The sequence below is a fragment of the Bdellovibrio sp. HAGR004 genome, assembly GCF_055397015.1.
This window is the reverse complement of record NZ_AP029176.1, coordinates 2669209-2724261: the sequence shown is the minus strand read 5'-3', so window position 1 is coordinate 2724261 and position 55053 is coordinate 2669209. Positions and strand designations below refer to the sequence as shown.

53 protein-coding genes, 1 tRNA gene and 1 pseudogene (2 of these 55 cut by a window edge) are annotated in these 55053 nt (G+C 49.3%); 29 read left to right on the top strand and 26 right to left on the bottom strand.

Going from position 1 to position 55053, the window contains the following annotated elements; genetic code table 11:
• Both ettA and ACZ5ZV_RS13620 read left to right on the top strand, forming a co-directional pair.
• A protein-coding gene (gene ettA, locus ACZ5ZV_RS13625; protein WP_464117625.1) for an energy-dependent translational throttle protein EttA crosses the window boundary here: on the top strand, positions 1–1299 show its 3' portion. Its footprint begins 372 nt before the window's first position; only the last 1299 of its 1671 coding nucleotides appear in the window; its start codon lies beyond the left edge, outside the window; it ends in the stop codon at positions 1297–1299.
• Positions 1300–1305: 6 nt separating this feature from the next.
• Positions 1306–2154, top strand: coding sequence for a DUF4010 domain-containing protein (locus ACZ5ZV_RS13620; protein WP_464117624.1), 849 nt, complete (start codon positions 1306–1308; stop codon positions 2152–2154).
• Between the two features lie 10 nt (positions 2155–2164).
• Here the strand turns inward: ACZ5ZV_RS13620 and ACZ5ZV_RS13615 are convergent, their stop codons facing one another.
• The 3 genes from ACZ5ZV_RS13615 to ACZ5ZV_RS13605 all read right to left on the bottom strand — a co-directional run bounded on the left by ACZ5ZV_RS13615 (position 2165) and on the right by ACZ5ZV_RS13605 (position 7249).
• Positions 2165–5392, bottom strand: coding sequence for a beta strand repeat-containing protein (locus ACZ5ZV_RS13615; protein ID WP_464117623.1), 3228 nt, complete (start codon positions 5390–5392; stop codon positions 2165–2167).
• 81 nt (positions 5393–5473) lie between these two features.
• Positions 5474–6754 (bottom strand): sensor histidine kinase, encoded by a 1281-nt coding sequence (locus ACZ5ZV_RS13610; RefSeq protein ID WP_464117622.1) that lies wholly within the window; start codon positions 6752–6754, stop codon positions 5474–5476.
• A gap of 90 nt (positions 6755–6844) precedes the next feature.
• Positions 6845–7249, bottom strand: a complete 405-nt coding sequence (locus ACZ5ZV_RS13605) for a J domain-containing protein (protein ID WP_464117621.1) — start codon at positions 7247–7249, stop codon at positions 6845–6847.
• Positions 7250–7521: 272 nt separating this feature from the next.
• Here ACZ5ZV_RS13605 and ACZ5ZV_RS13600 point away from each other — a divergent pair, with 272 nt between their 5' ends.
• The 4 genes from ACZ5ZV_RS13600 (at position 7522) to ACZ5ZV_RS13585 (ending at position 12199) form a co-directional block, all read left to right on the top strand.
• A complete protein-coding gene (locus ACZ5ZV_RS13600) occupies positions 7522–7914 on the top strand; it encodes an SWIB/MDM2 domain-containing protein (protein ID WP_464117620.1) in 393 nt (130 codons plus the stop codon).
• A gap of 107 nt (positions 7915–8021) precedes the next feature.
• Positions 8022–8786, top strand: coding sequence for a type I methionyl aminopeptidase (map, locus tag ACZ5ZV_RS13595; protein ID WP_464117619.1), 765 nt, complete (start codon positions 8022–8024; stop codon positions 8784–8786).
• A 108-nt stretch (positions 8787–8894) separates the two neighbouring features.
• On the top strand, positions 8895–10298 hold the full coding sequence (gene ahcY, locus ACZ5ZV_RS13590; RefSeq protein ID WP_464117618.1) for an adenosylhomocysteinase: 1404 nt from the start codon (positions 8895–8897) through the stop codon (positions 10296–10298).
• 221 nt (positions 10299–10519) lie between these two features.
• Entirely contained in the window at positions 10520–12199 is a 1680-nt protein-coding gene (locus ACZ5ZV_RS13585) for a thioredoxin family protein (RefSeq protein ID WP_464117617.1), read from the top strand.
• A gap of 51 nt (positions 12200–12250) precedes the next feature.
• On the opposite strand, the gene ACZ5ZV_RS13580 is transcribed toward ACZ5ZV_RS13585, so the two are convergent.
• The 4 genes from ACZ5ZV_RS13580 to ACZ5ZV_RS13565 all read right to left on the bottom strand — a co-directional run bounded on the left by ACZ5ZV_RS13580 (position 12251) and on the right by ACZ5ZV_RS13565 (position 14798).
• Positions 12251–13381, bottom strand: a complete 1131-nt coding sequence (locus ACZ5ZV_RS13580) for a DNA alkylation repair protein (protein ID WP_464117616.1) — start codon at positions 13379–13381, stop codon at positions 12251–12253.
• Between the two features lie 15 nt (positions 13382–13396).
• Positions 13397–13918: an oligoribonuclease gene (orn, locus tag ACZ5ZV_RS13575; RefSeq protein ID WP_464117615.1), complete on the bottom strand. Its 522-nt coding sequence runs from the start codon at positions 13916–13918 to the stop codon at positions 13397–13399.
• Between the two features lie 86 nt (positions 13919–14004).
• Entirely contained in the window at positions 14005–14412 is a 408-nt protein-coding gene (locus ACZ5ZV_RS13570; RefSeq protein WP_464117614.1) for a response regulator, read from the bottom strand.
• Between the two features lie 110 nt (positions 14413–14522).
• Entirely contained in the window at positions 14523–14798 is a 276-nt protein-coding gene (locus ACZ5ZV_RS13565) for a heavy-metal-associated domain-containing protein (RefSeq protein ID WP_464117613.1), read from the bottom strand.
• 185 nt (positions 14799–14983) lie between these two features.
• Here ACZ5ZV_RS13565 and ACZ5ZV_RS13560 point away from each other — a divergent pair.
• The 3 genes from ACZ5ZV_RS13560 to ACZ5ZV_RS13550 all read left to right on the top strand — a co-directional run bounded on the left by ACZ5ZV_RS13560 (position 14984) and on the right by ACZ5ZV_RS13550 (position 16258).
• Positions 14984–15060 (top strand) — tRNA-Asp (locus tag ACZ5ZV_RS13560).
• A 323-nt stretch (positions 15061–15383) separates the two neighbouring features.
• A complete protein-coding gene (locus tag ACZ5ZV_RS13555; protein ID WP_464117611.1) occupies positions 15384–15713 on the top strand; it encodes a winged helix-turn-helix domain-containing protein in 330 nt (109 codons plus the stop codon).
• Positions 15710–16258, top strand: a complete 549-nt coding sequence (locus ACZ5ZV_RS13550) for a hypothetical protein (protein ID WP_464117610.1) — start codon at positions 15710–15712, stop codon at positions 16256–16258. Before ACZ5ZV_RS13555 ends, ACZ5ZV_RS13550 begins: the two co-directional genes overlap by 4 nt.
• Positions 16259–16326: 68 nt before the next feature.
• On the opposite strand, the gene ACZ5ZV_RS13545 is transcribed toward ACZ5ZV_RS13550, so the two are convergent.
• The 4 genes from ACZ5ZV_RS13545 to ACZ5ZV_RS13530 form a co-directional block, all read right to left on the bottom strand.
• Positions 16327–17634 carry a Na+/H+ antiporter NhaC family protein gene (locus ACZ5ZV_RS13545; RefSeq protein WP_464117609.1) on the bottom strand — a complete coding sequence of 436 codons (1308 nt, stop codon included), beginning with the start codon at positions 17632–17634 and terminating at the stop codon, positions 16327–16329.
• Between the two features lie 24 nt (positions 17635–17658).
• Positions 17659–19401, bottom strand: a complete 1743-nt coding sequence (locus ACZ5ZV_RS13540; RefSeq protein ID WP_464117608.1) for a DEAD/DEAH box helicase — start codon at positions 19399–19401, stop codon at positions 17659–17661.
• 70 nt (positions 19402–19471) lie between these two features.
• Positions 19472–20323 carry an HRDC domain-containing protein gene (locus tag ACZ5ZV_RS13535; protein WP_464117607.1) on the bottom strand — a complete coding sequence of 284 codons (852 nt, stop codon included), beginning with the start codon at positions 20321–20323 and terminating at the stop codon, positions 19472–19474.
• Positions 20324–20462: 139 nt separating this feature from the next.
• On the bottom strand, positions 20463–21722 hold the full coding sequence (locus tag ACZ5ZV_RS13530; protein WP_464117606.1) for a hypothetical protein: 1260 nt from the start codon (positions 21720–21722) through the stop codon (positions 20463–20465).
• A gap of 146 nt (positions 21723–21868) precedes the next feature.
• Here ACZ5ZV_RS13530 and ACZ5ZV_RS13525 point away from each other — a divergent pair, with 146 nt between their 5' ends.
• The 4 genes from ACZ5ZV_RS13525 (at position 21869) to ACZ5ZV_RS13510 (ending at position 26887) form a co-directional block, all read left to right on the top strand.
• Positions 21869–22675, top strand: a complete 807-nt coding sequence (locus tag ACZ5ZV_RS13525) for a TIGR02147 family protein (protein WP_464117605.1) — start codon at positions 21869–21871, stop codon at positions 22673–22675.
• Positions 22676–22787: 112 nt separating this feature from the next.
• Positions 22788–24065, top strand: coding sequence for a collagen-like triple helix repeat-containing protein (locus ACZ5ZV_RS13520; protein ID WP_464117604.1), 1278 nt, complete (start codon positions 22788–22790; stop codon positions 24063–24065).
• A gap of 14 nt (positions 24066–24079) precedes the next feature.
• Complete coding sequence (locus tag ACZ5ZV_RS13515) at positions 24080–25297, top strand: hypothetical protein (protein WP_464117603.1); 1218 nt, start codon at positions 24080–24082, stop codon at positions 25295–25297.
• A gap of 15 nt (positions 25298–25312) precedes the next feature.
• A complete protein-coding gene (locus tag ACZ5ZV_RS13510) occupies positions 25313–26887 on the top strand; it encodes a hypothetical protein (protein ID WP_464117602.1) in 1575 nt (524 codons plus the stop codon).
• A gap of 65 nt (positions 26888–26952) precedes the next feature.
• Here the strand turns inward: ACZ5ZV_RS13510 and ACZ5ZV_RS13505 are convergent, their stop codons facing one another.
• From ACZ5ZV_RS13505 to ACZ5ZV_RS13495, 3 genes are all read right to left on the bottom strand, one after another.
• The gene (locus ACZ5ZV_RS13505; RefSeq protein WP_464117601.1) at positions 26953–27423 is read right to left on the bottom strand and encodes a hypothetical protein; all 471 of its coding nucleotides are present in this window, start codon (positions 27421–27423) and stop codon (positions 26953–26955) included.
• 188 nt (positions 27424–27611) lie between these two features.
• Entirely contained in the window at positions 27612–30188 is a 2577-nt protein-coding gene (locus ACZ5ZV_RS13500; RefSeq protein ID WP_464117600.1) for an NHL repeat-containing protein, read from the bottom strand.
• Positions 30189–30326: 138 nt separating this feature from the next.
• Positions 30327–33422, bottom strand: coding sequence for a tail fiber domain-containing protein (locus ACZ5ZV_RS13495; RefSeq protein ID WP_464117598.1), 3096 nt, complete (start codon positions 33420–33422; stop codon positions 30327–30329).
• Between the two features lie 310 nt (positions 33423–33732).
• Between ACZ5ZV_RS13495 and ACZ5ZV_RS13490 the strand changes: the two genes are divergently transcribed.
• Together ACZ5ZV_RS13490 and ACZ5ZV_RS13485 are read left to right on the top strand one after the other, a co-directional pair.
• On the top strand, positions 33733–34623 hold the full coding sequence (locus ACZ5ZV_RS13490) for a DUF6635 family protein (RefSeq protein WP_464117597.1): 891 nt from the start codon (positions 33733–33735) through the stop codon (positions 34621–34623).
• Positions 34624–34742: 119 nt separating this feature from the next.
• Entirely contained in the window at positions 34743–35243 is a 501-nt protein-coding gene (locus ACZ5ZV_RS13485; RefSeq protein WP_464117596.1) for a Mut7-C RNAse domain-containing protein, read from the top strand.
• Between the two features lie 102 nt (positions 35244–35345).
• Here ACZ5ZV_RS13485 and ACZ5ZV_RS13480 read toward each other — a convergent pair whose 3' ends face one another.
• The 3 genes from ACZ5ZV_RS13480 to ACZ5ZV_RS13470 form a co-directional block, all read right to left on the bottom strand.
• Positions 35346–36380 (bottom strand): hypothetical protein, encoded by a 1035-nt coding sequence (locus ACZ5ZV_RS13480; RefSeq protein WP_464117595.1) that lies wholly within the window; start codon positions 36378–36380, stop codon positions 35346–35348.
• A 12-nt stretch (positions 36381–36392) separates the two neighbouring features.
• The gene (locus tag ACZ5ZV_RS13475) at positions 36393–36536 is read right to left on the bottom strand and encodes a hypothetical protein (RefSeq protein WP_464117594.1); all 144 of its coding nucleotides are present in this window, start codon (positions 36534–36536) and stop codon (positions 36393–36395) included.
• A gap of 270 nt (positions 36537–36806) precedes the next feature.
• The gene (locus ACZ5ZV_RS13470) at positions 36807–37166 is read right to left on the bottom strand and encodes a DUF1428 domain-containing protein (RefSeq protein WP_464117593.1); all 360 of its coding nucleotides are present in this window, start codon (positions 37164–37166) and stop codon (positions 36807–36809) included.
• A gap of 197 nt (positions 37167–37363) precedes the next feature.
• Here ACZ5ZV_RS13470 and ACZ5ZV_RS13465 point away from each other — a divergent pair, with 197 nt between their 5' ends.
• Positions 37364–38080: a hypothetical protein gene (locus ACZ5ZV_RS13465; RefSeq protein ID WP_464117592.1), complete on the top strand. Its 717-nt coding sequence runs from the start codon at positions 37364–37366 to the stop codon at positions 38078–38080.
• A gap of 16 nt (positions 38081–38096) precedes the next feature.
• On the opposite strand, the gene ACZ5ZV_RS13460 is transcribed toward ACZ5ZV_RS13465, so the two are convergent.
• Positions 38097–38417 carry a winged helix-turn-helix transcriptional regulator gene (locus ACZ5ZV_RS13460; RefSeq protein ID WP_464117591.1) on the bottom strand — a complete coding sequence of 107 codons (321 nt, stop codon included), beginning with the start codon at positions 38415–38417 and terminating at the stop codon, positions 38097–38099.
• A 128-nt stretch (positions 38418–38545) separates the two neighbouring features.
• Here ACZ5ZV_RS13460 and ACZ5ZV_RS13455 point away from each other — a divergent pair, with 128 nt between their 5' ends.
• Positions 38546–39238, top strand: coding sequence for a pirin family protein (locus ACZ5ZV_RS13455; RefSeq protein WP_464117590.1), 693 nt, complete (start codon positions 38546–38548; stop codon positions 39236–39238).
• Between the two features lie 24 nt (positions 39239–39262).
• On the opposite strand, the gene ACZ5ZV_RS13450 is transcribed toward ACZ5ZV_RS13455, so the two are convergent.
• Entirely contained in the window at positions 39263–39730 is a 468-nt protein-coding gene (locus ACZ5ZV_RS13450; protein WP_464117589.1) for a flavodoxin domain-containing protein, read from the bottom strand.
• On the bottom strand, positions 39628–40098 hold the full coding sequence (locus ACZ5ZV_RS13445; protein ID WP_464121441.1) for a hypothetical protein: 471 nt from the start codon (positions 40096–40098) through the stop codon (positions 39628–39630). The genes ACZ5ZV_RS13450 and ACZ5ZV_RS13445 overlap by 103 nt, the downstream gene beginning before the upstream one ends.
• 525 nt (positions 40099–40623) lie before the next feature.
• On the opposite strand from ACZ5ZV_RS13445, the gene ACZ5ZV_RS13440 reads away from it, so the two are divergent.
• The 4 genes from ACZ5ZV_RS13440 (at position 40624) to ACZ5ZV_RS13425 (ending at position 43681) form a co-directional block, all read left to right on the top strand.
• On the top strand, positions 40624–40980 hold the full coding sequence (locus ACZ5ZV_RS13440) for a hypothetical protein (RefSeq protein ID WP_464117588.1): 357 nt from the start codon (positions 40624–40626) through the stop codon (positions 40978–40980).
• 433 nt (positions 40981–41413) lie between these two features.
• Positions 41414–42028, top strand: a complete 615-nt coding sequence (locus ACZ5ZV_RS13435; RefSeq protein WP_464117587.1) for a hypothetical protein — start codon at positions 41414–41416, stop codon at positions 42026–42028.
• A 91-nt stretch (positions 42029–42119) separates the two neighbouring features.
• Positions 42120–43355: an ISL3 family transposase gene (locus tag ACZ5ZV_RS13430; protein WP_464117565.1), complete on the top strand. Its 1236-nt coding sequence runs from the start codon at positions 42120–42122 to the stop codon at positions 43353–43355.
• A 68-nt stretch (positions 43356–43423) separates the two neighbouring features.
• The gene (locus tag ACZ5ZV_RS13425; protein ID WP_464117586.1) at positions 43424–43681 is read left to right on the top strand and encodes a hypothetical protein; all 258 of its coding nucleotides are present in this window, start codon (positions 43424–43426) and stop codon (positions 43679–43681) included.
• A gap of 56 nt (positions 43682–43737) precedes the next feature.
• Here ACZ5ZV_RS13425 and ACZ5ZV_RS13420 read toward each other — a convergent pair whose 3' ends face one another.
• Complete coding sequence (locus tag ACZ5ZV_RS13420; RefSeq protein WP_464117585.1) at positions 43738–45477, bottom strand: tetratricopeptide repeat protein; 1740 nt, start codon at positions 45475–45477, stop codon at positions 43738–43740.
• A 246-nt stretch (positions 45478–45723) separates the two neighbouring features.
• On the opposite strand from ACZ5ZV_RS13420, the gene ACZ5ZV_RS13415 reads away from it, so the two are divergent.
• Positions 45724–46260 (top strand): SRPBCC family protein, encoded by a 537-nt coding sequence (locus ACZ5ZV_RS13415; protein ID WP_464117584.1) that lies wholly within the window; start codon positions 45724–45726, stop codon positions 46258–46260.
• A 4-nt stretch (positions 46261–46264) separates the two neighbouring features.
• Here the strand turns inward: ACZ5ZV_RS13415 and ACZ5ZV_RS13410 are convergent, their stop codons facing one another.
• Both ACZ5ZV_RS13410 and ACZ5ZV_RS13405 read right to left on the bottom strand, forming a co-directional pair.
• The gene (locus tag ACZ5ZV_RS13410; protein WP_464117583.1) at positions 46265–47221 is read right to left on the bottom strand and encodes a serine hydrolase domain-containing protein; all 957 of its coding nucleotides are present in this window, start codon (positions 47219–47221) and stop codon (positions 46265–46267) included.
• 206 nt (positions 47222–47427) lie between these two features.
• Positions 47428–47610: a hypothetical protein gene (locus ACZ5ZV_RS13405; protein ID WP_464117582.1), complete on the bottom strand. Its 183-nt coding sequence runs from the start codon at positions 47608–47610 to the stop codon at positions 47428–47430.
• A gap of 167 nt (positions 47611–47777) precedes the next feature.
• Between ACZ5ZV_RS13405 and ACZ5ZV_RS13400 the strand changes: the two are divergent.
• The 5 genes and pseudogenes from ACZ5ZV_RS13400 to ACZ5ZV_RS13380 all read left to right on the top strand — a co-directional run.
• Positions 47778–49112: pseudogene (locus ACZ5ZV_RS13400) on the top strand (sigma 54-interacting transcriptional regulator); the annotation flags it as partial.
• Between the two features lie 119 nt (positions 49113–49231).
• On the top strand, positions 49232–49315 hold the full coding sequence (locus ACZ5ZV_RS13395) for a helix-turn-helix domain-containing protein (RefSeq protein WP_464121420.1): 84 nt from the start codon (positions 49232–49234) through the stop codon (positions 49313–49315).
• 153 nt (positions 49316–49468) lie between these two features.
• Positions 49469–50692 carry a hypothetical protein gene (locus tag ACZ5ZV_RS13390; RefSeq protein ID WP_464117581.1) on the top strand — a complete coding sequence of 408 codons (1224 nt, stop codon included), beginning with the start codon at positions 49469–49471 and terminating at the stop codon, positions 50690–50692.
• Between the two features lie 117 nt (positions 50693–50809).
• On the top strand, positions 50810–51214 hold the full coding sequence (locus ACZ5ZV_RS13385; protein ID WP_464117089.1) for a transposase: 405 nt from the start codon (positions 50810–50812) through the stop codon (positions 51212–51214).
• Positions 51211–52056 carry an IS3 family transposase gene (locus ACZ5ZV_RS13380; RefSeq protein ID WP_464117088.1) on the top strand — a complete coding sequence of 282 codons (846 nt, stop codon included), beginning with the start codon at positions 51211–51213 and terminating at the stop codon, positions 52054–52056. Before ACZ5ZV_RS13385 ends, ACZ5ZV_RS13380 begins: the two co-directional genes overlap by 4 nt.
• 81 nt (positions 52057–52137) lie before the next feature.
• Here ACZ5ZV_RS13380 and ACZ5ZV_RS13375 read toward each other — a convergent pair whose 3' ends face one another.
• The 3 genes from ACZ5ZV_RS13375 to ACZ5ZV_RS13365 form a co-directional block, all read right to left on the bottom strand.
• Positions 52138–52368 (bottom strand): ferredoxin, encoded by a 231-nt coding sequence (locus tag ACZ5ZV_RS13375; RefSeq protein WP_464117580.1) that lies wholly within the window; start codon positions 52366–52368, stop codon positions 52138–52140.
• Positions 52369–52449: 81 nt separating this feature from the next.
• Entirely contained in the window at positions 52450–53748 is a 1299-nt protein-coding gene (locus tag ACZ5ZV_RS13370) for a hypothetical protein (RefSeq protein WP_464117579.1), read from the bottom strand.
• Positions 53749–53835: 87 nt separating this feature from the next.
• A complete protein-coding gene (locus ACZ5ZV_RS13365) occupies positions 53836–54330 on the bottom strand; it encodes a hypothetical protein (RefSeq protein WP_464117578.1) in 495 nt (164 codons plus the stop codon).
• A 123-nt stretch (positions 54331–54453) separates the two neighbouring features.
• Here ACZ5ZV_RS13365 and ACZ5ZV_RS13360 point away from each other — a divergent pair, with 123 nt between their 5' ends.
• The gene (locus ACZ5ZV_RS13360) at positions 54454–54753 is read left to right on the top strand and encodes a hypothetical protein (RefSeq protein WP_464117577.1); all 300 of its coding nucleotides are present in this window, start codon (positions 54454–54456) and stop codon (positions 54751–54753) included.
• A 76-nt stretch (positions 54754–54829) separates the two neighbouring features.
• Positions 54830–55053: the 5' end (the start) of a hypothetical protein gene (locus ACZ5ZV_RS13355; protein WP_464117576.1), read on the top strand. It continues 397 nt past the right edge of the window; only the first 224 of its 621 coding nucleotides appear in the window; it begins with the start codon at positions 54830–54832; its stop codon lies beyond the right edge, outside the window.

The following is a 55053-nucleotide window of genomic DNA, read 5'->3' as shown; positions in this document are numbered from 1 at the left end:
CTGATCGAAAAACAGGGTGTGCTTCAGGAAAAACTGGAGGCTTTGGGGGCTTGGGACGTCGATCAAAAGATCGAAATCGTCATGGACGCTCTTCGCTGTCCAGACGGGGATTCCCCGGTGACAAACCTTTCCGGGGGGGAAAAGCGCCGTGTGGCTTTGGCCCGCTTGATCATGTCTGAACCAGATATCCTGCTTTTGGACGAACCGACGAATCACCTGGATGCGGAATCCGTGGCTTGGCTTGAACAATATCTGTCCAAGTTCCCGGGAACTGTCATCGCGGTGACGCATGATCGTTACTTCCTGGATAACGTGGCTGGCTGGATCCTTGAATTGGATCGTGGTGAAGGCATCCCTTGGAAAGGAAACTACACAAGCTGGCTTGAGCAAAAAGACAAACGCCAGGCGAACGAAGCCAAAGATCAGGCTCGCAAGGCGCGCACTTTGGAGCGCGAGTTGGACTGGATCCGTCAGGGGGCGAAGGCTCGTCAGGCGAAATCCAAGGCACGTATTTCCAACTATGAAAACCTGTTGAAAGAAGCTTCTCCTGAGAAGATCCAGGAGATGTCTATCTACATCCCACCAGGACCTCGTTTGGGTGATATCGTTGTCGAAGCAAAAAACATCACCAAGGCGTACAACCACAAAGTTCTTCTGGATGATGTCAGCTTCACGATTCCTAAAGGGGCTATCGTGGGTGTGATCGGGCCGAATGGGGTGGGTAAATCCACGTTGTTCCGTATGATCACGGGCAAAGAACAGCCTGATGGGGGCACTTTCAAAGTCGGTGACACGGTTAAGATCGCTTACGTTGATCAAACTCGTGAAACTCTGGATCCTAATAAAACGATCTATGAAGAGCTTTCCGGTGGGGCCGACGTGATCCAGTTGGGCACGCGTGAAATCAATGCTCGTCAGTATGTGTCCTGGTTCAACTTCTCGGGTTCTGACCAGCAGAAAAAAGTTGGTCAGTTGTCCGGGGGTGAAAGAAACCGCGTGAATATGGCTAAGATTCTGAAACAAGGCGCGAACTTGTTGCTTCTGGATGAGCCGACGAATGACCTGGACGTAAACACCATGCGTGCACTGGAAGAAGCGCTGCTTGAGTTCGGTGGATCTGCCGTGGTGATTTCGCACGATCGTTGGTTCCTGGATCGCGTCTGTACGCACATCATGGCTTTTGAAGGGGATTCAAAAATTGAGTTCTACCCAGGCAACTTCACCGAATACGAAGAAGATCGCAAACGCCGTTTGGGCGAAAATGCCGGTCCAAAACGTGTTCGCTTCAAAATGGTGTAAGGCCTGATGAAAAATCAGTGGGTGAGAGCAGGGTTATTCCTGCTCTTTCTTTTTGTTGCTTCCAAACTTGTGCCACCGGATCCGGTGGACCCTTGGGGACTCTTCCGTCCACAGAAGATTCTTTTTATGTTCTTTGCCCTTTCGGCCTTGCCGGTTGCAGGTGAGGTGCTGACTTTGTGGGTGGGACCTAGAGCGGGAATCATCATGACCGGATTTTTAGGCGGTATACTTTCCAGTACGGCCACTACGGTGAATTTGGCGAAGGAAAGTCACGAAGCCAACGGGTCTCAAACATTGCGGATGGCGGCCTTGCAAAGTGCTATTCTGGCCATGTTGATTCAAGCGGGGGTGTTGATCAGTGCCGGGGGCCTGGAGGCCTTCGAGCTGGTAGGACTTCACTTCGCCATCTTGGGTTTGATCACGGTAATGTTGATTGCGCTGTTGTGGAGACGCAAATCGCGTCAGCCTCATCCTGCAATGGCTGGGACCGAGGACATTTTGGATGTAAAATCCTCGCTAAAACTCACAGTTTTCATCGTGCTGATTCTGGCGGCCTCCAAAATTGTGCAAGAGTGGGCCGGTGGACAGGGATTGATGCTTCTGACGTTTATCATCTCGCTGTTTGAGGTGCACGGTTCATTGATTTCCACGTCCCAGCTTCTGGCCGCGGATAAAATCGACGGAGCCCAATACGAGCGTCTGATCGAGACTTCTTTGCTGGCAAGTTACGTCTCGAAGTTTGCGCTCATAGCGGCGATTTCCAACCCGGGCTTCCGGAAACGAGCCTTGATGACTTTGGCGCCACCGATGTTATTTTTAATTCTGCATCTGCTCGGCTGGATTCATCTTCTGTAGTGTGAGCCTATCACTGTCCCACGCCCATCCATTTGACTGAAAAATTTGAAGTGTTGTGAATTAGGGCTGAGGCATTGCAAGTGGTGCTGTCAAAGGTGCCGAAGACACCTACGTAGACTCTAAAGCTGGTGGGAGTTGCGGCATAGATCGATGTGACCCCGGCTGAAAGCCAATGGCTTCCTCCAGCATTGAGTGTTGGGAAGTAATTAAAGATGGAGCTAAAACCGCAAGCAGTCGTGGAAACATCCTTGTAAGCACCACAGACGGGGACTCCTGGAGGATTTAAAGTATAAAAGACCCAGCCTCCGGTAGGCGACTCGCCGACACAGGCCCGCAGAGAGTTTCCTGAAGTGTCCTTCACGGCACCAAACATTTTTCCCATCACAGTAACGTCACCGCCGGAATCAATCTTCATGCGCTCTTGTCGAACCGTTGCTCCATTGGGTGTGGTTGAAAAACTGATGGCGGTTCCCTGGGCTGCTGCGATGTGATTTTCCGTGGCCTTGAAGCTGATATTCGCCTGTGGAGGCCAAAGGTTCGTTGAGGGAGTCGAGGACTCAGACTTATAGGCGACGCCGGCAACTTCAGTTCCACTGGTTGGGTATGTGGTGGATCTCTGCACGACAAAGGGAGTGTCTCCATCCATCGTCAGATCCGCGTCCGGGGATTTCAAGTGTATGGTGGAAAGAGGGGTGGAGGTGCCAATCCCCACGTTTCCACTACTGGTGATACGCACCTTTTCAGTGTCGGTTCCTGCGGTTGCGGTGAAGAAGCGGATATTGCCATTCACAGCAGTGTTGAAGTCTGTTTCCGCCGAAGACGTAATACGTGCACTGTAAGAGTGAGAGGCTCCGTCATAACCCCGGAAGGCCAGAATCCCGATGGTGTCATTGGCCAGAGCAGGATTGCGAGTCGTGGTGGTGCCACGGGATCGGGCCAGATTGATCTGCGGGATGGCGGTTTCGGAGTTCACGCCCTCCATGAACAGGTCATCTCCGTAATCAGTGCCATCCCCCACAATGTGAATTCTGCGGGTGGGGGAGGTGGTGCCGATGCCAATCAGGCCGTTGCTGTCCAGGCGAAGGCGTTCCGTTCCATTGACACTAAAACCCAACATCCCGGTGCCCGGGAACATTCCAGTGCTACTGTAACCCCCAAAGGAATAGGAAGGATTGGCTGCGGTAAAAGATCCTCCGCCCAAGCGCATGAGAGGGCCAAAAGAACCATTCAAGCTCAATGAAGTGGAGCTCAGATCCATGGCCAGATTTCCGCCGGAAGTGAACTTCATGATTCCGCCGTAATTGGAAATCCCCGTGGAAGGACTGCTTGTAAAAGACAAAGAGGGAGCATTCCATGCACCATCCGAAAGATAAACTTTCCCGGCGCTGGTGATGTTGTAAGTACCCATATTTAGGTGAGTTGTGGCAGTGTGATTCCCCAGATTGTCGCCTACGGATGGAAGCAAGGCTGCGGGAATTTTTCCGGTGCCATCCAGTTCTACTAAGTTACCAGCAGACGTCCCGAAGTTTTTTGTGGCTGCGGTGCCGAGTCCGGATACTTGAGTGTTCGCAATGGCAATATCCGCGCAAGTAAAGGTGTCTGCGATGGCACTCCAATTCAAAGTTTTATTGGCCGTGGAGCAGGAGGCTGGCAGTTGTGTGTTGCCAGTGACGGTGGAGCGCAGCTCACCAAAACCAAGATACTGAACATTCCATTTGCTGGAATCATAAAGCAGCACCTGCCCCAGGGAGGGAGTGGTGCTTGCCACGGGGACCCCTTGAATCTTTTCAACTTTCGAATTACTAAGCCCCGCTGTGGACGTGACATCTCCGGCCAGATTTGGAAGGTCGGTGGCGGTGACATTGGAACCACTGGTGATCAAGCCTTTCGCATTCACGACCACTTTGCTGTAGGTTCCCGCTGTCACACCAGAATCATTGAGCGAAATTACCGGGGCTGTTCCCCCAGAACTTGCCAGGGGAGCAGACGCTGTGACGCCGGTGACGGTGCCCCCGCTGGTGGTGACTGTCGTCCAGGACAACTGGCCCGATCCGTTGGTGGTTAAAAGTTGACCGTTGGTGCCATCTGCAGCGGGAAGTGCGTAACTCGTGTTCTGTGATAACGTCGGCGCTTTCAATTCCACATAGTTGGTGCCTGAATAAACCCGCAGTCCGCTGGATGTCTGAATCAGGCCACTGGTGTTGATGGCGGTGCTTCCGCCGATGGTACCTGAAGTGATCGCACTTCCAGAGACCTTGCCAGCCGTTGTGATAGAGGCAAGCTTGCTGTCAGCAATGGCAGCACCTGCCGCGATGTCAGCGTCTATAATAGTGCCATCAGCGATTTTTGCGGATGTCACAACATCGTTGCTCAAGGTGACCGTTGCGGTCGGGGAGCCACTTGAAGTGACATCGCCAGAAAGACCCGTGAGGGCGCCCGAGGTGCCCTGGTCATCGGCAGGGGCCCACTTGGCCCCATCGTACTTCAGCACTTTGCCGGGACCAATTCCACTCATGTCCACGGCAACACCTTTGATTTTATCGACGCTGGTGGCAGCTTGAGTGCCACTGACGTCTCCGCTCAGGTTTCCTGTGAAGCCGGCGGCGCTGCCAGAAATATTTCCGGTAACATCGGTGCCGCTAACGGCCGGAGTGGTGCATTCAAAGGTCCCAGCAGGAGCGATATGGCGCAGATACTGACCCGCCGAGCAGAAAGGGAGTGATGCTTTAACAATAAAGTCAGCGGCGACATTCGTTCCCAATCGCTGAGCACTTTGGGCTATTTTGGCATGTCCTGCATACGGGACAGAGCGGATTTCGTTATCGGGAGTGATTAGCTTCCACCCTGTGCCGTCGTGAAACTGCACGCGTAAAAGACGTTTGTCATCGGCCACGGGGGTGTAATTACCGCCCCCTTCACAGGGTAATGTGGTGGTGTTGTCAAAGCTGTCGAGCAGCTTAAAGCCCGCTGCAGCAGGGTAGTTTTTTGTGCCCGTGCCGATGGGTACGTCAAAAACCCCGGCAGAGTTTCGCATGTCGATAGCACTGGAAGTTTCCCGGTAAAGGGCGCAGGTCCCCGTCGGATTCATGACGGTGAATTCAAAGCGAACCCCGTTGACTTCCAAGGCATCTCCTTGGGAGTTCTTGATGCGGCCCTGATAGGTCAGGGAGCCTGGGGTGGCCAAGGTAAATAGGGGTGCAAGAAATGCGATGAATGCAAGTACGTTCCGAATTTTCATAATAGACTTATCGGAAGTTTACGCTCCCATAGTAGTACTATTTGGTAATATGAGGCCTAGGCTGTCTTAGTTTGAAACGATTTAATCGCTGACCTTGGTCAGAGGAAGTTTCAGGATGACTCGCGTCCCGCTGGAGGCGCAGGAGCTGGTCTCTTCGCTGGAGAAGACCTCGATGGTCCCGTCCATCATTTGCAGGTACTCCCGCACCAAAGGCATCCCGTAGCCAGTGCCTTTTTCGCCTTGAGTGCCAGGGCGGGTGGTTTGGGAATTCAGATTGAAGATGTTGGCCAGAATTTCTTTGGGAATGCCGATGCCATAGTCCCGGATTTCAATCACCACCTCAGACTCGGTGGGGAACGCGCGCAGTTCAATGCGCTCCCCGGGGTGGGAGAATTTAATGGCATTGTTGATCAGATTGGAAAGCACGACATTGCTAAGGATGGTCTTTTCCCCTTGGATAGGCATGCGCTCACGTGAGATGTCTAATTGCAATTTGATGCCTTTTTGCTGGGCCGTAGCGACCGCGTTTTCATAGACCTCATGTAGCACCAAAGTAAGATTCAACGGTCTTAGCGGCATAACAGCTTTTCCGTCTTTGACAGACTTCAGGTGACGGACCTGTGCCAAAAGGTTGACGATGTCGTCCACGGCGCGCTCGATCTTATCCAGTTCCAAAGAGCTCAGGCTGAGTTCCTCGCGGTCCTCTTTGGCTTTAACCAGATTGTAGGTCATGGTCGAAAGGGTGTTGGCGATATCGTGGATCAGAACGCGGAGCAGATTCTCAATGTCCATGTTCTTTTCTTCCAGATTCTTCATCAGACTTTTCTCGCCGCGAATGTAGTAGTGAGTATTGAACCCTGAGAACAGCAGGAACAGAATGATGTTAAAAAGCTTCTCCTCGCTGTAGTCCCCGTACTGGGCGATGATGTTGGGGCCAAAGCCACTGACACGTGTATACCAGAAGAAGAGCAGGGCCAGAATGACGATGGTATATCCCAGGACTGCGCCAGAGACTCCAATAAGAATTCCGCAGATGAGTGGGATGGCCGTCAGCCAGAAGATCCCCGGGGCGTCTATACCTCCGGAGAGGTAGAGGAAGTACGAGACGATAAAGGCAGCCATGACGCATAATATAGAGGCGGAGAGCAGATAGTTTTTGCTGAACTTCAGACTTAAGGGGGGGAGCAGGAGCAGGGTCACCCAGGTCGGGATCAGGATGGCGTTGTAATGGCTCACACCGTACTGATAGTTGAACTTCAGCAGGTAGACGAGGGTCACAGCCAGTCCTAGGAAGTAGATGACTTTAAAATAAGTCAGTCGCTTCTTGTAGGCGTCTTCGGATGTGAAACGTAGATCCTGCATGCCGCTTTTCCTGGTTGCTCTCACTATGCCATATCGGCGTAGGAACTCTAGGCGAAAGGAAATTTCAACAATGTAATCTTGTTTATTGTTTCAGAGTGAAACAAGGGGGCGAAGGCAGTTGTAGTGCTCTTTCAATGCCATGAACTGCTGGGTGTTGCCGCCATGATCTGGGTGTAGAACCAGCGCGGCCTGACGGAAAGCTTTCTTCAATTCGTTCGCAGTGAAACCTTCGGACAGATCCAGGATCCAGTTTTTTAGGAAATCAAAAGCCTCTTTTTGCGCAGGGGAAAAACTGTGGGCTTTGCGCTGGGGGCGCACTGTCGGACGTGGGTAGTGGCCGCGTGGAGTATTGAATTCGCGCTTGCCGATCTGACCCATCAAGTACGCAAGGTGAGAGGGGTCGGCACTGAGCAGGCTGGCTTCGGAGGCGTTCACGAAGGTTTCGGAACCCATTTTCTCTCTGAGAATTTGCTTAAAGCTTGCCTGAAAACTCATGCTTTTCTTATCGGCACGAGAGGGGAATGGCTCAGTCCAGAAGGTGTTTTCCCTGTAAAAAACCGACTTTTTCAGAGGGGGAGGGGGGGCTTTTCCCAGGGGGGAAAGTCGTTTTCCGAGGGGAAAAGGGGGTAAAATCGGGTCTTTTCCGCTCTCTGAGCGCAAAAAAAATGATTTCCCCTGCATTTTCCTTTGGACAAACGACTCGACTTAGATACACACTAAGTTCATTCGAGATAAACAAGACTAAAAACCTAACGGAGGAATTTCGAATGGCAAAAGCAAAAGCTACTAAAAAAGCTACTACTAAGAAAGCAGCTCCAAAAAAAGCTGCAGCTAAAAAAGCAGCTCCAAAGGCAGCTAAAAAAGCAGCTCCAAAAAAAGCAGCAGCTCCTAAAAAAGCTAAAACTGCTCGTAAACCAAACGCAGCTTTCATGAAGGCGTTGACTCCATCTGCAGCTTTGGCAGCAGTTGTTGGTGCTTCTCCACTTCCACGCACTGAAGTTGTTAAAAAACTTTGGGCTTACATCAAGAAGAACAACCTTCAAGACACTAAGAACAAAAGAAACATCAATGCTGACGCTAAATTGAAAGAAGTTTTCGGCGGCAAAACTCAAGTTTCTATGTTCGACATGACTAAATTGGTTTCTAAGCACCTTAAATAGGTCTTAGGCTCAAATTGAGTTGAACACCAAAAAACCCAGGGCTCAAATCCTGGGTTTTTTCGTTTCGGCCTGTTCAAGGGGGGGGGGCTTATGCTATACCATCCCCTATGGGAATTAAGCCGCTTTCTTTGGAAGAAATCAAAAAGATGACTGTTGCCTGCCGTATTGCAGCCGACACTCTGACCTACCTCGATAAATACATTAAAATTGGCATGACCACGAACGAGATCGACCAGCTTTGCTTCGATTTTATGGCCACCAAAGGGGCCAAATCGGCTTGTTTGGGTTACCACGGCTATCCTAAGTACACTTGCACCTCCATCAACGAGGTGGTCTGTCACGGGGTTCCTGATGACAAAACAATCCTGAAAGATGGCGACATCATCAATGTGGATGTAACAGCTTGGATTGATGGCTTTTTTGGCGACACCTCTAAGATGTACATGATCGGCAATGTGTCTGATGAAGCCAAGGACTTGGTGGAAACGGCTCGTATGGCCCGCGATGTGGGTATCGAAGCCATTCGTCCCAACGGCTATACCGGAGACATCGGCTTTGAAACAAACAAGCTGGTGACCCGCAAGGGATATGTGGCCGTGAAAGAGATCGGTGGTCACGGTGTGGGACGCAAATTCCATGAAGAGCCCTTTGTCCCATCCTATGGCAAAAAGGGCAAGGGCGAGCGCCTGGTGCCTTTCCACTGTATCACCGTCGAACCGATGGTGAACCAAGGGACGGACGAGATCATCGAGTTCGACATTCCGGGCTCCAGTATTAAGTACTACAATACCGCAGATGGTCTATTGTCGGCACAGTTTGAACATACGGTGCTTGTGACAGATACTGGATACGAAATTTTGACTCTGCCTTAGCCGGCAGAGATTGAGTGCCACTACTCGGTGAAGCCGGAGTGTAGACAGGCACGCAAGCTGAAGCAGATTTGAAATTAAAAAATTAAACTAAAACAAGGACTTCAAACAATGTCATTGACTACGACGAACGGAAAAACCGCTATGAAGAAGAATGCGAAAATGAAAGCTCCTGCGATTGCTAAGGCCGCTACTGTTGACTACAGAGTCTGCAAAGAGGCGATGGAAAACCCTGAAGTGTTCGCAAAACTTGCGAAATGGGGTCGTGAAGAAATCAAGATTGCTGAAACAGAAATGCCGGGTTTGATGGCTCTTCGTAAAGAGTACAAAAAACAGCAGCCGCTGAAAGGCGCGCGTATTGCGGGTTGCCTTCACATGACAATCCAAACAGCGGTTTTGATCGAAACGCTTGTTGAGCTGGGGGCGGAAATCCGCTGGTCTTCTTGCAATATCTTCTCCACTCAGGATCACGCTGCGGCGGCTATTGCAGCTGCGGGCATCCCGGTCTTTGCATGGAAAGGTCTGACTGAAGAAGAATTCAACTGGTGCATCGAACAGACGATTGTTGGTTGGGGTAAAGACGGCTTCAATATGATCCTGGATGACGGTGGTGATTTGACGAACATGATGCACGAGCCTCGTTTCGCCAAAGAAATGAAGAAGATCATCGGTATCTCTGAAGAGACAACGACAGGCGTTCACAACCTTGAAGTTCTTTTGAAACAAGGTAAGTTGAAAGTTCCTGCGATCAATATCAATGACTCTGTGACAAAATCCAAATTCGACAACTTGTACGGCTGCCGTGAATCTTTGGCAGACGGTATCAAGCGTGCAACGGACGTGATGGTTGCCGGTAAAATCTGCGTTGTTGCAGGTTACGGTGATGTGGGTAAAGGTTCTGCGCACTCTTTGCGTGGGTTGGGTGCCCGCGTTCTTGTGACTGAAATCGATCCAATCTGTGCGCTTCAGGCGGCAATGGAAGGTTTCGAAGTAACCACTATGGAAGATGCGGCTCCGTTGGGTGATATCTTCGTAACAGCAACTGGCTGCTGCGATATCATCACTGAAAAGCACTTCACTAAAATGAAGAACAACGCGATCGTGTGCAACATCGGTCACTTCGATATCGAAATCGACATGGCTTGGTTGAACAAGAATTCCAAAATCCGCGAAGTGAAACCACAAGTGGACATCCACACTTTGAAAAACGGCAAACAAGTGATCGTCCTGGCGAAAGGCCGTTTGGTGAACTTGGGCTGTGCTACGGGGCACCCAAGCTTCGTTATGTCCAACTCCTTCACAAATCAGGTGTTGGCGCAGATGGAACTATTCAACAACCGCGACAAATACCAAGAGATCGCTGTTTACCGTTTGCCTAAGCACTTGGACGAAAAAGTGGCGGCATTGCACTTGGACAAACTGGGTGTGAAGCTGACGAAGTTGACTGGCAAGCAAGCTAAATACTTGCACATGAGCCCGCAGGGTCCGTTCAAACCAGAACACTATCGCTACTAATCCGCCCGCTACGGGAAAGGGAGCCTGTCATGGCTCCCTTTTTTTATTCTTTTCAGTTCTCTGTGTGCTGCCGCCGTTTTTTTTCAGGCGCTGCGGAACTCAATTTTAAGTCCTAGGCTCTGCCCGCCATGCGGGAGTTTTGTGCTTCTTGTGATCTGGAGGAGTTTTTAGGATTGTCACGAGCGCAAGACGTGATAGGTTTTTCCGGGTAAGGAGAATCTATGAAGAGTCTTTTTCTGGTTTTCACATTGATGTTTTCGTTTGCGTCGTGGGCGCGTCTTTCTGACGGCAAGGTTTCTTTTGCAGTGTCAGGTGGAAAGATTTTGGGAACAATCCAACAAGGCTTTCATTTCAACAAGGACGCTCCGGCCAGCTTTGCCATGAAGGGGGCTGAGATTGCTCCGCTAGTCAAAGAAGAGCAGCAGTTGGTCTTTGCTTTACCCGCCAAAGAGCGTGAAGCGTTTGAGTTGGGCTTCTATGTTTGCGATGACCAAAAAACTGTCTGCGAAGAGCACAAGATGTCGTACATCGTTGAGGGCGGGAAGATAAAGCCGGCGCAAGAAGCCGCGAAGAAAGTGACGGCCAAGGCCCCCGTGGTGCCTCAGAAATCCTCTGCGAAACTTGAAAAGAACCATCATGGTTTTATCGTGAACGATCTCGAGGCAGCCAAAGCTTTGGCGCTAAAGTCCAAGAAAAATCTGTTGGTGGATTACGGCGCCCCTTGGTGCCCGGCCTGTGTGCGTTTGGAAACCGAGGTGTTCGGAACTGCAAAGTTCAAAGCTGCCACGAAGGATTTTGTGTTGGTGGCACTGGACGCCGATATGAGCGCCAACAAGGCTTTTGGAAAGCAATATGATATTAAAGCGATCCCGACAGTTTTGATTTTAAAGCCGGATGGTTCTGAGCTGTATCGTTCTTTGGATTTCGTTCCCGCCGAGGAGTTCGCTAAAAGAATTCTGACAGCGAAAAAGAATCTGAAGTCGAACGAAGAACTTGAAAAACTGGCGGCTGCCGGTGACAAGTCCGCGATGCTGACTTTGGCTGAACAAGCCAACAATGCCCTGGATTACGAAAAAGCGGTGAAGTGGTATGTAGCGGCGGGTTCGGATTCGGATCGTTACGCGATGGCCGAAATGGGTTTGTGGGCGGATAAGGCCGAATCCGAAAAGAAGGAAACTGAATACCTTGCCGTTCTTAAAAAATGGTCTGAAGCCAAGCCAAAAAGTTTCACGGCGGTGACGGCGGCGAATGATTGGGGTGGCTACCTTGATAGAAATAAAAAGGAACTGCCGGAGGAGCTGAAGGAAAAGTTGGCAACCCATATCGAGTTCCTGAAGAACTTAGCAGCCTCCAGGACCGAGACCGTCAAATGGGTGGCAGCTTGGGATGTCAGCGCCATGGCTCCGGCGGAAAGAGCCGAAGTTTTGACGATGTGGATGACGGCCGCGGATCTTCTAAAAAATAAAGAAGAAGCCAACATGGCAAAAGCCGAGCTTAAAAAAGAAATGACAGCCATGAAACTGTCAGAAAAACGTCCCGGTGAAGTGATGGCGGTGCTTTCCTACTTCCGTAAGGCTGAAATGCCCGCAGAAGAAGAAGCTTGGCTGTTAAAGCTGCTCAAAGAAGATTCAAGCAGCTATGTGCCTTACATGAAACTGGCTAGCTACTATGTCCGACAAAAAGCCTTCGCCAAGGCTTTGCCCCAGGCAGAAAAAGCGGTGGAACTGGGCGCGGATATGCGTTTGTACAACTTGAAAACGTTGGCAGAAATTCACAAAGAGCTAAAACATAAAGACGAAGCCAAAAAGACCATCGAAGTCGCCTTGGCCGATCCTGAAATCAAAACCGAGCGCTACAAAAGTCTTCTAAAATCCTTCGAAGAAATGCAGAAGACCCTCTAGGAAAAAGGTGCCTGCCGGGCACCTCTCCTGGCTCTTCTGGCTAAAGCGCATCTATTTGAGCGTGAATGAAGCTTTCCCCAAGCTTTTTCCATTTACAAAAATCTCAACAACGTGGGCTCCGGGATAAAGGACCCGCGTTGTCACTGGGCGGAAGGAATGCTTCTTGGTGAAGTCCATTCTCTGTTTCGCTTTTAGATCTTTGTTTGAAAGCTTGAACACTTTGGCGGAATGACTGCCATTGGATTTTTTATAGTGAATCGCATAGTCGACGACGACCGTGGCATTCTGTGGGCTGGAAAGACTAAAGCTCAGCTCCAGATGTTCACCTGTCCTCACAGTTTTGGGCGCCAGGGTCAGATCGTGCAACTGGACGGGGACTTCAGTGTGATAACCCAAAAGTTGCAGTGCCTTGGGGTTGCCCGCTTTGACTTGTGTGCGCAGGGCATGACGAGTGATCCAGTTGATTTTTTCTTGATGCTCTTTCGGGCAGTCCTTCTGCCAGCGCTTCAAAGTTTTAATCACCAGTTCGGGATGATCCTTGGTGATGTCGTTGAGGTGATTGGCGACGGATTTTCTGACGTACAGGGAGTCGTCGTATTTCAGCTCTTCCAAAAGCTCCAGGGCAGGGCTGGGGTCCTTAATAAAGCTTCGTAGCAGCTCGCCCCAAGGCAGACGGGGACGGGTGCCTTCTGAAACCCAGCGGCGCACATGTTCGCTGGGATCCTGGGTCCATAACATCAGTTGCTTCAGTGTGCGTTCCTGGTCGTGGATGATAAAGGGTCGGACAGCAAACTCGGCCGTGAATTTCTGTGTCAGCGTGTGCAGAGCACTCATGGATTCCTCAAAGTGCTCCAGACCATAACGCTGCACAAACTCAGTGAAGGCCCAAAGATCAAAACCTTTTAAGGGATCCACGCCAGGTTTGGGCTTTGTGGCTGCTTTCAAAAGAATCTTTAAAGCTTTGGGATACTCTGCCGGCAGATGAGTTTTCAGGAAGTCACAGATCAGGCGCATGCGCGGCTTCATCTCAAGCTTTGGCAGTTCATGGCTGACTTTGGTAAAGCCTTTGGAGTCGAAATGGGGATAGTGCTGTTGGATGTGCGCGGCCATTCGGCGAACCAGCGCCTCGTTAATCCAGTTTTTAAATGCAGATTCATTTTCAGTGGATTTTTTCTGAGGCATGGCTCGCTGAACTTTCTAGAACTTCAGGTTGTCGCAATAATGACGCAGTTCCTGGATGCTTTCACGAATGTCTTCCAGGGCGCGGTGCTTGTTGGACTTCTGATAGACGTACTTGAACTTGTTGTTGATGATCACTTTCCAGGAAGACACATCCACCATGCGGTAGTGCAGGCGGGCAGCCAGATCTGGCATGTACTTGTTGATGAACAGGCGATCCTGCATGATCGAGTTCCCAGCAAGAACGGGGCGCTCGTTAGGATCCGGGAAGTGTTTTTTCACCATGTCCACCAGTTTGGCTTCGACTTGATCTGGCTCCATACCGAACGGCACCTTGGCTGTCAGGCCGGATTTTTTATGGTGCTCGGTGTTCCAGGCATCCATATTGTCCAGATATTTTTGCGGTTGTTTGACCACGGTTTCAAAAGTGGCCAGTTCTTTGAAGTTTAGATCCGTGACGATGGCCGCCACTTCGATGATCACTTCCTTCTCGACATCAAGACCGGTCATCTCCATGTCGATCCAAAAGAGCTTATTCATGAGAGTATCCTATTCTAGAGCCACTAGATTCTTGATGGCTCGGCTGCTCTCATTATGAGGGAAGGGGCCAGCAGGAGACAAGGGGTTTAGGCCTTCTGTTGCTCCATCCCAGCTTTCAGGGCGCGCTCCACCGTGGTGATCAGGGCGTTTTCATCCCAAGGTTTGTCGATAAAGGCATAAACCCCCAGGCGCTGGGCTTCAAGGACCATGTCTTTTTGACCGTAGCCCGTGTGAATGATGAACGGGATGTGCAGGCCGTTTTCACGCATCCATTTCAGCACGTCCAAGCCGGATTTTTTCGGCATCTTTTCGTCCGACAGAACAGCGTCGAACTGGTGGGACTTCAAAAGGTCGATTCCTTCAATTCCGTTGTTGGCACGATGAATTTCAGAAGCACTGTCTTCAAGTAAGGCGGAAAGGACCTCAAGTAGTTCAGATTCGTCGTCGATGATAAGAAGGCGCCCCTTCATGGGTGCGGAGGAGTTCGTAAGCATGTCCCCATTATGACAAAGAATGGTCTTGGGGTCATGGTCCTAGAGGCGAAAGAGTGGTCAATTTTTCTTGATCACACCCCCGTGTTCGGAGGTGTGATTCGCTTAAGAGCTTATTTGCTTTTTGTAGAGTTGGTGATCTTATACTCACCAGCCTTGGAAATCGCCGCCTGAATCTGATCTTGAGAAATACTCACTCCGGCTTTAGGGGAGATCACAACTTTACCGACGGTAACATCGCATTTTTCCAGGCCTTCCATCGTGCACACCTGGGCTTTGATGGCACGAGCACAGGAACCGCAGTGCATGCCTTCCACATTGTAGGTGATGGTTTCGGCCAAAGCGGCCTGAGAGAAGAGTAGGGCTGTAGCTGCCAATAGCAATTTCATGGGGAGACTCCTTAATATTTCCTGAGACTATACCCACTTTAGGGTCTTGAATAGGTGAAACTGGGGAGGTGGAGGTGGGTTTTTGCACAAAAAGCGGGCATTAAGCGGCTGGTTACAAGATTTTTAAAAAATCTTGTTGTATTGCTCGGATAGCTTGGCTATAAAAGATTCTCCAAAACGCCACTGGGGTGGTAGTTAAGTTGGTTATAACGTCCGCCTGTCACGCGGAAGGCCGCGGGTTCGAGTCCCGTCCACCCCGCCATTTTTTCTCTGAAAACATGGCCAAAATCACCGAAGCTAAGTCTTCGGTTTTTTTATGTTTAAATAATAAACAATAAATTATTTTCTTGGTTTTTCCCATCGGGCCGGGATCGCAACATAGCAGCTCGTTATCGGTAGGAGCAAAATTAAGAGTTCGATGACCCAGAACGTGGTTCATATCAACCATGTTCTGGTAAGTTCCATTTTCCAAGGTATTGTTTTAGTCCTAAAATAGGTCAAAAAGGTCCTAAATTAGGTCTTTTACTGTAGCTGGACTTGATAGAGTCCTAAATTAGGACTATATTGCCCTAAATAGGGGTGATTATGCTCGCAGAGCTTTTTGGCAGTCAAACAACAGAGAAGAGTCTTCTATTTATCGCAGCCATAGGTGAAAGCTATGCGCTGGAAATCGCCAATACTTTTCAGATAAGTAAAACCCAGGTGACCAGAACTCTTCTGAAGCTGGAGCAAGCCGATATTCTAATAGGTCAAGAAAAGGGAAGAACGCGAGTCTATTCACTTAATAAGACCTGGTTTCTTTCTAAAGAGCTCAACGCACTTCTGCAAAAGGCACTTTCCAATATTCCATTGGACCAACAAGAAAAGTATTTCATGAAGCGCATGCGTCCCAGAAAAAAGAATAAGGCTTTATGAAGATAACAAAATCAATGAACCGCAAGCAATTTGCAGCGGCTGTGGTTCAGCAACTTGAAAAGCACGGTATTTCTTGTGTGTTGGTTGGGGGAGCCTGCGTTTCAATCTATACTGAAGAAAAACATGCTTCGCGCGACCTGGATTTTATTTCGCCCTATTCTCATGAAGCCATTACGAAGGCTCTTGCCGCAATAGGCTTTCAGAAAGAGGGCAGATACTTTCACCATCCAAATTCAGAACTGTATGTAGAGTTTCCATCAGGTCCCGTTGCAATTGGGGAACAAATTCCTGTAAAACCCGAAGGACAAATGAAAGTCGGTAAAATAACTGTGACGATGTTTTCACCAACCCAATGTGTGATGGATCGTCTTGTCGCCTGGTTTCACTGGAATGATCGCCGCAGTTTAATTCATGCATTATGGGTGTGCGAGAAGCATCCTATATCGCTGGGTAAAATTAAAAGATGGGCACAAAAAGAAGGGCATGCGGACAAGCTGGAGCAGTTTGTGTTGGAATATAAAAAGCTCAAGGGCTCTCGAAGTTAGCAATATAACTGAGTTCTAAATTCGTCCCATACGGCCCTTCTTTGCAGTGACGTAAAGTCCTCAGGCGATCAGCGCTGACGCCAGCTTCTCCAGGCCATGGAGGCAAATGTGATCGCTCCCAAAATATAGCAGTATTCAATACTGCCGGCCAAGGCCAGCGGGGAGAGCTTTGCCATCTGACTGGCCAACAGAATCTGTGCCCCATAGGGAATCACTCCCTGCACGACACACGAAAAGATATCCAGAATACTTGCACTGCGCGCCGGAGGAACGCCTTCGTCTTTAGCCACTTCCCGGGCCAAGTCCCCGGTGATGATGATCGCGACTGTGTTATTGGCCACGGCAAAATTGGCGATGATCACCGACAGACCGATGCTGAATTCGGCCCACAATTTTTCAAGCTTTGAGCTGCGAAAGCGCATCTTTTTCAGAACGGTTTTCAAAGTGTCGATGCCACCTTGTTCTTTCATCATCTGCCCCAGGCCGCCCATCATCATCGAAAGCAGGAAGATTTCCTGCATTTCTTTGAAGCCTGCATAGATGTCCTGCCCCAAGCGCAGGAAGGTGTAATCCGCGAAGAACAATCCCAGCGCTCCCGCCAGAAGAATTCCCAGGACCAGTACCAAAAACACATTCATTCCCAGCAGAGCCAGAATCAGAACCACCACATAAGGAAGTGCCTTGTACCAGTCCCCCGGATGAACCGGCACGGCAGAGCCGGTCTGCACAGTGAAGTAAAGCAATGTCATTGTTATAATCGCGGCTGGCAGACTCAGCCCAAAATTCACGCGGAACTTGTCACGCATAGAAGCCCCTTGGGATCTTGTCGCCGCAATGGTTGTGTCTGAAATAAACGACAAGTTATCACCAAACATGGCGCCACCGACGAGGGCTCCAAACACCACGGTTTTATCCAGGCCACCCGAGGTCGCCAGACCCAAGGCAATCGGTCCCAATGCCGAGATTGTGCCCATTGAAGTGCCGATCGCAGTCGAAATCAACGCAGACAAAAAGAAGAACCCAGGCACAATCAGTGAGTCGGGGATCACTTTCATTCCCCAATATACTGTGGCGTCCACTCCACCGATGGCTTTCACAACTGAGCCGAATGCTCCGGCCAGCAGATAGATCATACACATGGTCAGAACATTGTAATCTCCCAGGCCCTGAATGAAGGTTGTCAGCTTTTTGTCAAAAGTTCCTTTCATCAGAACAAAAGCCAAGATCACCGCGGGCAAAGTCGCCACCGGAGAGGGCAATTGATAGAAGGCGAAATCGACGCCTTGCCAGATGTAATAGAATCCACTTCCCAGGAAAACCGCTATGAAAGCGAGCAGGGGAAGAAAGGGTAAGATAGGACTGGTTCTGATTTTCATAATGTCCCTTTTAGTTTGGAGAAGTTAAGGTGCTAGTTCCTCCGCAAACACCTTTTCGGTGACCCGCCAGAACTTATCCTGCTTTCTGGCAATCACAAAGATCGGTGAACGGAAAAGCTTCTGGAATCTGATGACTTCCTGGGGGGTTGTCAAATCCACGGCCAGTTCGGGGCGTCTGAGGTGGGACCTTAAGAAGTTGATATTGAACTTCTTAACAGCCGTCGTGTTGTTGAAGAAGTGGACCTCGCTAAGATAATTGGATTCCACATCGTAATAGCGGATTTCCAGGTATGGATTAGAGTTTTTGTCCTTGCGCTCTTCAAATGAAATTCGGTCCGGGGTCATGACATGCGCATTCTTGGAAAGTTTCGCCTGTTTTAGCTTCGCTTCAGCGTCAATCAAAACGGCTTCGCATTTTTCACAAGACTTGGCGGTGATGTCGTTTTCGCAAGAACAGTTATGACAAAGCTTAAATCTGAAGCGGAAACCGCAGGGTTTGATTTTTAAAGTATTTGGGTCTTGAGTAGCCCCTTTGCACTTTCTGCCAAAATGCTCAAAGACCACGCCGTCATCGTCGGCGTATCCCCAGAAATCATTTTCGAATGAACACTGGGGGCAAGTCACTTTGACCGGGACTGTATCTTTTGCAGGCCGCTTGTCGCTGATTTCCGGGGCATAGATGTCATGGCCCACGCCTGTATAATCCAGAACATAACAGTCTTTTTTATCCTCGGACAGTCGCAGGCCACGGCCTACGATCTGCTGATAAAGACTGTTGGATTCTGTTGGACGCAAGATTGCAATAACGTCGACATGAGGTGCATCAAATCCGGTTGTCAAAACGGATACATTCACCAGGTACTTGAATTTTTTCTGTTTAAAATCATGGATGATCTGTGCGCGCTCTTTGATGTCAGTGTCACCAATGACCACCCGGGCCTGATCCGCGGGCAGATAGGTCATGATCTCTTCAGCATGTTTGATGGTGCTGGCAAAAATCATCACACCCTGACGGTCGTACTTTTCGGTGATGTCGATGATGTTATTGATAATCAAAGGCGTCAGGCGTTTTTGGTTCTTAAGAACCTCTTCAACCTCGGCGGTTGTAAAGGCGCGGTCTTTTCCAAGAAGGTCTGAGAAGTCATAACAAGTGACCGGAATGTCAACTTTCACCGGAATGGTTAGATAACCATGGCGGATCATATAGGACAAAGGCAGTTCGTACACGCACTGCTTGAAGAATCGCTTTTGTTCAGTTTTAAGCTCGCCACCCTGATTGTATTCATAGATCCAGCCCAGTCCCAGTCGGTAAGGGGTGGCTGTCAGACCCAGAACACACAAAGTGGGATTGCGATCCTGAAGTTTTTTGACGACTTCCTGATATTGGGTGGCGCCCTCTTCAGCGACACGGTGGCATTCGTCGATAATCAGCAGTGAGAAATTGTTGAAGAACTCATCCGGGGCGCGGGCCACAGATTGCACGCTGCCGAAGATGGCTTTCTGGTCGTGATCTTTCTTTCCAAGGCTTGCGGAAAAGATACCGGCTTCCAGGCCATAGCTTCTATACTTGTCATGGTTTTGTTCAACCAGTTCTTTGACGTGGGCCAGAACCAGGATGCGGCCTCGGGCGATGCGGGCCAGTTCGGCAATGACCAAACTTTTTCCCGCGCCCGTCGGCAATACGATGACAGCCGGTTCCCTTGTTTTTTGGAAGTACCGGATGGTATTCGTAACGGCTTGTTGTTGATAGTCACGCAGTCTGTACATGAGGCCACATTACAGGATTACGCGGAATGTATACAAGCTCATTTCAAGACTTGGGTCCCACCGGAATCTCTTAAGACCGGAGGCTGCCCGAATTTCGCCTTTTCAGCTCTTCTGTATTTGATTTGTATTTACAGATAACTTCCAGGAAATGATCCCCGTAAAGTCGAAGCTTTTCGGATGTTACTCCAGTGATGCTTGCCATTGTCTGGGCATCTTGCGGCATCCGTCGGGCCATCTCTGTCAGAGTGAAATTTTTGAATACCAGATAGACGGGGATATTTCTTTCAAGAGCCAATCTTTTTCTTTCTTGTCTCAGATCGTGAAAAAGTTTTTTAGAATAGTCATCTGATTGCTCAGGATGACGGATCTCTTCTTCTTTAAGCGAGAAAGTATGTCGGACTGGTAATGTGGAATTGTTCATTTTAAAGCCGGATGGATTTTCCAAAAGGATGCCGTTGTGCTTCTCTCTGAGCAGCCGCTTTTGCTCTTCAAAGCTTGGATAGCAACCGCTTTTCTTTTTCTTCCAATCTAACCAAGCATGGAACAATTCGTGTTGATATCTGTCCATCACACACAGGTTAATCAGTCTGTTGTCATATCTTTTGCCATTAATGTGATGGACGACTTCGTTAGGGAACAAATTACGATTTAAGATTTTTTTGGCAATGTATCTATGCTCGTATTCGTAGGTCCCTTTAAGGATGATATACCCTTGTTGGTCTTTAGATCCATGTTTTGAAAGACTTCGTTTGAGATAGATTATAAAGATGAATGCAGAGATTGTGGCTAAACCAACCCAGAATAGTCTTGAAAATAAGCTCGTTCCTGAAATGAACATCATCGCCATCGTAAAGACCGACGTGAGTAGGAAGAGAGTCGTGCTGATCAGGAGCCGCCAGAGTTTTCGCAGAAGCCATCGCATAGCGAACTGATCGACATTTTTTAGATATAAATAAAATTAAATTTAAACAAAAAGCAGTTGTTTTGAATTGGTACAAAAAAGTGGTGTTGATAGATGCCCAGGAGACATATCGGAGCTCACCACTTTTGCGTAATGTCACTTAAAACTGGAATCCTTCTCCCGGAGCTAGAGAGAATATTTTTGCGAATGTCCAGATTTTCACCGGCGTCAGGGTGCTTGTGGTTTCAAGTCGCACTGAAGCTGGTTGGCCGTTTCCTGCGTAATGGATCAGAATCTCGAAAGAGGGGACTGCACTCCAGCCATTGGCGTCTTCGGGTTCCCTTGCCCAATAGGAAAGCTTGACCGTGGATTCCTGGGTGACCAGGTGTCGGGTGTGAACTGTGAACGTGTTTTCGTCGGTAGGAAGTTGGAAATGAAACGACGACTCACCATTGTTGATGACAATGGCTTTCTTGTCGGCACTCAAGGTGAGCGCACATTTTTGATTTTTCCCTGGATTGGCTTCAAGATCTTTAGTGACGCAGCTTTCGTTGATGGCTTCGTTTTTAATCCAGCCGATGAGATCCTGTAGACCTTTGGTTCCGCTTTCTTCTGGAGGATTCATTCGCAGCGCGGAACCCACGACTCGTTCATCAAAGCCAAGCCCGATAAGATGCACAAGAATATCGTCAGATGTCTTTCCTGAATTAGAATCCATCAGCAAGTGTGTCGCTTCGCGGATTTTGGGATAGTCAGCGGCGGTCAGGGCCGAGTACAGGGATTTTGGTTTGGCGGTTGTTGTGGTTGAACAGACTTGAGGCTCCGGGAAAAGATCCTTCAGGCGTTTGCAGTAAGCCTCTTTGTAGGGTGCGAAATCTTCCGGATTCTTATCCCCGATTTGACGAACTTTGGACAGCACAAAGAGGTCCATGATCGTTTCGTGGAAAATCAGATAAGCTTGAGTTTCTGGCGACAGGGTGTTGAAGGCGGCGGAATCGATCCAGATTTCTCCCTCACTCTGAAAGGCATACTGTTCATAGTCTTTTGCCCGGAACTCCATCCCCATTTTTTCGGCATCAATACGATTAAGTTTCTGGGGCACAAAAATCCAGGTCTTCTTTTGTAGCACATTTAGCAAAGACGGGTTGAATGAAGTGGTTCTTTTCAGAACTTTGCTGATTTCCGTTTTCCAGATGCCAAGGGTTTCAAGTTTGGTGATGTACTGCTCGTACATTTTAGAGTTAAACCCCGTGCCACCACCGCCGTCGCCGGTGTTTCCGCCCCCGCCACTGGTTGCGGTTGTGGGCCCGGAGCTGGTGTGCTCATTGGGTTGACAGGCGACGATAAATGTCATGAAGCCGCAAAGAAACCAGGGGGCCAGGCTCAATAAGAATCTGTTTCGCGATGCTTGCATGGTCATATACGACTCCTGCCATCTTTAGGAGCAAGTGCCATGCCTCATCAAAGGTCCCGAAATCTCAGTCTGAGACAAGAGCAAGGTCCTGATTTTTTGCTGGAAAACCGAAAAACGGGTCGGGCTTCGTTTACCTTTAGTAAACTAAAGGCATGCTGGATATCTACAACTACGACGACTACAGGCTTTTCTTTAAGGATGTTCTTCAGTCTCAAGAGCGGGTTGATAAGAAGTACCGCGGGCGACTGGTTGAAGCCATGCGTATCAGCACTTCGTTGTTCTCACAGATCCTGAAAGGTGAAAAGAATCTTTCTCCCGAGCAGGGGCTTGAGGCCGCCGCCTTTTTCGGCTTTGGCGATAAAGAAACCGATATATTTATGCTGATGATCGAGTTGGGACGGGCGGGCTCGGTTAAGTTGCAATCGCGCCTCAAAAGTAAGATCCAGGTGCTGCAGTCCGAGGCCAAATCCATCAGTGCTCGAGTTCCAAAGGATGTTGTTCTGAGTGATGTGGATAAAGCCACCTATTATTCGTCGTGGCTTTATACCGGTGTCAGAAATCTGTTGCCCACCCCTGCCGGAAAAGAACTAAAAACCATCGCCGAAAAACTGAGTGTGCCCTTGGAAAAAGTGGACACAGCCATTCAGTTTTTGATCGAAGTGGGTTTGTGTGAAAGAAAGAACGGGCAGCTTTATTATAAGCAGGGATTTACTCACCTGGATTCCACTCACCCGATGATTTTAAGACATCACCAGAACTGGCGTCAGAGAGCCATTTCAAAGATGGATTTTTACAAAGACCCCCATGTGCATTATACAAGCCCCATGTCCTTGTCGGCCGCAGGGGCCGAGAAGATCCGGGACTATCTGCGTGCAAACATTAAGGAAATCATCAATCTGTCGCGCGAAGGAAGCCCCGAGGTCGGCTATTGCCTTAATATCGACTGGTACGAATACTGACTTTACCAAAAGTAAACTGAATCCCGGCCATTTTAACCAACCGGACTTCGCGGAACTCCGCCCGCTTCTGTAAAAAGCTTCTCATGCGAAATGAATCGTAGGAGGAGTTATCATGAAGTTTTCCAAACTGATCTTCTTGTTGTTGGTTCTGGCCCAGGTACAAGCCCACTCAAGGTCTTTGTGTCTGAGCGACCGATACCAAACAAATTGGACGTCCGAAACTCTGGCCGAACAACTGCCATCCCTGAAGGAGCGTGCCAAGGCAGCAAAGCCCCTGTGGGTTCGCCTTCAAGGCGAGGATCTTCTGATCAAGGAAGACACACTTCTTGTGCTGCCTGAAAATCTGTCTCAGTCTCCGGAAAGAATCGGCAGACTGGCTGTTCAAAACAAGGCGATGATTTTCTATGCGCAAAATGTGCGTCTGGTTGTTGGCGAGGTGATGAAATCCTCGCGTGTGCAATTGTTGGATGTGGCGGCGCTGAATCTTTCCGCTGAAATCGATCACGCCAACCAGATGGTTTCTCTGACTGAACTAAAAAACAATCCCGATCAAGCGGAGCCGTTTAAAAGGTGCAATCTGATGGCCTGTGCAGGTCTTGCCGCAGCCAGTGGAAGTCATGGCGGTGCGGGGGGCAATGGCCGCGATGCTGGCGGGAAAATAAAGTGGGGAATTCCCCAATCCACGCCCAGCTCTGATGGTGGTGCCGGAGCATCCGGAGGCGCCGGGGCCAATGGTCGCAACGGCGACAATGGAGCCCCGGGTGTTGCGGGACTCAATGCGCACAAACTTTTTATGCAGTTTGAAAGTGTGGATCTCTGCAGTGGGGTGGAAATCGTTGCCAGTGGAGGTGCTGGTTTAAAGGGCCTCAAAGGTCTTAATGCTCAGGATGGTGGGCAGGGTGGCAATGGTGGCAAAGGCGGTCGTGGTGGCGGTGCCAAGTATGATCGCAAGGCCAGTCGCGGTGGTCGTGGTGGCAATGGGGGCGCTGGTGGCAACGGAGGCAACGGCGGCTTTGGCGGTGATGGCGGCAAAGGTGGTGACGGCGGCCTGGTGGTCGTCGTGGTGAAACCGCGCTTTCTGGATATGGTGAAAGTGAACGACAACATCAATGTTCTGGTGGCAGGTGGTAAAGGCGGACCGGGTGGCGCCAAGGGGCTGGCAGGCAAAGGTGGGCGTGGCGGTCTGGCTGGCGAAGGCGGTGACGGAGGCGATGGATCTATCTTCAAACACGGAGGCAACTCGGGTCTTGCCGGAAGTGCGGGTCAGCCAGGTCACGATGGTCACGATGGTCAAGAGGGCCGTCCTGGAGTCGAGGGACGCGAGGGGCTTGTGACCAAGGCGGAAATTTATATCTCAAACGATGTCTCTATCGAAAGCTTTCAATTTTAGTGAGGAAAATGACTATGAAAAATTCTTTCAAAAAACTAATCCCTTTGGCTGCGGCTGTGACATTTGCAATTCCTGCCTGGGCCCGGATTCTGGGCGATCCTACAGAAAAAACCCGCGTACTGCTTGAAGAACAAAAATTTCTTTGCGGTCAGGATGAGACTCTGGTGATTAACGGCGATGTGGAATTCACCCGCAAGAATGAGGACCTTCGCAAAGAACCTTTGAATGTTGATTTGATCTGTAAGCGAATTGAATTCAAAAACGGCGGACGGATTCTGACTCAATCAAATTTGCAGATCGTCGCTGATTCTGTCGCAGGCTTTTTGAATGTGGAAAGCATTCGGGGAGTCAAAGGACAGCAGGGCGCCTTTGCCGCTGCGGTTCTGGAGCTTGCCAATGATGGTTCTGCCGGGGCTCGGGGTGGAAATGGAAGGGGCGGGACCCTGACGGATTCCCCAGAGGATGGGGGCCGTGGGCAAAATGGCTATAACGGCATGGACGGCCGTGATGGGAACAATGGAGCTCCGGGGGAACCTGGTGGTCATGCCTCGGATCTCGTGCTGAAAATCAACAGAATCGAAGGCACGGTCGGATTCCGCCTACGTGCTGTCGGGGGCGAGGGTGGCACTGGCGGCAAAGGGGGCCGGGGACAGCAGGGTGGTAATGGTGGTATCGGCGGCGAAGGCGGTCGTGGGGGTCATCAGAAGTACGCCATCTGGAATCGCTCGGGCGATGGCGGAGACGGTGGCGATGGTGGACACGGCGGTAACGGTGGTAATGGCGGTGCTGGGGGTGACGGGGGACGTGGTGGTAACGGCGGGAAGATTGCTTTGTATGTTGCTGAAGTCTTCAACACGCTGGAGCTGACCGGGGATGAGTTCGACAATCGCGGAGGCCCAGGAGGTCAGCCAGGTATGGGAGGCGAAGGTGGTATGGGTGGCAAAGGCGGTGACGGCGGTAAAGGCGGGTCCTCCGGGGCGGCTCTGGTGACCACACGTTGCGAGATTCCGCCTTGTGAAGGCGATAACGGTCGTCAGGGTAAAAGAGGCCTTGATGGTAAGCCCGGACTGGCGGGTCCGCAAGGACGCCTGGGACAGGACGGCTTGGCCGGGGTCAAAATTCTTGATCCCAAATTCAAATTTGTGAAATCGGTTCCCGACGACTACTTCGACAAGCTGCCGGAGCTGGGAACGGAAAAGAATTTAAAAATACTCAGACTGAAACTTCCATAAGGGACAGGTGAAGTTATGAAAAAAATTATTTTGGTGATGTTGTTGGTGTCGGTGCAAACGTTTGCGCAAACCATCAGTTACAGTGAAAATGGTTCTTTGCGGCTGGGGGCTGGGGTGGATATGGACCACCCTGATAAAGCCAAGGCCAATTGTGTTAAAAACACCGATCGAGAATGGTTGGATGGAAATACACCTGTTTCAACATCATTTGATCTTAGTATGATTGAGACCTCCAGTGAGCTGGAACGAAAAATGAATTTTGATACTCAACTGAATGCGGCGGGAACAATCAAGGCCGTGAACATCGACAGTCAGAATTCCTATCGTGTGATTCATAAGTTCCTTGAAAACAAGAACAGTCTGAACTTCGCGCTGACGGCGGAATTCTCGTACGGGCGAAAGGGCCTCACAGAAGAATCCCTGAAGCCCGAATATCAATCCTTGTTGGATAGTGGCAGGTGGGCGGAGGTCATGAGAAGGTGCGGCACTCACTTTGTTTCAGAAGAGATTCATCGTTCGAAGGTGGTCGTACTGATCCATGTGAAGAATTCCCGCACCGAAGATGTCAAAGAAAAGATCCTGGATCTAAAGAATAAACTGAAAGTTCCTAAACTGAACTTCGGTGCAGATATCAATGTTCAGTACAAAGAATTCATCCGCAAGCTGGACAAGATTGGTTCGGTTGAAGTGAAGGTGGTTTCTGTCGGTGGACAGGGTGCGGAGGCCCTGGGCATCTTTGCCAACGAAATCGTGGTGGATGATCTGCAAAGTATTAAGAACGCGGCCGAAAAATACTTCAGAAGCTTTACAATCGAGAACTCTCCGGTGTTTGCCTATGTGGTAAAACCCCTGGATATTTTTGAAGGGGCAGAAAACATCCGTCCAAGGCAGAAAAAGTGGCAGCAACTTAAGCTCATGGCGGACTGGATTCTTGAGCACGATGAACTGCTGACAGAAATAAGAAGTCTGCAAACCCGGGTCAGCCCAGCTCTTTATGCCGCGTACTTTGCACCGAAGGCGGCGAATCTTGAAGCGAAGATCCATGAGGTCCGATTCCGGGCCGAAGAGTGTCTTGAACGCTACCATTGTGACAGTCTTCCTGTCTTGGCACCGTTTTCTGTTCATGTCCCATCACGTGCTGTCAGTGCGGCTTCTTTGCAGACGCAGTGTGGGTATCTGCCGGTGAAGAACTCAGCAATGCAAATTCTCAGCGACATTCGTGTGGGGCTGGATGTTGATTTGATGTACTCAAAGGACATCGAAAATATCGAATTGTTGCGCCTGGATCAAAATGGCGAGTTTCAAAGCGCAAACTATGGAAAAAATGAAGAACTGACGATCTCGAACAATTTTCTGGAGTCGGAAGTGGGGCGTGTAAGAAGGTATCAGTCCGTGAATGAGTTTTCTGCAAATCATGTGCTTTCGGACCGGGCGATCCTGTCGGTGCAGGATAGTGTGGGAAGGGCCCAGGAAATGTTCAATGCGGCTTTTAGTTCCATCTACATCCTGAAGATCAGATACAAACAAGGCCAGGATCTAACGCAGATATTGGGCGCTCCTCCCATGAAAGACTGCAGCGTGTCCAGGTAGCAGCCGACCGCGGGAGAATGCGAGAGACAAGGGGGCCCGCAGACATCTGTGGGCCCGTCCAAATTTTAATATCTCCAGTCAGCGCACTGAGGGTGGAAGAAGATAACGTAGCCCTCGCGGTCCTGATAAACTTCTCCAGATTCTGCGGGGCGAAGAACAAAGGACCCATTCTGGACATCCAGCAGGGCCTTTTCACCAAAGAGGCGTCTGTTTTGTTTCAGCACACCCAGTTCCTGGCCTTCGTAACCTAACAGCTGGGCAATCGCGGTTGAGGCATTTTTGGTCATGACAAGACTTTTACCGTTCACAATGATTTGAGGTTGACGATAAGTATGAGCCGTCACGATTTTGGATTCATCACCGTAGGCCGGGGTTGAGCGGATCTCCAGCGTGGCCTGGAAAACAGCGACAGAACCATCAGCCAGTTGGATCTCTTTGTTGATAGCTCCTGCAGCGGGCAGTTGACTGCAATCAGTGGCCGCCGCCCAAGACGAGGTCGCGGAAAAAATAAGTGCCAGAACGATCAGTTTCTTCATGGATTTACTCCTTGTAATTAAAGTTCGCAGACCTTAACAGCGAACCTTGTGCCGAGGTGGGGAGGCTTTAGCTGTGAGAATAGGAGGCACTCCCTGTCCAAGAATTAGACAAGGGCCCCTCCGGGGCATTTCTTGAGGGTCTGAAATTGGGTTCGATTCCCTGTGCTGGGGGCAAGTCTCAACTTTTCTTAAAAGAGCTCTCCGGACCTATTCAGACGATAGGCAGTGCCATCCAGTATCTTGAAAGAGTTATCATTGGAATCCCAGAGAACATCGTTGAGTGACCGATACTGGCTCATTGGGAAGTTCATGGTTTGGATGCCGTTTGTTCCAAAGTTCGAATTTTCTGTTCCGTCGCTTTTCCAAGATTTCATGACAAGGTTCTGACTGTAATCAAGACCAAAAACGTAAAGGTTTCCTTGTGAATCAATAGTCAGTGCATCCCCACCCCAGATGTTGGTGTCGATCCAGAAATCTGTCGTGGTGTGAATATATCCGGTTCCAGAGCCGAAGGACGTGTCCAAGGTTCCATCCGGTTTGTAACAGTTGATGTAAATAATCGGATCCCATGAGGGCATCTCATAGGCATCAAAGACCGTGTAGAGACGGCCATCCGGCGCAAACTCCAGTCCCATGGTAGCATGATCTGAGTCCGTATCGATCCTGAGCTCCACATAGCCATCCCCGCTGAAGTTGGAATCGACGTAACCATCCGGTGCAATCATCAGTAGGAACTGGGCTTGGTCCATGGATCCATCATAGGAAAGACCTGCAATCACCGTGCGCCCATCGTCGGCCTGTTTCATCGTAATCAGGTCATAAACGCTGCCGGGGGGGATGGTGATCACGTTAAGTCCTGCAACTCCAAATGTTAAATCGCGAGTCCCATCGGCCAGAACTTTTGCCGTGATGATGTTGTTTCCATTGTTTAATATACCCACGGATTCACCGTTGTCGTTGAAGGCGCAGAACCAAGGGTAAGCAGTGCTCCCGTTGTTGATCGTTTCCGAGTAAACTCCGTTGAGCCCAAAACCTAGGTCACGGCTGCCGTCGGCACGGAACTTAGCGATGGAAAACTTTGTTCCTGTGGACTCGCCACAAACCATAATACTGCCATCGGCCAGATGCTTTAGGGTCAGTATTTCTTCGTAACCGTTTTCGAAAACGTCACGAATATACCCGTTATCACCGAACTGAGTTTGGATGACTCCGGACTTGTCCGTTTTGGCTATGAATATTTTTGCGGATCGGGCTTCGAATCGTCCGGTATACAGAAATGTGTTGTTGTCTATTTTGTATTGGATTTCCGGTTTCCCATTGTCAGTCGCAGAGTCAAAGATGGACTCGTGAGTGCCGGTATCTGCAAAAGCAGCGTCAGGCGACATGGAGGAGGTGAATTTCCTAACGATGGCCGAGTAATACAGGGGCGCCAGAGCGGAGCCTCGGCCTGTGGCAACGACACTATCATCCGGTTGAAACTTTAAAATATTCAGATTATCGGTTCCGTTATAAGTGATCGTTCCACCCGTACCATGGGTGGCATCCAGTGTACCGTTATAGTTGTACTGAGAAAGTAAAACTTTGGTAAATGTTCTTAGTTTGTCATAAGGAGAGGGCTGTCGCTGAGTTTCAGTGCGGGCTATCTGAATGTCTTTATTGGCGGAGCCGTCGATCACCCCTCTAACATCTAAAACACCATAGCTTAGGGAGCCATCGGTAAACATTAGGGTCCCTGTCGCATTAAATCCGGTGTCGGGCGTTCCGTCGAGATTGCAAACTACCAATAACCCCTGATCTCGTTGAGTGGAGCCTCCTGCGGTGGCCGTATTCCCGAATATAACGAGACGGTCATTGTTGATTTTTTTTAGTTCGATCCAGCGAATCGTGTCGACAGCTGCCGTTGAAGGGTAGGCGGTCGCAAAGCTGCCATCTTCGACGCCGCTAACGTTAAATTTACGAAGTTTCACACGGTCAGCAGCCTGGACATGATTGAGAAGGTAGATCTCGGTGTCCGAGATGTAAAGGATTCCTACCGGGTTTTCAGGGGAGCCGGAATTTGCGAGGATGTTCATTCCTCCTGTTCCGTGGTTTGGTTCGAGGGTGCCGTTGGTGTTTATTAAGAAGGTAGTGGATTTGTATTGAACGTCAAAACGATAGGAGGCCACTAGAATCTGCCCCGACGCTGTGATCGCCAGTTTGCGCCCATAGAGGGTATTGCCAGATTCCGTGTGATTGAATACTCCGGCATTTCCAAAGCTCGTGTCGATCTGTCCCGTTGGGGCAATTTTTAGAACACTAAAACCGTCCAGAGCGGTGTTTGTGTACAGAATGTAAGTGCCGTCGTTCGAAGTCTGCATATCCGCGATGCCATTAGAGTTGACGGTCTTGGGAAGTTCAAAATAGCCGCTGTTGCCATAAGTGGTATCAAGAGAGCCGTTTTGATTCAGCCTGAAAAGAAGGGGCTTTGAAAGGTCATAAAGGCTTTGAAAATAAAACTGTCCTACGATGAGTTTTCCGTCGCTTTGAGTGTTAAGAAATCGAGGATTCATATTCACTTTGTTCGAACCACTGATTTTCAAAACACCAGACACTCCGAATTCATGCATCATGGGAATCGAAGGCGAGTCAGGAATGGCTTTTAGTGTCAGGTCCTTGATGTCGGCATCTAGAGTACAGCCTGTGTTAGCCGCAAGAAGGAAAAAAAGACCAATTATGAATAGAGTCTTTTGAGTAAACTTGTCAGTGAAACGAACCGAACAACTCATAATGTACTGATCGGCTTGATCTCAAGGAAATTTCAAATTAAATAGAAGCCGCCGGATTCTATTGCGGCTATTTAATATTGCAGTCTCAGTTTGGCATGAAGGGACCTTTTCAGTCGATCACATCACTGTTGAAATTTCCTAGTGACACACAGGTGCACCGGGATCCTTTTGGCAGAGATAAGCTTTAATGTCCCGGACCTCTCTGTCTTTAGCAGCATTTTCAGCTTTAAGAGATTCAATTTCAGAGGCAAGTTGTCTTTCGATGCTGGACTGTCTTTGCTCAATACCTTGGAGCATTCCATGAAGGGACTTGACCGCCTCGATGAGTGGAGCCACAAGGTGATCGTAGGCCACGGATTTGAATCCAGTGGATGGGTCAGTCACCACGACTTCCGGGTAAACCTGTTCAATGTCCTGAGCAATGACGCCAATGTGTCTCTTGCCGCCAAATTTCTCGTGGTCTTTGTACACGTAACTGACGGCTTGCAGATTGAGAATATTCTTCAGCGAGTGCTCTAATGGTTGAATTTCTTCTTTTAAACGCAGGTCCGAGGATGAGGTACAACCTGCGGATGTGCAAACTTGTGTGCCGGCAATTCGCAAGCGGGTGGTGGAGTTGATGTCTCCGGTGACGTCCACTTTGTAAGTGGGCGAGGTGTTTCCGACTCCCACATTTCCGTTTTGATCAATGGTCATTCGTGGAGTGTTGATATTGCTGCCATTAGGAATGGTGGAGAACGTCAGGTTTGCGCCCCAAGCGGAGGCAGTGTGATTTTCTGTTGCGTAGGAGTAAACAGTCGCCCCCTGAGTCGCTGTGTGATTTCGGAAGGTCAGAAGTCCCATGGTGTCGCCGGTTTGTACGTAGGTCGGTGCGGCAGTGGTTCCTCGGCTCCGACGAAGTAAAAAATGCGGTGAGAAGTTGGCTTCAGAAGATGTCCTGGATTCGACGACGTTGTAACCTTCCGTCGTTTCGGCTTTGAAGTTTCCGACCAAGTGCAATGCTACTTCAGGGGAAGAAGTACCAATACCGACGTTCCCCGTAGAGGCGGCAATCCGCATAGCTTCGTTGCCTCCAATGGAGAATGTCAGGGGTACAGTGGTCGCGGATGTTCCCATCATAACTGTGGAGGGGGTGATTCCGGCGCCCGAGTTGGCGTAGGCAATGTAACCTTTGTTGTTGCCCGAGTTATCGACAAAGCTGATTCCCGAGTATCCATCAACTGCTTGATTTCGGATAGTGGAGTTGACCCATCCGGCAGCAGTGCCATCCAGGAAGAAAAGCGATCCGTTTAACGTGGTTCCACTGACGGTGGGTGCAGTGACGGTGGTGGCCGTCAGATTAGTGACTTCGGCATCGCCGTTCACCTGCAATTTTTTGGTGGGATTGGTGACTCCAATGCCCACGTTCCCGCCATTTCTGATCGTCAACGCGACGGAATTGTTGGTCTCAAAGGCCAGATCATTGGCATCATTCGTACCAATCATCATGTTGGCCCCGAAACTGTTTCCGCTGTTCATGATCGCATTATTGTAAGAGGAGGGCATGAGGGAGGCAGGAATGCGGGCCGTGCCATCCAGCTCGACTAGGTTTCCAGCCGTAGTCCCGAAGTTTTTCGCAGCCGCTGATCCCAGACCACTGACCTGGGTGTTGGCAATGGCAATGTCCACACAGGTGAAGGTGTCAGTGATCGCACTCCAGTTCAGCGTCTTGTTGGCTGTGGCACAAGAGACAGGCATTTGAGCATTGCCTGTCACGGTTGAGCGCAGTTGTCCAAACCCGAAGTACTGAACATTCCACTTAGTGGAATCATACAACAAAACTTGGCCCAGAGACGGAGTCGTCGTATCGACGCTTATGCCCTGGATCTTTTCTACTTTTGTAGAGTTGCTGCCAGCAGTCGACGTGACATCACCACTTAAATTCGGGATGTCCGTGTTGCTTAGGGCCGATCCTCCTGTGACAAGACCTTTTGTTGATACGGTGACTTTTGCGTAGGTTCCGGCGCCCACGCCGGAGTCATTCAAAGAAAGCACCGGAGCTGTGCCCCCCGAGCTTGCCAGGGGGGCATTGGCGGTCACACCAGTCACAGTGCCTCCAGAGGAGGTGACTGTGCTCCAGTTCAGGACTCCGGAACCGTTTGTAGTCAGCACTTGTCCCGCGGTGCCATCTTGCACTGGAAGCTGGTAGCTGGAGTCCGCACTCAGGCCTGCGGGGGCCTTGAGTTCAACATAATTGGTTCCCGAATAAACACGCAGTCCGTTTGAAGTCTGAATGAGGCCACTGGTGTTGATGGCAGTTGTGCCTGCGATGGTGCCGGAGGTTATTGCACTTCCGGAAACTTTCCCGGCTGTGGAGATGGTCGCAAGCTTGCTGTCAGCGATTGCCGCACCTGCCGCGATATCTTCGTTTAAAATACTGTTATTCGCAACCTTGGCCGATGTAACAACATCGTTCCCCAAAGTGACAGTGGCTGTGGGACTTCCCGAGGAAGTCACGTCTCCGGTCAGTGATGTGATTGCACCTGCGGTTCCGGAGTTGTCATCGGCCGGGGACCAGTTGGTTCCGTCAAATTTCAGGACTTTGCCAGCGGCCAAACCGGTGTTAACCACCGGAGTTCCCTTAATACGATCCACAGAGGTTGCGCTCTGAGAGCCGGACACGTCTCCGATCAAGCTGCCACTGAATCCAGCGGCAGAGCCCGCAATGTTCCCGGACACATTTGCTCCAGACACGTTGGCGGCTTCACACACGAAGGTTCCCGCCGGAGCGAGATGACGAAGATACTGTCCTGCAGAACACAGGGGAATACTGGCTTTATCCAGGACATCACTTGGTTGCAGTGAGCCCAATCGGTGGGCCGACTGAGCCACTTTCGCCTGGGCCGCAAACGGGACGGAGCGGATATCCGAGTCCGGTGAGATCAGGCGCCAGCCGATGCCATCAAAGAACTGCACACGCAAAAGACGTTTGTCATCTACGGCCGGAGAGTAAGTGCCTCCGCCTTCACAGTTAAAGGTCCCTGTGTTTTCAAAGACGTCCAAAAGTTTGAAGGACGGGACGGCGGGAAAAATCTTGGTTCCGGTCCCGATAGGAACATCGAACATTCCTGCGGAGTTGCGCATGTCCAAAGATGGGGAGGTCTCGCGGTACATCACACAAGTTCCTTGCGGATTGGTGATTGAAAACTCGAAGATCACCCCATTGTGTTCCAGGGGGGATCCTTGGAAATTCATGATGCGGCCCTGATACGTCAAAGTGCCCGGAGTTGCATGGAGAAGTCCGGAGTATAGTAAAATGAGCAATATGAAAGCAAACATGACGTTCAGGTGCTTCATCACGTTCTTATCGGTTAAGGATCAGCAAAGATTGAATTGCAAAGACGATGATCTGGAGAATTAAATCGAGTCTGACTCAGGATCGGGAGTCTTTTGTCTCAGAATGATATGAAGGAAGTGGCATAACACAGCGGAAGTTTCTCCGTCACCTTGAGATTTAATCCCATTCCAGCGGAATATTTGTCAGAGTGGATTCAGGAGATTTCTCATGGATCAGAGTGCGGCACCAGTTCTGTGTGCTATTGATGACTGTATTGAAAAATTCACCGCAGACCGAAAGCAGAACATTTCCCCTTTTATTGAAAAACACTTCACTGTTTCTGAAACGTTGCAGATACAGAAAAGGCACTTGCCTCTGGATCTTGTTCTGAGTCCGGTCAATGCCCTGTGGTCGATTCCTTATTTGTTGATCAAGAAGACCGTTGAAACTTCAGACAAACTGGGTTGGCCGGCATTGAATCCGATTATGGATATCCTTCCTGCCAGTTTTAAAACGGGCTATCAAAAAGACATCGAAAAGCTGATCGCCACGGAGCTGATTGGTGAAGGTATTCTGATGGACTATATTCATAAGGATCCGCTGTTAGGGCCGATGGTGGCCTCAGGATCGGTGCAGTTGGATCAGCGTAGGATCCGAACTGAAGTGCTTAAAGAGGTAGAAAAGTACACTTCCAGTCAGGCCATGATCAGTGATATCTGCAGCTCTCTTTTGACAGTGGCTGTAGGGTGGATCTATTTTGGGGACAAGTCCCTGGGGATTATGGGGTTGGGCAGTCGATTTGCCCGTAAGATGGCGCGGGAACAAGCGTCTTCGAATTTTTTCCTGGGTGAAAAGGTGGGTTCAGTCTTTTACGGAGTGTTTCCTCCGGCACCAACCAACACACAGATCGTGCTGGCAACTTTTTCGGTCGGGGCGTTGTTGACGGTGTGCAGTTTGTTCGTCAGTGTCATGATCGATCCCGCTCGTAAGCGGTTTGGATTGCATGAAAAGAAGCTTCATACGCTTGTTGATAATCTGGAAGAAAAGCTTTTTATTTCTTTAAAGAAAGATCTAAAGAGTCATCTTCGACAGCCGGCTGCCATGAAGCAGGCGAGTTGATTCTAGCTAAACGACCATGCGCCTCACGCTGCAAATTTTGCCGCAAATCCCACTTGCGAATACCATGTTTTGGAACAGCTAAGACTTTAAAATGCCCCGGTCCTAGCTAAGATAAAAGGATGAATGAAGATTTCAAAAAACGCTTTCTGATCGATGAAAATCTTTTAGGCTTGGTTCGGCGCTTAAGAATGATGGGGCTTGACTCGATGACAGCTCCAGGCAGCACCGATGAGGACCTCATCGCCTTGGCTCGCGTAACACAGAGGACAATCTTGACAAAAGATAAAGGTCTCTTCGAAGGATGCACCTCTGTGCCGTGCTATCTTGTACAGAGTTCCCGCCCACAAGAACAACTTTCTGAAGTTCTCAACGCGCTCTCACTTCGGGAAGACATAGATCCGTTCACACGATGCTTTCTGTGCAACTCTTTGATTGAAGAGGTTGCCAAAGAACAACTTCAGGGGAGAGTCGACGACAAGACTCTTAGGATTTTTGAAAAGTTCTATCTCTGCCCCATATGTCAAAAAATTTATTGGGAAGGGTCTCATTACGAAAGTATGAGGGCCAAGGTGGATGCCATCCAAGCGGAGCTTTCCGCAAAAAATTCACAGGATCGGTAATTTGTTCGCTGTTGAGTTAAGTCGGCTTCTTATCTTCAATCGTCCATAAGACCCGCGACCAATTGAAGGTCGCGGGTTTGGTTATAAATAATATTTTCTTGCCTAGAATGAACTCAGCGTCAGATCTGCCAAAGAGTCAATTGTCCAGGTAAACGATGCCCCTAGGGTCACGTTGCTTGGCGCAGCGATGTTACCACACCCAGCACTCGTGTTGTTGGTGGCAAGACTGATACACTCACTGCTACCAGAGGCAATAGCCGTAGTGTTGTCCAGAGTGGCGTCACCCTGATCAAAGATATAGTGGACCTTGACCAGCCCTGTAGAGGCATTTCCCTGCAAACCGAAGGCGGAGCCTTCATCATTGCCGGTACTGTTATCCTGGTTTCTGAACAGGAAGAGATCATAATTGGTCTCATCCTGGGTCTTGAACTGGACCGCCGCTTTTTCAGTGTAAGTGCTGCCTGCATAACTCATATAAAAATCAAGGAACCCATCTTGCGCCGTTGTATCCCGCAGGAAATAGAGTTCCATGTCACGGGCTCCATCTTCCTCCGCCGCCGTCAAGCGCACGTAGCCGGAGCTGACCCCTGCGCTTTCGCAGTTGAACTCTGTTTTTAGCATCGGCACGGAATTCACGGCGATACTCACGGACTTACTGTAGCTTCCACCCCCATGTGAACCATGGTGGGCCGGAATGGATTTGCCAGGAGTGCCGAAGCTAATGGTGAAGGTCTCGGCCCCCTCTGTGGCAGAGGTGGAACCACTGCTCGGAATAGAAGCGCAATCAGTGTACCCCATCTGATAAAGGGCCCCGCCAATTCCCTGAGAACCCATGAGCTGTTTGATCACCCCAACGAGCCCTTCAGGTCCCGGTCCATTCGGAATGGAGTAATCCGCCGTCGGGCCCACCACCATAAAATATAGGAAGCGGATAAAATCAGCACGACCACCAACAGTTCCCAGATTCATAGTGCTTGGATCCAGCACGGTTGCGGCCATGGCCTTTTGCACCTGTAATACGCTGTTTTCAGTTGCACGCAAACGGCCGGCGACCGAGTACCCGGAAAAATCTGACTTCATCGATAAAGTTATTGGCAAAGACAAGGCTGCCAGACTTAGAAAAGCTAACTTTCTCATAGACACCTCATCTTAAAGGCAGGAGCTTTCGCCGCATTTAACATCGACCACAGGCAGAGGACTGCCAACCACTTTGACGGGTTCGTCGATCTTCTCCGCGCAACTGACCAACCCGCTAAACAACATTGCTGCCAGTGCCAATCGTAGATAACTCATTCTTCCTCCTGAATTGTTGTAAGGACCCATAACTAGTCGGAACTCGCCCATTCGGGCTAAAGACAAAAGTTGAGAATTATCCTGAATGTGATTTGATTCAACGATTCGCGTTTAGATTTATTGCAGAAAAGAAAGTATGAACATTTAAAAGAGATTATTTTGAGACAAAAGAGTTTCCTGCTTTTGCAGAACACATCTTTCAAGAACACCGAAGTGCAGGCCCCTTACGCGCGTTCCTGAAAAGCTGAACCCAGAAGAGTCGTGGGTCTCCTAAAGGTTCACAATTGTTCTAAATCCGCCATAGGACATTTTCTTGGCGTCAAACGGCATCATTTCAGGTCCCATCTTGGCAAGACGGGGATCAGCCATGACTTTCTTGTTCACCTGATCGCGATGGGCTTTGGATTTATACACAATCCACGAAAACACCACAGTTTCACCGGGCCTAAGTTTCGCAAGCTTTGGAAAGGGAAGGCCAAAATTTTTGACAAGATCATCGCCCACACACTCCACGTATTGAAGTGCGCCATATTCCAACCAGATTTTTCCGGCTTTCGTGGCGATTTTCTTATAGGCCGGGACACTTGTTTTGAGTATGGGTATTACAAATCCATCGACATAGTGGGGCATCTTGAGCTCCTTTTTGGGTGCGAATGTTTCTATTATGATTTGTTTTCGGACGTCGAAGCCCAGTCCTTGCACAAAGTATGTAATGAGTCCTCTTGTTCTGACCAGGTGTTCTTTGACAGCAACAAGCGTGGTCACAGCGTAACGTCACTTTTTATTGGTAATGGGATGAGCGGGGAGTACTATGACTGTGGTGCTCTATGATAAACAAAAAAGGTCTTTTTTATCTTATTTTTGCCTTCGATTTAAATCAGGGCGTCGTTGTCTCTGGGCTTACGCTAAAAATTGCCACGCATGACGAACTTCATAATTCGCCCCCGTATATTGAGACAATGAATTATGCTCAAGAGGCGTTAAAACAATTGAATATACAAGTGGAATACGTGTCATTGCCTTTGGCTCGAGGAGCTCTGATGGCAAATCAAGGCCTTCTGGATGGAGAACTGGTTCGCAGTCATCTTGTCCAAGGGGAGTATGAGAATCTCATTGAGACATCAGAGCCCATACTTATTTCTCTCTATGGTGTTGTACATTTAGACGGAAAAGAGATTGATAGACAAAAGATCCGCAATATGAAAGGTGTGATACCTTTAAATGTAGGTGGGGTTGAGAAGTTTATTAAAGAGCTGGAATTACAGTTGGTGGGAGTACCATCGATGGAGCGAGCTCTGGACATGGTCATCTCGAAACGAGCTGACTATGCCATTTTAGAGGGGCGGGTTTTTGACAGTCTGAAAAAAGACAGTCGTTACTCCAGTTTGAAGTTCAACAAAGGTATTTCCGTGGCGAACCCTTTATACTTTCGTCTAAATAAAAAGTATCAGATGATTTTGCCTAAGGTTGAGTCTGCTTTCAAAAAGGAAAAACGATTGAATCATAAAAAGTATCCTCTGATTGAAGACTACTTTAGGTACTAGCGACCCGGTTGTTTTTTTAATCCAACCATTTGGCTCCGTATTCTGCCATAGAATCAAAGACCTTCGAAAGACCGCGACCTTTTTCAGTAAGCGAGTATTCCACACGAGGGGGCACTTCTGCATAGACCTTGCGTTCAATCATACCTTGCAGTTCCATGAAGGTGAGGCGCTCGGTTAGAGTTTTTGGGCTGATCGAGCCCAGAGAACGTCGGAGTTCATTGAAGCGCACTGATTCTACGGCCAAAAGATCGCGAAATATCAAAATCGTCCATTTGCCCTCCAGTATTTCAGAAGTTTTATAGACGGGGCAGACCTCTAAAGACTTATTTTTTGCCATTAGTTCACTCCAGGTAACTAGTTTCAAAAATAACCCTACTTTACAAAGTGTACTATTGAGCGGGATGATACTCAAGTGAAAGGGCAATCTACTAAAATGAGTCCTATAATGATAAAGGAGATTCGCTCATGAGTGAAACAGCAGAAACGCAAAATCAAGTTGCCGTTCGGCCTTACAAAAGCCTTCCCGCTTTGGATATTGGATGGCTGACCTTGAAAGACCATTTTATTGCGACGGTGGGCCCACACTCTGGAGCCGGAGTGCCATTAAAGGATCTTCTGGTGATTGCTGATGCCAAGATAACCCCGAATGCGAGTTTCCCCAAGCATCCCCATAAGGACATGGAGATTCTGACCTGGGTGGTAAAAGGAACCTTACATCATCAAGATAATAAAGGCATGGATCAACTTGTCCCTGAAGGCCATCTTCAGCTCATGAGTGCAAGGGATGGTATCTTCCACGCCGAAGGTAATGCGACGGATGGTGAGTTGCGTATTTTGCAGATTTGGATCAGGCCGAATCAAAATCACGGAACACCGGAAGTTTGTTTCGAGCCGTTACAGCAAAAGGGATTCAAGCTTATGGCAGGGCCTGAAAAGGCTCCTCTTAAGATCCGGCAGAATTTGTGGTTGTTCGCGGCAATGATTTCAGGGGTTGAAAAGTTCACGATCCCTTCTGATTCCTTTGGCTATGCCGTTCTTATTGGCGACATATCAATTAATGGGTCTTCGACCCAGGATGGTGACGGTGCTCTATTGAACTCGGGAAGCTATTCCTTTTCGGGTGAAGGTCAAGTTGTCCTGATTCAGCAGTCGAAGTAGTTTTGCGAGCGCAGGTTTCCCGCACTAAAAAACGAGGTTCATATTTACGGGTTCTTTTTTTTGTACCACGAGAATATCGTCGACAAATTGGGAAACCTCCTTCCAATCTGTGTATTCATAGTCCCGGTTCCAATCTGTGTCAGAGCCCGCTCGCTTCGCGATGGTGTGCATGATTCTTTTTGTGAACCATCCGTAGCGCGAATAATTCAGAGCGCCGGCAAAGATCACCCACTTTTTTGGCAGCCAATTTGTCTTGCGGAAGAAGCCTTGCACGATTTTGGCTTCACTTCTTTGGACTTCCTGGTCCTTCTGCATAACTCCCAAACAAACTGAAAAGAACGCCGTTGGTTTGATGTTTAAAGCATCTGAATGATGTTTTACCCATTTGCTTAAAGCCCGAGGATAGCCATTGGCATAGACGGGGCCCCCAACAATGACGGTTTGATAGGGCGACAGGTCTGTGCTTTTGGCATGAGCCTCCAGAAGGTCCACGCTATTGGGATGACACGAGTAAGGGTTGAGGCTCCCGTGACGGCTCCTGTCTTGCGATATGTAACCGCAATTTCTCCAATCAGATAGTCATTTGATATAGAAGAGATATCATTGCCTGCAGCATCTTTCTTAGGTCGAACTTCGATTGAAGAAACGACGGTTCCGTTGCAGGCCCCCGCATTCTGAGGCAGCTGACAGTCGGCGTCCGTCAGGGATTTAACTAAAGATACGCTTCCTCCACTAGCCTGAGGAATTCTTAGATCCGTCAACGAGAAGGAACCTTTGATCTCATTGACCGTGCGGGAGGGGAGCGGATTTCCAGCGGCATCCAGCAGCAAGGCTTGTTCACAGGCCTCCTTCTTTGACATCGACAACTGAATTAAGTTTGTAATCTGCTCGGCTTCGACTGCTTGGGTTATGGATCTGTTTGTCTTAAAGGCGCCTGCGAAAACATCAGCCAAACTCAAAGCGATCAGGGTCGTCAGCCCGATTCAGTTGAACAGATAAACCTGCAGGTTCTTCCTGCAACTCAGACTTGAGTTCCATTTCCCAAATAGAAGAGTCACGCCCTGTCGGCTCACCAGTTTCTGAAGGGAAAAGCGATCTTTTTGGTAATATTTGAGCACTTCCTTTCAAAATTTGTCACTTTAGGCTGTATCTCGATAAAAACGCGATAACTTATCGATATCTCATCTCAAGTGGTCTTAGTTCTGACCACTATTTAAACAAAAGACCTTCGTCAGCTCCAAATAAATGGAAATTTGGACTGGTACGAGAATGGCAGACGAGATTGACATTAGAAATGTGTGAAAACAGGGTTCTGTGATGCTGGAGGACAGTCAACTCGGGCATGCAGAGTCAAAAGTAAACCTAAAAAAAAGGAAAGCAAGGCTATGAAATTCTATATCGTAACTCTGGCAACGCTATTATCTGTTACGACCTCTTTTGCCAGTACACTCAGCTGTAAAACACCGATGCAGGCATTTAAACTGATCAAAGAAAACAACTCGGTCATGTTAGTGATGAATGATAATGCAAACAACAATCCCGACAAAGTAATTTTGAGAGGTAAAGTTTCAAGCATCGTTCAAGAGGGTGAAGAGACAGTATTCTTCTATAATCCATGGAACATTGAAATCAGAATCAGTAACCTTGACAAACCCAGTGATATTTATAGCGGGACAATCGATTACCACATTCCAGTCAGAGGCAATGAGAAGATTGCTATCAACTGTGTGAACGTACGCTAGTTATAGATTCGTTAATGACCTTTTAGCCCTCAAAGAACTGCCAAGTTTTTGAGGGCATTCGTTCTTTTATCACAAGAAATCTTGTTTCGATCCATCAGTCTCAGACTTAAAATCATATCGGGTGTCTGCTTCTTTGACATGCAGGGATGTCAGAGATTCAAAGTGTCACCGCAATCTGTGGAATCATTGTCTTGGTTCCGAGCCACAGTGTTCTATTGAAACAAAAACACCGTCTTTCATGCAACGAAGTGAGCGGACATTACAGCGCTGATATATAGGCATCATAGTTATACAATTTTAGTACGATGAACTTCTGGGCGATTTAGCCAAGTTAAACACATGAAAGCCAACTTGTTTTAGACTTCACTCAAAGAAGGGATGCACCGATATTGCATAGTGTATGTAAAGCTATGTTTGATTGCGGGGAGGGCGAATGCAGCTTTTAAAAGGTCGCTGGATGCTTATGGTGGCAAGTGGTTTGATGGTGGTTTCTTTCCAGAACTGCGCCAAAATCGGACATAATGCAGTTGAATTCCAGGGGGAGTCTCTGGATCTGCCTTCCGAGGTGGTGATGCCTTCCGAACAGCTGGTGGTGGACTCTGATAATGCTCAGCCTGGGGCAGGTACAGGGGCTCCGGACAAAGAACCTCCGGCAGTGAGCGGGGGCGAGATCGCCGAGATCGTGGCGCTTTGCCAGGACAGCGAAAGAGCTTCTGGATACAATGAAAGTCAGACGATGCATTTGGTGCAGGAAAAGTTAGACTCCATTGTCGGAAATGTGTCTTCACTTTCGCTGGTCCACAGCCGCGTGGTTCTGCGGGCTGCGGGCGAGGCCGCAGCGATCGATGATTCTCAATTAGTTCACAGTGACCTGGTACTTTGTGGGTTCTCAAAGATCAGAAAAATTCGATCCACCCAAAGCCGCATATTTGTTGTGGGTGGCTCAGTCCAGGATGCGGTACTGGTGCAAAGCTCCCTGTTTCTGATCAATGCGGAACTTAAGAATCACAGTGGAGTCAGCAGCACTGTCAAAAAGATCTCACCTTGAGACTATTAATTATTCGGGTATTCCGAGTTTTTTGTGGGTAGCCCGGCGCGCACGAATTGAATTCGCTTAATTTATGAGCTTCGATTTTCGGATGAGAAATCCATCCGATTCACACCAGTTGTTCGAGCAGCTTCTCGGTCTTGTGCCGCCGTGGTCAGTCACTAACGTCAACCTTGATACCGTAAATCGTCTCGTCGAGGTTGATGTCGAGTGGTCGAAAGGCCACGAGCCGGAGTGCCCCGAGTGCGGGCGATCGTGTTCGATCAAAGATCACCGCGAGGAGCGCAGGTGGCGGCATTTGGACACGATGCAATTTCAAACGATCATTCGCTCACGTGTACCAAGATCAGATTGCAAGGAGCATGGGGCGAAGACAATCAACGTCCCATGGGCTGGTCCGAACTCTCGCTTCACTCTGCTTTTTGAGAGGCTCGCGATTGACGTCATGATTGCCGCCAAGAGCCTCAAAGAGGCGGCAAGGCTTTTAGGGCTTTCGTGGGACCAGGTCCATCACATCCAAAAGCGCGCGGTCGAACGCGGTCTTGAGCGTCGCAAGCTTGATGAGATCAAACACGTCGGTATCGATGAGAAAAGTTTTTTGAAAGGTCACAAGTACGCCTCACTGATGACCGACATCGGTGGTGCACGCGTTCTAGATGTCGTCGAAGGCAGAACACTTGAGGCCACAGACTCACTCTGGCAGAAGCTTCCAGAGGAGACGAGATCCGGCATCGATGCTGTTGCGATGGATATGTGGGACGCCTTCATCACGTCAACAAAGACGAATGCGCCCCAAGCCGACATCGTGCACGACAAGTTCCACATCTCAAAATACTTGGGCGATGCGGTCGACAAAGTGAGGCGCCAAGAGCATCGGGCGTTTATGAAAGACGATGTCGAGACACTCAAAGGTGCGAAATATCTGTTTCTGAAAAACCCCGAGAACATGAGCGATGCCGAGACCTCTCGGTTCAACGAGCTTCGCATGGATAAACTTAAATCAGGGCGAGCGTGGTCGATGAAGGAGATGTTCTCGGAGTTTTGGAGCTACACGTATCAAGCTTCGGCGAGAAAGTTCTTCGACCGATGGTATTGGTGGGCGACGCACTCCAGGCTTAAACCGATGAGCGACGTCGCCAAGCTCATGCGCCGGCATCTCGACAACATCTTGACCTACTTACGCCACCACATCACCAACGCGATGATGGAGGGGTTCAACTCGAAGATCCAATCCATCAAAGCCAATGCTCGTGGCTTCAGAAACTTTGCCAACTACCGAATCGCGATCTTGTTCTACTGCGGAAAACTTGAACTCTACCCGGCGTAAGGGCACAAGAACCTCGGAAGAACCTATTTCTGTTTTCGGACGTTCGTTTTGAACAGAAGGAGACTGAAGTGAAAAAAATTGCCCTGACTTTAGGATTGTTACTTGGTGGATTCCAGACCTGGGCCGGCGCTTTGCCATATGAGTGGCATGCTTGCACGGCTCAAAGAGTCGCTGAAGACGGAACCGTGCTGAAATTCAGTGGTGCAGGGATGAGTGAGCAGGAAGCTTCGGAAAATGCCTTGTATCGTTGCAACTTCGGTTTGAGCGAAGATGTCTGCCAAGTGACGAACTGTTCCTGGCAGACGGTGCGCCCAAGAAAGCCGTAAGGATGACTTTGTCGGCGGGGGCTTGGAGCCCCCTTTGTGACATTTCAAATTGCAATCTAACCTTTGTTGGCGCTCAGTTTCAGAAGCTTATTCCGTATCTGGCGGGTCCGGGCCTCATCAGTGGTCAGGCCGGCAGCTTTGTTGTACATGGCTTTAGCTTCTTCGGTCATGGATTCCATCACGTAGGCGTCAGCCAGATGTTCGGCAATAATGCTGGCTGAAGACTGATAACCATAGGCTTTCTTCAGCACCTGGATGGATTCGGCGAATCTTTTTTGCTTGAACAGAACCCATCCCAGCGTATCCAGAACATAACCGTCTGTGGGCTGCAGCTCTAAAGCACGACGAGCCAGCTTTTCCGCCTCGGGAAGGTGTAGATTCATTTCTGCCAAAGTGAAGGCCAGATAACTCATGCTTTGAACGTGATTGGGTTCAAGCTCCAGCACTTTCTTCATTTGTGCGATCATACTGTCTTTTTGGCCCAGTCGATCCAACATCAACGCATGTTGAAAGAGCAGGGCGACATTCTTTGAAAACTTGTTTAATCCTTCTTCCAGAATTCGTGCGGCTCCCAGATAGTCAGACTTGGCATCCAGCAGGGAGGCATACATGGTGTAAACCTGAGGCTGATCGGCCTTCGTTTTTAAACCCTTTTCAGTGACATCCAAGGCCTGATTGATTTTTCCGAGGCCTTTGAGCAGATGGGCAGCATGCACTACGGCTTCACTGAAGTGGGCACTGGATGGGGGCACTAACATGTATTCGTGGATAGCACTGTCCACCGCACCGGTTTCTTCGTAGACCGCGGCAAGATAAAAGCGGGCTGAATCCGCAGACGGAGACTTCGTTACAATGTCCTTCAACTTGGCAGCGGCCAGGTGAAAGCGCTTTTGTTCAATCAGAAGAAGGGCCATTTTCATCTGATTTTCCAAAGAGTCTTCCGAGTTCCCGGCAATGACTTCCAGTTGCTCATAGGCTTTGTCAGCTTCTCCGCTTTCAATGTGTATTTGCGCGATGATATCGGCGACACTTCGATTGAAGCGGTTCTGTTTTTGGAACTCAAGACACAAAGCCAGAGCCTTGGTGCGGTCGTTGTTTTTTAAGTAAAAGTTTGCCAGCGAGACAACGCCATCCTCATAATCCGGCTTAAGTGCCAGGGACTTTTTAAATGCCTTTTCGGCGGCCACCTGATGTTTGACTCCGTCTTGATCCTGACGAATAAGGCCCAGATAGTAGTAAGCCACGTGCGGGGTTTCATAGTTGGGATTATTCAACAGAGATTTGAAAAACTGCTCAGCCTTTTTATAGTCCTTTTTGTCGGCGTAAAGCGAGCCAATATAGACGGGTGCCTCCTCATTTTCAGGCTGCAGGCGCAGGACCAGGGTGTATTGTGAAATCGCTTTGTCGTAAAGCTTCTCGGCTGAATAGAGGCCCCCGAGAAAGAGCTGAGCTTCAATATTCTTCGGGTCTTGTTGCACAGCTTGTTGAGCGTGGAAGATGGCTTTATCCATCTTGTCGGCCTTGAGGTATTCTGCCGACAGCCGCATGTGCACCGTTGGCGAAGCGGGATCCATCGCCAGCACTTTTTCAAAGAGCTCGATGGAGCGCTCGGGTTTTCCTTCGTGGCTGGAAACTTCTGCCAAGATAAAATTGTAGTCCGCCTGCGAACGTGTGTTGATGGTTGAGTTTTCTGCTCTGCTGTCGGGGATTGAGGATTCTTTCTTGGGTAAGCTGCTGCACGCAGTGAGAGTCAGTAATAGGGCTATACTCGCAGGGGTCTTGAAGGATGGAAGCATCAGTTCTCCTTGTCAGGTTGCAGTGTAAAAAACTTTATAACATTTTGCTTTTTATCAGACAGGAATCGCCGCAAACCTAGTCTAAGAGGGGGTTCTAGGGCGTGAGGAAATCTGAATAATCGGATCCTTCATTAATCCACAACAGCTTGGTCAGGACTTGAGTCAAACAACAACCAGGAGTTCTTTGTTTAGCCAACCTCGCAAAACTGCGAGAAGCTGAAGAACCAGATCACCAAAGGAGTATCTATGAGGACCGCGCAAGAAAGGCCCACATCGTCATCAGTACGCAAACACTCCAGTCCTGATGCGAGGTTGTTGGAATTGGAGCGAAAGTTCCCGGTGCCTGTCGAGCAGCTCTTTGAGGCATTCACAACTTCTGAAAGTTTAAAGCAGTGGTGGTGGCCCCAAGGAATGTATGCGGATCAGGTGGAGATTGATTTTCGCGAAGGTGGCAGGTACTTCATCAATATGAAAGGTTATGAATCTAGTTCTGGTGGTATGACCGGCCACTTTGAAGAGATCATTCAAAACGAGCGCATTGTCATGACCGATCAGTTTGCCGACAGGAAGGGGGATGCGATTTCAGCCAAGGAAGCCAATATGCCTGGGGTTTGGCCAGAGATGGCTTACATCACACTGGAGTTTGAATCCCTTGACAGTCAAACCAGTCAGTTGAAACTGTTTCAGCAGGGAATTCCAAATGAATATCATGGCGACTGTATTCAGGGTTGGGCGGAGTCTTTTGATAAGCTGCAGAAGTATCTTGGCAGTCCCAGACATTAGGAGTTTAAAATGTGCAGGCCGCCCAGGCATCGGCTTTGCGGCGAACACTGCGCTCAATATTGATCCCTTTGGGATAAGTACCGGCGCTCCCTTGGCGGGCGACAATTCCAAAATAGTTTTTACGACGATCCCAGAAGGGGTAAGCACCAAAGGCGCCGGGGCTGGAGACCCGGCCGCTGCTGCTGTTACAATTGTAGGTGGTACTTTGACATTCATGCCATAGTCCCAGACCATAGTGCCACTCTTCATTAAGATCCGTTTTAGGTGGGGAGTAAAGCATCTGACTGGAGGAGGTCTGATCCTTTAAAAGTTCTGTCATGGAGGATGAGCTTAGCAGTGTCCCTGCTTTCAGGGCCCGCAGAAAATCAAGATACTCCCTGGCTTGCCAGTGCATTCCGCCCGCCAAGCGGGGATTGCTGCTAGAGGGAAGGTCATAGGCCGCAGAAGTGAACAGCCCCGTTTCACTTTTAAACTGTGCAAAAATGTCCTGCCAGGAACTGCCTGTTACATACTGCGCCATGAGTCCTGCCACCTGCATGTGCGCACCGGAATAGTAAAACACGGACCCTGGAGCGTAGGTATTAGAAGCATTTGCGGAGGCTATGTTTTTAGTGCAGTTTTCAAAATTTCCGGAGGCACTGTGCAGACAAAGTAGTTCGTCGGTCATCCCCGAGCGAAAGCTAAGAAGATGCGCCAGCGTCATATTGTAGATCGCATCTGTTGAGTTCACAGGCCAGGACGGGATGTATTTCTGAGGCTTATCTGTCAAAGATAAGATCCCCTTATCCACCAGCCGCAGCAGAATGACGGAGGTGACCAGTTTGGACGTAGAAGCGGATTCGTAGGAGGTTGTCAGGCTGGAGGCGCCATAGCTGTAAGTAAACTTCCGTCCATCTGAACGTTCAATGGAGTAAGTAAAGGGAACCTCCGACGAGGCGCCGGTGCTTAATATCGCCGCCATTTCAGATTCAAGTTCGGTGGTGGAACAGGCGGCTTCTTCGGGCGGTGTTGTGTCGCCCGAATTTGACTTGCACGATATCAATGCAACAACACATGTAAGTAACAGCAACCATCTATATCTCACAACGCACCTGACTTTTTAGAAGATATAAGTCAGTATAAATGCTCTGCAACCCAGTGACAGTTAATTTCTTAAAGGGGCCAGTCCTATTTCGTATCCAAAGCCATAAGGAACTGCTTCTGCTTTTTATAAGCCTTAAAAAGCTCCCAGTATTGCTTCAGCTTTCGCTCTTTAATGCTTTGTATGGATTCCTCATGCGCCTCTTGCCATAGAAATCTCAGCTCACGGTCCATTCGGTCGAGTTGTTGGGAAATGTTTTGTGTGTTCATATTTCACCTGAATCCTTTCAGAACTCTTTAAAGCGAAAGCCAGGCCAGGAGCTAACCCCTTGAAATTGGGTCGGTCTCAGAATGAACCGCCCACAAACGTGGGCCGAAGTGTGGAAAGCCGGGTTGGCAGCCTACTTTTGTTGGCGGGACCTGCCGATATAAAGATCATGTCAAAATCTGATGAACTACTGAAATTTATTGGCGACTCGGCGCAAATAATCTTTGACCAGCAGGCGGGGGAAAGTCTGATCTCGCGAATTCTTGATTTGTGCATCCGGGCCACCGGAGCGGATCGAGGCACTATCTTCTTTGATTCCCAGTTTAATATTGAACAGCACTTTAAATATCTTAACAGTTATATTGCCACCGGCATTCGCAACCAAAACATCGTCATCAACACGGATCAGGGGATTGCCGGGAAAGTATTTCGAAATCGCAAAAGTCATATCTGCAATTCAGTGGCGGAGGATGAGGATTTCTATCTGGGTGTTGACAGCAAGACCGGGTACCGCACAGAGAAGGTTCTGGCCGTCCCGTTACACTGGAAAGAGGGGAAAGTCATCGGTGTCATTGAGGTGCTGAACAAGACTTCCGGTGATTTTGATGAAGTGGATCAGCGTGCCTTGGAAGCATTGTCCATGCTGGCGGCCATGGCCTTTGAAAGCTATGAAATCCATCAAAAAAATGAAGATTCAGAAGCCGCCATCGAACACCGCAAGAATATCTGGCGCAAAAGCATCTCCGCTGTCAGTCTGAGTTCGAGGGCGCCGGAACTGCAAAAGATCTATGATCATATCGGTGACTTTGGCAAGTCGGATTCAAATATTCTGATCACGGGTGAAAGTGGGGTGGGAAAGGAAGTGATTGCCAGACTGGCCCATCATCATTCCCATCGCCGCGACGGACCTTTTATTGCGATCAACTGCGCGGCTATTCCCGAATCGCTTTTGAAGCGGAACTGTTTGGTGTGACAAAGGGGGCTGCCACGGGAACGCTACCCCGGCAGGGACAGATCGAGTTGGCACACCGGGGAACCTTGTTCCTGGATGAGATAGGTGAAATGCCCATCGAAATGCAGGCCAAGCTGCTTCGTGTTTTGCAGGAAAGAAAAGTTCAGCGACTGGGGTCAACTGAAGCACCGAAATCTGTGGATTTCCGTCTGATCTGTGCTACCAACAAAAACATCGACACCCAGATTCACGAAGAAAAGTTCCGCGAGGATCTTTATTATCGCATCAATGTGGTCAACCTTCAGATCCCCGCCCTGCGGGAACGAAAAGGGGATATTCCGGAATTGGCTCAGGCGATCCTTGAGCAATTGCATAACAAGCGCGGGTGGAAACTGAAAAAAGTCAGTCCCGAAGCTTTAGAGCGGCTGATTGAATACCATTGGCCCGGCAATATCCGGGAGCTTGAAAATAAAATCGAAAGCGCCTGTCTTTCAGCGGGGGACCGAGCGGTGCTGCAGCCGGATGATTTTCAGTTCAAAGTGCGCCCGCAGTTGAGTGTCGTGGGATCTTCCCCGGGCGAGGACTCTTTGAAAAAGTATGAAAACCTTAGCCTGCGTGAGGCACGCGAGGCCTTTGAATCCGAGTTTGTTGCACGAGTCATCCAGGGTTCGATGGGGAATAAATCCGAAGCGGCACGTCGTTTGGGAGTTTCACGGGAAGGTCTCAGAAAGATACTGATCAAAAAAACTGCCTGATTCCCACCGGCAGTTGGCGCCAACTTGGCAACTTGGGTTGGCGTCTTCTTTTAAGATTGCAGTGAAATTGTGGACTTAGCGATTGGCCGGCTCTTTGCCTTATAGAAAGTCGCGCAGATGAACTTGCGCAGAACTTTTAACAAGGAGAGAGTCGTGTTTAATAGAGAAATCAGAAAAGTCCTGTCAGTGGCGGTCGTACTTCACGTTGCAAGTCTGGTGGCGTGTCAAGGCAAGCTGGATGAGGAAATTGTTGAAACTCCTTCCACCACTGTGGTGTCTTCTGATAAGCCCTCCACAGTGATGGGCGCTGTTCAGGGGGTGATTGTCGAGGTCGGTAATGGCCTTGTCAGCAACAGTCAGGCCCAGGGTGTGCAGGGTAAGGTTCAGTCGCAAAGCAACGTCAATGAGCTGTGCAACGAGCATGCGATGCCCTTGGATGGTCAAGGTGGCATTATGGACAGTCAGGGGCCGGACTACCCAGCGCGACTGTTCTATTGCAAACTTGCGCAGAATGGTGGTTCGCCAGACTCCATTCCCGGATCGTTCCAGCAGATCAAGGCCATTTCCTGCATGCTGGAAAAAGCAGGGATCGTCTTTGATAATCAAGAGCGTCAGATTTACATAACGCCAGACACATCGTGCTTCACGGCGCAGCAGCTTGCCGACATGCAGGTGCAGGCGATGACAGTGACTGTGCGCGCGTCGAAGCCGGCGTTCTTCAACACCTACTATGATTCCGGAGTTTCCATGACAATTCCTGACATGGGAACTTATCGAATCGCCGCGAAGCTCAGTGGAACGAAGATGGAATTTCTGACCCATGATGATCAGACGGCGGTCAGTCCGAATAAGTCCGGGACTTATGCAGCCAGTTTTGATCTTTTGACCGGTGAATTGAAGTACGAAAGCCGAGCGGATCGATTCTTGTGCTCTGAATACAGCAGTTGTGGTTGGTCACGTCATGATCGCCTGCTGGCTCAAGTGGGTATGACAAACGGTGAAATCACCTCGGTTTCCAAGATCGAAGCCATCGCCGGAGAAATCTATGCCGGGGACAACAGCTGGTATTCGGCCCGTGTTTCCACGATCAAGGGCAGTTTGGCCAATGGCTTGAAAGCGCGCTATTTTATGGTGAATTCCAACTCAAGTGCGGATCTGGCGGATGCGACCAAGTATTCCGAGGTTGTGAACAACCGCTGTTACACGCACGCTTCGGATCAGGCTGACTGCAGCGCCAATCCTGGTATTGAATTGCCACAGGAGCAAAGCTTCAAGTTCAACCTTCACCCCGACACTCAGTTCACTGCGACTCAGGCTTGGGTTGCCCAGTTAACAGGACTTGGCTTCACGTCGGTCAACTTTAACGATGTGCAGTAGTAGCGAGGACATATCAGAAGAAAAGGGCCCTCGTGATCTGTACCCCAAATTTCGGACAGGAAAATAAAAGACCCTGTCCCATTTTTGGGGTATTTTCGTATAAAAAGGAAGCAGATCATGGGCTCACTGTCCGAAAGAGATCGCCGAGATCTTGAGAAGAATCCGAATGTTCTAAAGGTAACGCAGTCCAATGTTGCCTATACCCCCGAATTTAAGGTTAGGGCCTTAAGGCTTCGGGAAGAGGGACAAACTCCTAGTCAAATTTTTAAAGATGCTGGTATTAACCTATCCTTATTTGGTGTGGATTATGCCAAGAAGTGCCTTCAGCGTTGGGAAAAGATGTCTACCCAAGAAGGTGGATTAAAGAAAGACCGCCGAGGTTCTAAGTCTACAGGTCGACCCAAGGGAAAAAAGCTTAAATCAGCAGAAGATGAAATCGCTTATCTTCGCGCGGAGAACGACTTCCTAAAAAAGCTCCGCGCCTTGGAGGCAAAATACGCAAACAAGAAAAGTTCGCGTTGATTAGCAAGGCGGTCAATCATCGGCCTGATCTATGTCTCAGCAGGCTGTGCGCTCAGGCTCAAGTCAGTACCAGTGGCTATTACTACTGGTTTGCCCAAAGAGCATCTCCCCAGGTCATCACAACAGACGCGGAATGGGTGCAAATCATTTTTGCGTATAGAAGGGGTAAAGCCGGCGCTAGGACAATAAAGATGCTTTTGCAACGCCACTTCTGGATCAACATGAACCTGAAGAAAATTAGACGGTTAATGAAGAAGTACGGCCTTCAGGCGACTATCCGACGTAAGAATAAGTACAAGCAAGGCTGGGCATCAGGTGAGGAACACCGGGTAAGTCCGAACATCCTAAGCAGGCAATTTAATGTTGAAAAGAAAGACACAGTTTATTCAACAGACATTACCTACTTAGACTATGGCAAAGGAAACAGGGCTTATCTGTCAGCCGTAAAAGACTTGGCAGTGAAAGATATCGTCCACTATACGGTTTCTCCTGGAGCTGGACTACACGTTGCGATTCGAGGCCTGGAAGACCTATTCAGCCGAAAGCCAGAGAGTTTGATCATGCATTCGGACCAAGGGTGTCACTATACATCCAAGACGTATCGAGATCTTTTGTCTAAGTGGGGTGTCACCCAGTCCATGTCCAGAAAAGGCAACTGCCTGGACAATGCGCCTATAGAAAGTTTTTTTGGTCATTTAAAAGATGAAGTGGATCTTCAAAGTTGCCATACGTTTGAGGAATTGGTAGCAGAGATAGACCGTTATATTAACTACTACAATAACGAACGTCCCCAATGGGGCTTAAAAGGAAAAACCCCGGCAGAATGCCGAGGTTTCACTTAGAGGACCCTTTTATTTATCTGTCCACTTTTTGGGGTACAGATCACTCGTGCCCTTTTTTATTTAAACGGGCATGCGCAGGACTCAGCTTTCCGTCTGACCGATGATGCCGATCGGGCAAATGGCCTGGGCGGCCTTACACTGCTGGAATTCCTTTTCGGATTGAGGCTGGCGATGGACATAGGCGTGGGCTTGGACATCGTGACTTCGAAAATTATCGGGGGCCTCTTTCCAGCAGGCACCACAGCTCAAGCAATCAGATCCGACAAAGAATTTCGGAAAGATTTTGGGGGCGGGGCAGATGGCTTCTTCCATTGGGATCTCCCACGGGGTGGATGATCCCACTTTACGGAAAGAGTCGCGCCCGGGCGTTGATTTGGATCAAGTTATCCGGTTTTAAAACTGCGGACTCCAGCCGCCCCAGGACCGACAGGATCGGGCATGATCCGAGGGGCCCCTTAAAAGACCCCAGCGATATTCACCAGGCTCGTTCGGGTTGTTAGAGAGCAATCCTGAAAACAGACGCCGTTTGAATTCCGCCATGTCCATGCTGCGGTTGGCATAGTAAGTGACCACGCAGGTCGAGTCTTCTGTGATACTTTGGGCGGGCATGTTTCGGGTCTCGCTGGCGGCACTTTGGTTAATATAAGGATAGATTTTACGAAGCTGATCTTTTTGTTCAGCGCTAAGGTCGCGACCATTGTTGCTCTGAAGGATCTCTTTGAATGATCTTCGCAGCAGCAGCAAGTCATCAAAGATTCTTTCATCGCGGCTTGGGGAAGAGTAGATATCAAATGCCTCATAAGACATGCAGCTTGGATACTGTCGTTTATAGGAAAGGGCATCGTTCACATAGGAAACCCGATCTTTAAAGCCGACACACACGTTGTCGATAAGTCGGGCGATTATTTGATCGTCTTTTTCATCACGCAATGCCAGCCGGGTTTGTAGAGTCTTGATCCATCTTTGCAAGGGGATTTGGAATTGTTCAGTGCTGTATCCGGGAACCTCCCAGACGGGCTTCCCCAGACTGGTCAGGGGGCGCCAATAGCGGAAACCGGCCCCGCTGGATGGGCTATAGTCTCCTTCAAACACCCAGTTTGGATTGGGCCAGGACTTTCTTTCCTGCATCCCAAACCCGGAATGAGACCCGACAACCGAATTGTAGACCAGATAGGGAACTCCGATGGGCAGAATCTCTTTGATTGTCCAAGAGTGATGATTGATGGAAGTGGTTGTTAGTACGCCGCCAGAGCGAATGGTTCTGCGACTGATGGCAACAGGATAGGTGTCTGACGGCAACGAGCGTGTGCTGCCCATTTCATAGATGTAGAGTAAAAAATTGCGGACTCGGTCGATTTCTCTCTGGCGGTCCCAACGGCTCATTTTGTTTGAAATTCTGGCAGCAGAATAAGTGGGATCTTTCATGGCGAAAGGAAGACGGTGTTCGTAGGCGAAAATAATGCGCATGGAATAGACCGCATCAGCACAATCTACGCGAAGACCATAGTAGGGATTCGACTGGCCGTTGGGAAGCTGAGTCCGGGAAAAGAAGTTTTTGTTCCATTCGTTCTTAACCCAGGCCGAATAACGATTTTCCCAGTCTTCAGACCACTTATTGACCTCTGTCCATACAGCGGCGTTGCTGAGTCCCGAGAGTAGCATGATCACGCAGAAGAAAATGGATTGCTTCATGGTTTCACTCCGGCTTCTATGAAACCATGTTCTGAAGAACCCTTCACACGTTCTTCACATTTTTGTTAAGAATCGGGAGTCCAGCTTTCAATTGGCAGTCGCGGGCAGGACCAGGATGCTAACGACTGTACTGTCTCGACTGATGATTTCCAGACCATATTTCTTGATGCCGTTGAGTTTAAATCGCAAAGACTTTTTCATGGTGTCGCATTCGCGAACAGGGCCCCAGGCCTCTGCACTCAGCGAGGTGTTGCCACTGCTGACGTCCAGAACGTTCAAACGGGGATAGAAGTCCGATACAATAAAATAGTCTGCCGTACTTTGAGTTTGAAATTGCACAAAGCCTCGATTTTCATTTTCAGTCTTCTTCAGTTGCACCATCGTGCGAACACCGACTTGCAACAAGGGGGCGTTTGCTACTGTTTCAGAGCTGGTCAGAAAGGCCGGTGCCTGGCGCCAGGTTTCGTAGGCCTTTGCGGGAAAGTGAGCCTTGGCTAAACAGCCAGCGGGGGCGTCCGGGCGGGTGGCGCAGCCAAGAATCGCCGCCGGGACAGTCAAAAGAAGAAAGATCTGAAATCTCAAATGAAACCTCCGGCTTTGATGCCTCATAATGCGCGAAGAATGAAATCTTCTTGTGGTTGGGTTTGAAAACGATACCATGAGAGGTGGTTGAAAGTGTTCTAAATTTGAGGAAAGAAGGATCTTATGCGGAAAGTCGCTTGGATTGTTATCCCCCTGATGTGGCTGAGTTTTTCAGGCTGTGGCCTGAAGGTGATCAACCCCAACGATCAGAATCCCAACAAGGACACTTTGGCCCTGGATATGTCCAGTGGACGTCCTGAGCTGGTGGCAACCTATACTTGTAAGGTTCAATCCCAGGGAAGCCGCTTCTTTGGCCTGGGGAAAACAGAAGAGGAAGCTCGTAAAGACGCACTGGGAAAGTGCCGGTCACGAACTCTGCTGTCGTTCTGTGATGAGCAAAAGGTCACCTGCGAAAAAAATTAGAAAAATATATCAGGTAACATAATGCCCCCACTTCGCTTGGTATCAGCCTTGCTAAGGGGTGATACCGGGGGGAAATATGAAAATTCAATTGCTTTCAAGTTTGATCTTTTTGTCGTTATGTTGTCACTCTGTTCTGGTCAAGGCGTCTGAACCTTCGCAATCTGAAAATCAGAAACTACAGGAAATTGAACGCCGCCGTATTCGCGCGGGACAGGCGGAAGCGTCCGAAAAAGTGACTACCGTGGGGGTGGATGAACGGGACTGTGTGGAACAGGCACGTTTCCGCGCCAGTCGCATCAG

Excerpts from the sequence above, each read along its gene's own strand:
- ACZ5ZV_RS13620 (WP_464117624.1), top strand. The coding sequence starts at position 1,306 with ATGAAAAATCAGTGGGTGAGAGCAGGGTTATTCCTGCTCTTTCTTTTT.
- ACZ5ZV_RS13615 (WP_464117623.1), bottom strand. The coding sequence starts at position 5,392 with ATGAAAATTCGGAACGTACTTGCATTCATCGCATTTCTTGCACCCCTA.
- ACZ5ZV_RS13610 (WP_464117622.1), bottom strand. The coding sequence starts at position 6,754 with ATGCAGGATCTACGTTTCACATCCGAAGACGCCTACAAGAAGCGACTG.
- ACZ5ZV_RS13605 (WP_464117621.1), bottom strand. The coding sequence starts at position 7,249 with ATGAGTTTTCAGGCAAGCTTTAAGCAAATTCTCAGAGAGAAAATGGGT.
- ACZ5ZV_RS13600 (WP_464117620.1), top strand. The coding sequence starts at position 7,522 with ATGGCAAAAGCAAAAGCTACTAAAAAAGCTACTACTAAGAAAGCAGCT.
- map (WP_464117619.1), top strand. The coding sequence starts at position 8,022 with ATGGGAATTAAGCCGCTTTCTTTGGAAGAAATCAAAAAGATGACTGTT.
- ahcY (WP_464117618.1), top strand. The coding sequence starts at position 8,895 with ATGTCATTGACTACGACGAACGGAAAAACCGCTATGAAGAAGAATGCG.
- ACZ5ZV_RS13585 (WP_464117617.1), top strand. The coding sequence starts at position 10,520 with ATGAAGAGTCTTTTTCTGGTTTTCACATTGATGTTTTCGTTTGCGTCG.
- ACZ5ZV_RS13580 (WP_464117616.1), bottom strand. The coding sequence starts at position 13,381 with ATGCCTCAGAAAAAATCCACTGAAAATGAATCTGCATTTAAAAACTGG.
- orn (WP_464117615.1), bottom strand. The coding sequence starts at position 13,918 with ATGAATAAGCTCTTTTGGATCGACATGGAGATGACCGGTCTTGATGTC.
- ACZ5ZV_RS13570 (WP_464117614.1), bottom strand. The coding sequence starts at position 14,412 with ATGCTTACGAACTCCTCCGCACCCATGAAGGGGCGCCTTCTTATCATC.
- ACZ5ZV_RS13565 (WP_464117613.1), bottom strand. The coding sequence starts at position 14,798 with ATGAAATTGCTATTGGCAGCTACAGCCCTACTCTTCTCTCAGGCCGCT.
- ACZ5ZV_RS13555 (WP_464117611.1), top strand. The coding sequence starts at position 15,384 with ATGCTCGCAGAGCTTTTTGGCAGTCAAACAACAGAGAAGAGTCTTCTA.
- ACZ5ZV_RS13550 (WP_464117610.1), top strand. The coding sequence starts at position 15,710 with ATGAAGATAACAAAATCAATGAACCGCAAGCAATTTGCAGCGGCTGTG.
- ACZ5ZV_RS13545 (WP_464117609.1), bottom strand. The coding sequence starts at position 17,634 with ATGAAAATCAGAACCAGTCCTATCTTACCCTTTCTTCCCCTGCTCGCT.
- ACZ5ZV_RS13540 (WP_464117608.1), bottom strand. The coding sequence starts at position 19,401 with ATGTACAGACTGCGTGACTATCAACAACAAGCCGTTACGAATACCATC.
- ACZ5ZV_RS13535 (WP_464117607.1), bottom strand. The coding sequence starts at position 20,323 with ATGCGATGGCTTCTGCGAAAACTCTGGCGGCTCCTGATCAGCACGACT.
- ACZ5ZV_RS13530 (WP_464117606.1), bottom strand. The coding sequence starts at position 21,722 with ATGACCATGCAAGCATCGCGAAACAGATTCTTATTGAGCCTGGCCCCC.
- ACZ5ZV_RS13525 (WP_464117605.1), top strand. The coding sequence starts at position 21,869 with ATGCTGGATATCTACAACTACGACGACTACAGGCTTTTCTTTAAGGAT.
- ACZ5ZV_RS13520 (WP_464117604.1), top strand. The coding sequence starts at position 22,788 with ATGAAGTTTTCCAAACTGATCTTCTTGTTGTTGGTTCTGGCCCAGGTA.
- ACZ5ZV_RS13515 (WP_464117603.1), top strand. The coding sequence starts at position 24,080 with ATGAAAAATTCTTTCAAAAAACTAATCCCTTTGGCTGCGGCTGTGACA.
- ACZ5ZV_RS13510 (WP_464117602.1), top strand. The coding sequence starts at position 25,313 with ATGAAAAAAATTATTTTGGTGATGTTGTTGGTGTCGGTGCAAACGTTT.
- ACZ5ZV_RS13505 (WP_464117601.1), bottom strand. The coding sequence starts at position 27,423 with ATGAAGAAACTGATCGTTCTGGCACTTATTTTTTCCGCGACCTCGTCT.
- ACZ5ZV_RS13500 (WP_464117600.1), bottom strand. The coding sequence starts at position 30,188 with ATGAGTTGTTCGGTTCGTTTCACTGACAAGTTTACTCAAAAGACTCTA.
- ACZ5ZV_RS13495 (WP_464117598.1), bottom strand. The coding sequence starts at position 33,422 with ATGAATTTCCAAGGATCCCCCCTGGAACACAATGGGGTGATCTTCGAG.
- ACZ5ZV_RS13490 (WP_464117597.1), top strand. The coding sequence starts at position 33,733 with ATGGATCAGAGTGCGGCACCAGTTCTGTGTGCTATTGATGACTGTATT.
- ACZ5ZV_RS13485 (WP_464117596.1), top strand. The coding sequence starts at position 34,743 with ATGAATGAAGATTTCAAAAAACGCTTTCTGATCGATGAAAATCTTTTA.
- ACZ5ZV_RS13480 (WP_464117595.1), bottom strand. The coding sequence starts at position 36,380 with ATGAGAAAGTTAGCTTTTCTAAGTCTGGCAGCCTTGTCTTTGCCAATA.
- ACZ5ZV_RS13475 (WP_464117594.1), bottom strand. The coding sequence starts at position 36,536 with ATGAGTTATCTACGATTGGCACTGGCAGCAATGTTGTTTAGCGGGTTG.
- ACZ5ZV_RS13470 (WP_464117593.1), bottom strand. The coding sequence starts at position 37,166 with ATGCCCCACTATGTCGATGGATTTGTAATACCCATACTCAAAACAAGT.
- ACZ5ZV_RS13465 (WP_464117592.1), top strand. The coding sequence starts at position 37,364 with ATGATAAACAAAAAAGGTCTTTTTTATCTTATTTTTGCCTTCGATTTA.
- ACZ5ZV_RS13460 (WP_464117591.1), bottom strand. The coding sequence starts at position 38,417 with ATGGCAAAAAATAAGTCTTTAGAGGTCTGCCCCGTCTATAAAACTTCT.
- ACZ5ZV_RS13455 (WP_464117590.1), top strand. The coding sequence starts at position 38,546 with ATGAGTGAAACAGCAGAAACGCAAAATCAAGTTGCCGTTCGGCCTTAC.
- ACZ5ZV_RS13445 (WP_464121441.1), bottom strand. The coding sequence starts at position 40,098 with ATGTCAAAGAAGGAGGCCTGTGAACAAGCCTTGCTGCTGGATGCCGCT.
- ACZ5ZV_RS13440 (WP_464117588.1), top strand. The coding sequence starts at position 40,624 with ATGAAATTCTATATCGTAACTCTGGCAACGCTATTATCTGTTACGACC.
- ACZ5ZV_RS13435 (WP_464117587.1), top strand. The coding sequence starts at position 41,414 with ATGCAGCTTTTAAAAGGTCGCTGGATGCTTATGGTGGCAAGTGGTTTG.
- ACZ5ZV_RS13430 (WP_464117565.1), top strand. The coding sequence starts at position 42,120 with ATGAGAAATCCATCCGATTCACACCAGTTGTTCGAGCAGCTTCTCGGT.
- ACZ5ZV_RS13420 (WP_464117585.1), bottom strand. The coding sequence starts at position 45,477 with ATGCTTCCATCCTTCAAGACCCCTGCGAGTATAGCCCTATTACTGACT.
- ACZ5ZV_RS13415 (WP_464117584.1), top strand. The coding sequence starts at position 45,724 with ATGAGGACCGCGCAAGAAAGGCCCACATCGTCATCAGTACGCAAACAC.
- ACZ5ZV_RS13410 (WP_464117583.1), bottom strand. The coding sequence starts at position 47,221 with ATGGCGGCGATATTAAGCACCGGCGCCTCGTCGGAGGTTCCCTTTACT.
- ACZ5ZV_RS13405 (WP_464117582.1), bottom strand. The coding sequence starts at position 47,610 with ATGAACACACAAAACATTTCCCAACAACTCGACCGAATGGACCGTGAG.
- ACZ5ZV_RS13395 (WP_464121420.1), top strand. The coding sequence starts at position 49,232 with ATGGGGAATAAATCCGAAGCGGCACGTCGTTTGGGAGTTTCACGGGAA.
- ACZ5ZV_RS13385 (WP_464117089.1), top strand. The coding sequence starts at position 50,810 with ATGGGCTCACTGTCCGAAAGAGATCGCCGAGATCTTGAGAAGAATCCG.
- ACZ5ZV_RS13375 (WP_464117580.1), bottom strand. The coding sequence starts at position 52,368 with ATGGAAGAAGCCATCTGCCCCGCCCCCAAAATCTTTCCGAAATTCTTT.
- ACZ5ZV_RS13370 (WP_464117579.1), bottom strand. The coding sequence starts at position 53,748 with ATGAAGCAATCCATTTTCTTCTGCGTGATCATGCTACTCTCGGGACTC.
- ACZ5ZV_RS13360 (WP_464117577.1), top strand. The coding sequence starts at position 54,454 with ATGCGGAAAGTCGCTTGGATTGTTATCCCCCTGATGTGGCTGAGTTTT.